Origin of the sequence: Phenylobacterium immobile (ATCC 35973) (genome assembly GCF_001375595.1) — a bacterium.
GTDB lineage: Bacteria > Pseudomonadota > Alphaproteobacteria > Caulobacterales > Caulobacteraceae > Phenylobacterium > Phenylobacterium immobile.
In genome coordinates this window covers 220,633-269,165 of the sequence record NZ_CVJQ01000002.1, presented here as the reverse complement: position 1 = coordinate 269,165, position 48,533 = coordinate 220,633, and the positions used below count along the sequence as shown (strand labels likewise).

56 protein-coding genes (1 of these 56 running past the window's edge) are annotated in these 48,533 nt (G+C 67.8%); 25 read left to right on the top strand and 31 right to left on the bottom strand.

All coding sequences use genetic code 11. From position 1 onward, the window contains the following. The 4 genes from BN1313_RS15425 to BN1313_RS15410 form a co-directional block, all read right to left on the bottom strand. Nucleotides 1–806, bottom strand: an 806-nt coding sequence (locus tag BN1313_RS15425; protein ID WP_141653175.1) for a UDP-glucose dehydrogenase family protein, incomplete at its 3' end; no start/stop codon positions are given. Between the two features lie 96 nt (nt 807–902). Continuing rightward, nucleotides 903–2,405: a phosphomannomutase/phosphoglucomutase gene (locus tag BN1313_RS15420; RefSeq protein WP_091743182.1), complete on the bottom strand. Its 1,503-nt coding sequence runs from the start codon at nt 2,403–2,405 to the stop codon at nt 903–905. A gap of 15 nt (nt 2,406–2,420) precedes the next feature. Next, the gene (locus tag BN1313_RS15415; RefSeq protein WP_091743181.1) at nt 2,421–3,401 is read right to left on the bottom strand and encodes a KpsF/GutQ family sugar-phosphate isomerase; all 981 of its coding nucleotides are present in this window, start codon (nt 3,399–3,401) and stop codon (nt 2,421–2,423) included. Continuing rightward, a complete protein-coding gene (locus BN1313_RS15410) occupies nt 3,398–3,643 on the bottom strand; it encodes a hypothetical protein (protein ID WP_091743180.1) in 246 nt (81 codons plus the stop codon). The genes BN1313_RS15415 and BN1313_RS15410 overlap by 4 nt, the downstream gene beginning before the upstream one ends. An 86-nt stretch (nt 3,644–3,729) precedes the next feature. On the opposite strand from BN1313_RS15410, the gene gpmA reads away from it, so the two are divergent. Next, nucleotides 3,730–4,434: a 2,3-diphosphoglycerate-dependent phosphoglycerate mutase gene (gene gpmA / locus BN1313_RS15405; protein WP_091743179.1), complete on the top strand. Its 705-nt coding sequence runs from the start codon at nt 3,730–3,732 to the stop codon at nt 4,432–4,434. Further along, entirely contained in the window at nt 4,431–4,868 is a 438-nt protein-coding gene (locus BN1313_RS15400; protein ID WP_245620254.1) for a bifunctional diaminohydroxyphosphoribosylaminopyrimidine deaminase/5-amino-6-(5-phosphoribosylamino)uracil reductase RibD, read from the top strand. The genes gpmA and BN1313_RS15400 overlap by 4 nt, the downstream gene beginning before the upstream one ends. A 53-nt stretch (nt 4,869–4,921) precedes the next feature. On the opposite strand, the gene BN1313_RS15395 is transcribed toward BN1313_RS15400, so the two are convergent. Beyond that, nucleotides 4,922–5,383 carry an Hsp20 family protein gene (locus tag BN1313_RS15395; RefSeq protein ID WP_091743178.1) on the bottom strand — a complete coding sequence of 154 codons (462 nt, stop codon included), beginning with the start codon at nt 5,381–5,383 and terminating at the stop codon, nt 4,922–4,924. A 177-nt stretch (nt 5,384–5,560) separates the two neighbouring features. On the opposite strand from BN1313_RS15395, the gene BN1313_RS15390 reads away from it, so the two are divergent. Further along, complete coding sequence (locus tag BN1313_RS15390; RefSeq protein WP_091743200.1) at nt 5,561–5,860, top strand: SCP2 sterol-binding domain-containing protein; 300 nt, start codon at nt 5,561–5,563, stop codon at nt 5,858–5,860. Nucleotides 5,861–5,862: 2 nt separating this feature from the next. Beyond that, complete coding sequence (locus tag BN1313_RS15385; RefSeq protein WP_176696059.1) at nt 5,863–7,173, top strand: alpha/beta fold hydrolase; 1,311 nt, start codon at nt 5,863–5,865, stop codon at nt 7,171–7,173. A 56-nt stretch (nt 7,174–7,229) separates the two neighbouring features. Here BN1313_RS15385 and hisN read toward each other — a convergent pair whose 3' ends face one another. Continuing rightward, a complete protein-coding gene (hisN, locus tag BN1313_RS15380; protein ID WP_091743177.1) occupies nt 7,230–8,063 on the bottom strand; it encodes a histidinol-phosphatase in 834 nt (277 codons plus the stop codon). Nucleotides 8,064–8,119: 56 nt separating this feature from the next. Here hisN and BN1313_RS15375 point away from each other — a divergent pair, with 56 nt between their 5' ends. After that, nucleotides 8,120–9,037, top strand: a complete 918-nt coding sequence (locus tag BN1313_RS15375; RefSeq protein ID WP_091743176.1) for a lysophospholipid acyltransferase family protein — start codon at nt 8,120–8,122, stop codon at nt 9,035–9,037. Here BN1313_RS15375 and BN1313_RS15370 read toward each other — a convergent pair. Further along, a complete protein-coding gene (locus BN1313_RS15370) occupies nt 9,018–9,389 on the bottom strand; it encodes a YbaN family protein (RefSeq protein ID WP_245620253.1) in 372 nt (123 codons plus the stop codon). The two genes, BN1313_RS15375 and BN1313_RS15370, sit on opposite strands and share 20 nt — an antisense overlap. Nucleotides 9,390–9,468: 79 nt before the next feature. Here BN1313_RS15370 and thrB point away from each other — a divergent pair, with 79 nt between their 5' ends. The 4 genes from thrB to BN1313_RS15350 all read left to right on the top strand — a co-directional run bounded on the left by thrB (nt 9,469) and on the right by BN1313_RS15350 (nt 11,875). After that, complete coding sequence (gene thrB / locus BN1313_RS15365) at nt 9,469–10,431, top strand: homoserine kinase (protein ID WP_091743174.1); 963 nt, start codon at nt 9,469–9,471, stop codon at nt 10,429–10,431. Continuing rightward, nucleotides 10,428–10,877, top strand: a complete 450-nt coding sequence (gene rnhA, locus BN1313_RS15360; RefSeq protein WP_091743173.1) for a ribonuclease HI — start codon at nt 10,428–10,430, stop codon at nt 10,875–10,877. Before thrB ends, rnhA begins: the two co-directional genes overlap by 4 nt. Nucleotides 10,878–10,958: 81 nt before the next feature. Then, nucleotides 10,959–11,402 (top strand): MarR family winged helix-turn-helix transcriptional regulator, encoded by a 444-nt coding sequence (locus BN1313_RS15355; RefSeq protein WP_091743172.1) that lies wholly within the window; start codon nt 10,959–10,961, stop codon nt 11,400–11,402. Next, a complete protein-coding gene (locus BN1313_RS15350) occupies nt 11,399–11,875 on the top strand; it encodes a GNAT family N-acetyltransferase (RefSeq protein WP_091743171.1) in 477 nt (158 codons plus the stop codon). Before BN1313_RS15355 ends, BN1313_RS15350 begins: the two co-directional genes overlap by 4 nt. Nucleotides 11,876–11,944: 69 nt before the next feature. On the opposite strand, the gene BN1313_RS15345 is transcribed toward BN1313_RS15350, so the two are convergent. Continuing rightward, the gene (locus tag BN1313_RS15345; protein ID WP_091743170.1) at nt 11,945–13,189 is read right to left on the bottom strand and encodes an MFS transporter; all 1,245 of its coding nucleotides are present in this window, start codon (nt 13,187–13,189) and stop codon (nt 11,945–11,947) included. Between the two features lie 229 nt (nt 13,190–13,418). On the opposite strand from BN1313_RS15345, the gene BN1313_RS15340 reads away from it, so the two are divergent. The 4 genes from BN1313_RS15340 to BN1313_RS15325 are packed head-to-tail and all read left to right on the top strand — an operon-like array spanning nt 13,419 to nt 16,259. Continuing rightward, nucleotides 13,419–13,934, top strand: a complete 516-nt coding sequence (locus BN1313_RS15340) for a GNAT family N-acetyltransferase (RefSeq protein ID WP_091743169.1) — start codon at nt 13,419–13,421, stop codon at nt 13,932–13,934. 48 nt (nt 13,935–13,982) lie between these two features. Next, a complete protein-coding gene (locus tag BN1313_RS15335; protein WP_091743168.1) occupies nt 13,983–14,513 on the top strand; it encodes a DUF1285 domain-containing protein in 531 nt (176 codons plus the stop codon). Continuing rightward, a complete protein-coding gene (locus BN1313_RS15330; RefSeq protein WP_245620252.1) occupies nt 14,510–15,079 on the top strand; it encodes an NUDIX hydrolase in 570 nt (189 codons plus the stop codon). The genes BN1313_RS15335 and BN1313_RS15330 overlap by 4 nt, the downstream gene beginning before the upstream one ends. Beyond that, nucleotides 15,072–16,259, top strand: coding sequence for a CCA tRNA nucleotidyltransferase (locus BN1313_RS15325; RefSeq protein WP_091743166.1), 1,188 nt, complete (start codon nt 15,072–15,074; stop codon nt 16,257–16,259). The genes BN1313_RS15330 and BN1313_RS15325 overlap by 8 nt, the downstream gene beginning before the upstream one ends. On the opposite strand, the gene hemF is transcribed toward BN1313_RS15325, so the two are convergent. Continuing rightward, nucleotides 16,256–17,131 (bottom strand): oxygen-dependent coproporphyrinogen oxidase, encoded by an 876-nt coding sequence (gene hemF / locus BN1313_RS15320; protein WP_091743165.1) that lies wholly within the window; start codon nt 17,129–17,131, stop codon nt 16,256–16,258. The genes BN1313_RS15325 and hemF overlap by 4 nt on opposite strands. Continuing rightward, complete coding sequence (locus BN1313_RS15315) at nt 17,128–17,595, bottom strand: tRNA (cytidine(34)-2'-O)-methyltransferase (protein ID WP_091743164.1); 468 nt, start codon at nt 17,593–17,595, stop codon at nt 17,128–17,130. The genes hemF and BN1313_RS15315 overlap by 4 nt, the downstream gene beginning before the upstream one ends. A 205-nt stretch (nt 17,596–17,800) precedes the next feature. Here BN1313_RS15315 and petA point away from each other — a divergent pair, with 205 nt between their 5' ends. The 3 genes from petA to BN1313_RS15300 are packed head-to-tail and all read left to right on the top strand — an operon-like array spanning nt 17,801 to nt 20,532. Further along, nucleotides 17,801–18,355, top strand: a complete 555-nt coding sequence (gene petA, locus BN1313_RS15310) for a ubiquinol-cytochrome c reductase iron-sulfur subunit (RefSeq protein WP_245620251.1) — start codon at nt 17,801–17,803, stop codon at nt 18,353–18,355. Between the two features lie 5 nt (nt 18,356–18,360). After that, the gene (locus BN1313_RS15305) at nt 18,361–19,680 is read left to right on the top strand and encodes a cytochrome b (protein ID WP_091743162.1); all 1,320 of its coding nucleotides are present in this window, start codon (nt 18,361–18,363) and stop codon (nt 19,678–19,680) included. A 6-nt stretch (nt 19,681–19,686) separates the two neighbouring features. Next, nucleotides 19,687–20,532 (top strand): cytochrome c1, encoded by an 846-nt coding sequence (locus tag BN1313_RS15300; RefSeq protein WP_091743161.1) that lies wholly within the window; start codon nt 19,687–19,689, stop codon nt 20,530–20,532. 62 nt (nt 20,533–20,594) lie between these two features. Here the strand turns inward: BN1313_RS15300 and BN1313_RS15295 are convergent, their stop codons facing one another. The 9 genes from BN1313_RS15295 to BN1313_RS15255 all read right to left on the bottom strand — a co-directional run bounded on the left by BN1313_RS15295 (nt 20,595) and on the right by BN1313_RS15255 (nt 28,124). Further along, nucleotides 20,595–21,338, bottom strand: coding sequence for a hypothetical protein (locus BN1313_RS15295; RefSeq protein WP_091743160.1), 744 nt, complete (start codon nt 21,336–21,338; stop codon nt 20,595–20,597). Nucleotides 21,339–21,372: 34 nt separating this feature from the next. Then, nucleotides 21,373–22,050, bottom strand: coding sequence for a dienelactone hydrolase family protein (locus tag BN1313_RS15290; RefSeq protein WP_091743199.1), 678 nt, complete (start codon nt 22,048–22,050; stop codon nt 21,373–21,375). Between the two features lie 7 nt (nt 22,051–22,057). After that, nucleotides 22,058–23,155: a redox-regulated ATPase YchF gene (gene ychF, locus BN1313_RS15285; protein ID WP_091743159.1), complete on the bottom strand. Its 1,098-nt coding sequence runs from the start codon at nt 23,153–23,155 to the stop codon at nt 22,058–22,060. Nucleotides 23,156–23,165: 10 nt separating this feature from the next. Further along, the gene (gene pth, locus BN1313_RS15280) at nt 23,166–23,789 is read right to left on the bottom strand and encodes an aminoacyl-tRNA hydrolase (protein WP_091743158.1); all 624 of its coding nucleotides are present in this window, start codon (nt 23,787–23,789) and stop codon (nt 23,166–23,168) included. Nucleotides 23,790–23,825: 36 nt separating this feature from the next. Next, nucleotides 23,826–24,440 carry a 50S ribosomal protein L25/general stress protein Ctc gene (locus BN1313_RS15275; RefSeq protein WP_091743157.1) on the bottom strand — a complete coding sequence of 205 codons (615 nt, stop codon included), beginning with the start codon at nt 24,438–24,440 and terminating at the stop codon, nt 23,826–23,828. A 121-nt stretch (nt 24,441–24,561) separates the two neighbouring features. Then, nucleotides 24,562–24,885, bottom strand: coding sequence for a YnfA family protein (locus BN1313_RS15270; protein ID WP_091743156.1), 324 nt, complete (start codon nt 24,883–24,885; stop codon nt 24,562–24,564). A gap of 28 nt (nt 24,886–24,913) precedes the next feature. Continuing rightward, nucleotides 24,914–25,954: a hypothetical protein gene (locus BN1313_RS15265; protein WP_091743155.1), complete on the bottom strand. Its 1,041-nt coding sequence runs from the start codon at nt 25,952–25,954 to the stop codon at nt 24,914–24,916. A gap of 128 nt (nt 25,955–26,082) precedes the next feature. Then, on the bottom strand, nt 26,083–26,967 hold the full coding sequence (locus BN1313_RS15260; RefSeq protein ID WP_091743154.1) for a hypothetical protein: 885 nt from the start codon (nt 26,965–26,967) through the stop codon (nt 26,083–26,085). Beyond that, nucleotides 26,964–28,124 (bottom strand): glycosyltransferase, encoded by a 1,161-nt coding sequence (locus BN1313_RS15255; RefSeq protein ID WP_091743153.1) that lies wholly within the window; start codon nt 28,122–28,124, stop codon nt 26,964–26,966. The genes BN1313_RS15260 and BN1313_RS15255 overlap by 4 nt, the downstream gene beginning before the upstream one ends. A 107-nt stretch (nt 28,125–28,231) precedes the next feature. Between BN1313_RS15255 and BN1313_RS15250 the strand changes: the two genes are divergently transcribed. Together BN1313_RS15250 and BN1313_RS15245 are read left to right on the top strand one after the other, a co-directional pair. Further along, nucleotides 28,232–29,497, top strand: coding sequence for a glycosyltransferase family 4 protein (locus BN1313_RS15250; protein ID WP_091743152.1), 1,266 nt, complete (start codon nt 28,232–28,234; stop codon nt 29,495–29,497). Between the two features lie 6 nt (nt 29,498–29,503). Continuing rightward, nucleotides 29,504–30,700 (top strand): LptF/LptG family permease, encoded by a 1,197-nt coding sequence (locus BN1313_RS15245; RefSeq protein ID WP_091743151.1) that lies wholly within the window; start codon nt 29,504–29,506, stop codon nt 30,698–30,700. 7 nt (nt 30,701–30,707) lie between these two features. On the opposite strand, the gene BN1313_RS15240 is transcribed toward BN1313_RS15245, so the two are convergent. The 4 genes from BN1313_RS15240 to lgt all read right to left on the bottom strand — a co-directional run bounded on the left by BN1313_RS15240 (nt 30,708) and on the right by lgt (nt 34,447). Then, nucleotides 30,708–31,643: a ribose-phosphate pyrophosphokinase gene (locus tag BN1313_RS15240; RefSeq protein ID WP_091743150.1), complete on the bottom strand. Its 936-nt coding sequence runs from the start codon at nt 31,641–31,643 to the stop codon at nt 30,708–30,710. Nucleotides 31,644–31,738: 95 nt separating this feature from the next. Then, the gene (pgeF, locus tag BN1313_RS15235; RefSeq protein WP_091743149.1) at nt 31,739–32,518 is read right to left on the bottom strand and encodes a peptidoglycan editing factor PgeF; all 780 of its coding nucleotides are present in this window, start codon (nt 32,516–32,518) and stop codon (nt 31,739–31,741) included. Between the two features lie 10 nt (nt 32,519–32,528). Further along, nucleotides 32,529–33,605, bottom strand: a complete 1,077-nt coding sequence (locus tag BN1313_RS15230) for a class I SAM-dependent methyltransferase (RefSeq protein WP_091743148.1) — start codon at nt 33,603–33,605, stop codon at nt 32,529–32,531. Continuing rightward, nucleotides 33,602–34,447 carry a prolipoprotein diacylglyceryl transferase gene (lgt, locus tag BN1313_RS15225; protein ID WP_091743147.1) on the bottom strand — a complete coding sequence of 282 codons (846 nt, stop codon included), beginning with the start codon at nt 34,445–34,447 and terminating at the stop codon, nt 33,602–33,604. Before lgt ends, BN1313_RS15230 begins: the two co-directional genes overlap by 4 nt. Nucleotides 34,448–34,589: 142 nt before the next feature. On the opposite strand from lgt, the gene BN1313_RS15220 reads away from it, so the two are divergent. The 4 genes from BN1313_RS15220 (at nt 34,590) to BN1313_RS15200 (ending at nt 38,666) form a co-directional block, all read left to right on the top strand. Continuing rightward, entirely contained in the window at nt 34,590–34,850 is a 261-nt protein-coding gene (locus tag BN1313_RS15220) for an accessory factor UbiK family protein (RefSeq protein WP_091743146.1), read from the top strand. A 139-nt stretch (nt 34,851–34,989) separates the two neighbouring features. Then, a complete protein-coding gene (locus tag BN1313_RS15215; protein ID WP_091743145.1) occupies nt 34,990–35,493 on the top strand; it encodes a type III secretion system chaperone family protein in 504 nt (167 codons plus the stop codon). An 85-nt stretch (nt 35,494–35,578) separates the two neighbouring features. Then, nucleotides 35,579–36,367, top strand: coding sequence for a pyrroline-5-carboxylate reductase (proC, locus tag BN1313_RS15210; protein WP_091743144.1), 789 nt, complete (start codon nt 35,579–35,581; stop codon nt 36,365–36,367). A gap of 1,561 nt (nt 36,368–37,928) precedes the next feature. After that, nucleotides 37,929–38,666 carry a TonB-dependent receptor domain-containing protein gene (locus BN1313_RS15200; protein WP_141653174.1) on the top strand — a complete coding sequence of 246 codons (738 nt, stop codon included), beginning with the start codon at nt 37,929–37,931 and terminating at the stop codon, nt 38,664–38,666. A gap of 16 nt (nt 38,667–38,682) precedes the next feature. Here the strand turns inward: BN1313_RS15200 and BN1313_RS15195 are convergent, their stop codons facing one another. Both BN1313_RS15195 and BN1313_RS15190 read right to left on the bottom strand, forming a co-directional pair. Beyond that, on the bottom strand, nt 38,683–40,023 hold the full coding sequence (locus tag BN1313_RS15195) for a sensor histidine kinase (protein ID WP_091743141.1): 1,341 nt from the start codon (nt 40,021–40,023) through the stop codon (nt 38,683–38,685). Nucleotides 40,024–40,037: 14 nt separating this feature from the next. Continuing rightward, nucleotides 40,038–40,748 carry a response regulator gene (locus BN1313_RS15190; RefSeq protein ID WP_091743140.1) on the bottom strand — a complete coding sequence of 237 codons (711 nt, stop codon included), beginning with the start codon at nt 40,746–40,748 and terminating at the stop codon, nt 40,038–40,040. Nucleotides 40,749–40,834: 86 nt separating this feature from the next. On the opposite strand from BN1313_RS15190, the gene BN1313_RS15185 reads away from it, so the two are divergent. Then, nucleotides 40,835–41,722, top strand: coding sequence for a branched-chain amino acid aminotransferase (locus BN1313_RS15185; RefSeq protein WP_091743139.1), 888 nt, complete (start codon nt 40,835–40,837; stop codon nt 41,720–41,722). Between the two features lie 55 nt (nt 41,723–41,777). On the opposite strand, the gene BN1313_RS15180 is transcribed toward BN1313_RS15185, so the two are convergent. From BN1313_RS15180 to nhaA, 4 genes are all read right to left on the bottom strand, one after another. Then, a complete protein-coding gene (locus tag BN1313_RS15180) occupies nt 41,778–42,197 on the bottom strand; it encodes a DUF4870 family protein (protein ID WP_091743138.1) in 420 nt (139 codons plus the stop codon). A gap of 81 nt (nt 42,198–42,278) precedes the next feature. After that, nucleotides 42,279–42,689, bottom strand: a complete 411-nt coding sequence (locus tag BN1313_RS15175; RefSeq protein ID WP_245620249.1) for a dihydroneopterin aldolase — start codon at nt 42,687–42,689, stop codon at nt 42,279–42,281. A gap of 13 nt (nt 42,690–42,702) precedes the next feature. Further along, complete coding sequence (locus BN1313_RS15170; RefSeq protein ID WP_091743137.1) at nt 42,703–43,443, bottom strand: SDR family oxidoreductase; 741 nt, start codon at nt 43,441–43,443, stop codon at nt 42,703–42,705. Nucleotides 43,444–43,591: 148 nt separating this feature from the next. Further along, entirely contained in the window at nt 43,592–44,788 is a 1,197-nt protein-coding gene (gene nhaA, locus BN1313_RS15165) for a Na+/H+ antiporter NhaA (RefSeq protein WP_245620248.1), read from the bottom strand. 92 nt (nt 44,789–44,880) lie between these two features. Here nhaA and BN1313_RS15160 point away from each other — a divergent pair, with 92 nt between their 5' ends. After that, nucleotides 44,881–46,287, top strand: a complete 1,407-nt coding sequence (locus BN1313_RS15160; protein WP_091743197.1) for a protein adenylyltransferase SelO — start codon at nt 44,881–44,883, stop codon at nt 46,285–46,287. Here BN1313_RS15160 and gluQRS read toward each other — a convergent pair. Together gluQRS and BN1313_RS15150 are read right to left on the bottom strand one after the other, a co-directional pair. Continuing rightward, entirely contained in the window at nt 46,284–47,132 is an 849-nt protein-coding gene (gene gluQRS, locus BN1313_RS15155) for a tRNA glutamyl-Q(34) synthetase GluQRS (protein ID WP_091743135.1), read from the bottom strand. The genes BN1313_RS15160 and gluQRS overlap by 4 nt on opposite strands. Beyond that, nucleotides 47,129–47,755 carry a TetR/AcrR family transcriptional regulator gene (locus BN1313_RS15150; RefSeq protein WP_091743134.1) on the bottom strand — a complete coding sequence of 209 codons (627 nt, stop codon included), beginning with the start codon at nt 47,753–47,755 and terminating at the stop codon, nt 47,129–47,131. The genes gluQRS and BN1313_RS15150 overlap by 4 nt, the downstream gene beginning before the upstream one ends. Nucleotides 47,756–48,253: 498 nt before the next feature. Here BN1313_RS15150 and BN1313_RS15145 point away from each other — a divergent pair, with 498 nt between their 5' ends. Then, on the top strand, nt 48,254–48,533 hold the start of the coding sequence (locus tag BN1313_RS15145; RefSeq protein ID WP_091743133.1) for an HNH endonuclease. It continues 281 nt past the right edge of the window; the window shows 280 of its 561 coding nt (coding positions 1–280); it begins with the start codon at nt 48,254–48,256; the stop codon falls past the right edge of the window.

Sequence of the window (48,533 nt, the reverse complement as noted above, 5' to 3'; positions counted from 1 at the left end):
AGCGTATCCTTGGGGAAGCACGAGCCGCCGTAGCCGGGGCCGGCGTTCAGGAACTTGCCGCCGATGCGGCCATCCAGGCCGATGCCGCGGGCGACCTGCTGGACGTCGGCGTCGACGGCTTCGCAGAGGTCGGCCATCTCGTTGATAAAGGTGATCTTCATGGCGAGATAGGCGTTGGCCGCATACTTGATCAGCTCGGATGTGCGCCGCGCGGTGAAGACGATCGGCGTCTCGTTCAGATAGAGCGGGCGATAGAGCTCGCGCATCACGCCTTGCGCGCGCTCATCGGTGGTGCCGACGACCACGCGGTCGGGACGCTTGAAGTCCTCGATGGCGGCGCCTTCGCGCAGGAACTCGGGGTTGGAGATCACCGCCACGTCGGCGTCGGGCCGCACGCGCTTGAAGATCGCCTCGATCTCGTCGCCGGTGCCCACGGGCACGGTGGACTTGGTGACCACCACGGTGAAGCCGTCGACGTAGCCCGCCACTTCCTCGGCGGCGGCGTAGACGTAGGACAGGTCCGCATGGCCGTCGCCGCGACGCGAGGGCGTGCCGACGGCGATGAACACCGCATCGGCCTCACGCACGGCTTGCTCAGCCTCGGTGGTGAAGAACAGCCGGCCTTCCTTGACGTTGGTCGCCACCAAAAGGTCCAGGCCCGGCTCATAGATCGGGATGCCGCCCTCCTTCAGGCGCGCGATCTTGCTCTCGTCCTTGTCGATGCAGGTCACCACGTGACCAAAATCAGCGAAGCAAGCCCCGCTCACCAGACCAACGTAGCCCGTGCCAATCATCGCAACGCGCATAGATATTCCCCTCGATCGGTCAGAATTCGCCGGCTTTCATCACGCGGCGCCGTGGGCGCCAAGGCCGAACCTTGGTCGTCTACCCGTGTGATATGACTAAATTTCCTGGTTGTAGGCGCCGATCTCCGGATAGCGCGCAAGTCTTGGGCGAACTTCCTCGCGGAAGAGGGCGCGCATGTCGTCCTCGCTCCGCAGGCTCTCGACCACGACCACCAGTTCAGGCTTGTTCGAGGACGGCCGCACCAGCACCCAGGAGCCGTCCTCCAGGGCGACGCGGACGCCGTTCACCGTGATCACCTCGACGATTCGCCGTCCCAGGAGGCTGCCGCCGGCCTGGGCGAGCGCCTGGTATTCGGCGACGATTCGCTCGGCCACGCCGTACTTCAGCTCGTCGGCGCAGCGCGGGCTCATGGTGAGCGAGGTGAAGGCCACGGGCAGGGCGCGCTTCAGGTCCGAGAGCTTGCGCGATGGATTGCGGTCCAGCATCGACAGGATCGCGGCGGCGGCCACCAGCCCATCGTCATAGCCGCGGCCGATCGGCGGGTTGAAGAAGAAATGGCCGGATTTCTCGAAGCCGGCCAGCGCGCCGAGCTCGGCGGTCTTGCGCTTGATGTAGGAGTGGCCGGTCTTCCAGTAGACGGTGTTCGCCCCGTGGTCCTTCAGCACCCGGTCGGTGGCGAAGAGGCCGGTGGACTTCACATCGACCACAAAGGTCGCATTGGGGTGCAGGCGTGCGAGGTCGCGGGCAAGCATCAGGCCGATCTTGTCGGCGAAGATCTCCTCGCCCTCGTCGTCGACCACGCCGCAGCGGTCGCCGTCGCCGTCAAAACCAAGCGCCAGGTCCGCGCCGTGTTCGCGCACGGCCTCAGCCATGGCGTGCAGCATCACGGTGTCTTCGGGGTTCGGATTGTAGCGCGGGAAGCTCCAGTCGAGCTCGCAGTCCATCTCATAGACCACCTCGACGCCCATCCGACGCAGGGCCTCGGGCGCAAAGGCCGCCGCCGTGCCATTGCCGCAGGCGCAGACCACCTTGAGAGGACGGGTCAGGCGGACGTGATCGGAAGCCTCGGCGATGTAGCGTTCGCGCACGCCGCCGACGTGGGCCACCGTGCCGCCGGGTCGCGGCGTCCAGGCCCCGTCGAGGACGATGGCCTTGAGACGGGCCATCTCCTCGGGGCCGAAGGTCAGCGGGCGAGCGGCGCCCATCTTCACGCCGGTCCAGCCGTTCTCGTTGTGGCTGGCCGTGACCATGGCGACAGCCGGCGCATCCAGATCGAACTGCGCGAAATAGGCCATCGGCGAAGTGGCGAGACCGATGTCGATCACCTCGCACCCGGCGGATACGAGGCCGAGCGTCAGGGCCTGTTTGATCGAGAGCGAATAGCTGCGGAAGTCATGGCCGACGACGATGCGCCTGAGCCCCAACTGATGGATGTAGGTTCCGAGCCCGAGGCCCAGGGCCTGGACGCCCAGCAAGTTGATTTCGGGCCCGAAGATCCAGCGCGCGTCATATTCGCGAAAGCCGGTCGCCTTCACCAGAGGCCAGATCTCGTAGTCGAAGCTGTTGGGCGAAAGGTCGTCGCGCGGCTTGCCGAGCATTCAGGGCCCTTATGGCTACATCACGCCGGCGCGGAGCAGGTCGTGGACATGGAGGATGCCGACGGGCCGGCCGGCCTCGACGACGAACAGCACTGTGACCGCCGGCGCCGGATCGCTCATCAGGGCCAGGGCCTCGGAGGCCAGCAGCGTCGGCGGCACGGTCTTCTTGGGGCCAGGCGTCATGACCTCTGCGGCGGTGTGGGTCATGAGGCCGTCGATGTGGCGGCGCAGGTCGCCGTCTGTGATGGCGCCGACCAGGCGGCCCTCGCCGTCGACGACGCCCAGGACGCCCCAGCGGCGTTCGGTCATGACAAGCAACGCCCTGTCCATGGGCGTATCCAGGCCGACCAACGGAGTCTCCTCGCCGCCGTGCATGAGGTCGCCGACGCTGCGCAGCATGGCGCCCAGCTTGCCGCCGGGGTGGAGGACGCGGAAATCCTCGGGCGCAAAGCCACGGCGTTCCAAGAGGGCCACGGCGAGGGCGTCGCCGAGCGCGATCTGCAGCGTGGTGGACGTGGTGGGCGCGGAGACCGCGTCGGTCGCCTCGGCGGCGGCGGCCAGCTGGAGGACCACGTCGGCGGCGCGCCCAAGCGTGCTGTCTGGCTCAGCGGTGAGGGCGATCAGAGGAATGCGGAATCGGGTGGCGTAGGCGATCACGTCCGCCAGCTCGGCGACGGCGCCCGATTTGGAAAGGGCGATGATGACGTCGTCAGCGCCGATCATGCCCAGGTCGCCGTGGCTGGCCTCGGCGGCATGGACGAAGACGGCTGGCGCGCCGGTGGACGCGAAGGTGGCGGCGATCTTGCGGCCGACGTGGCCGGACTTGCCGACGCCGGTGACAACGATGCGGCCTTTGGCGACGGCCAGAGTCTCGACGGCGCGGGCGAAGCTCTCACCCAGTTGGTCGGCCTGGGCCTGGAGCGCGGCGGCCTCAGCGGCCAGTACGCGTCGACCGATGGCGATGGGGCCGATGGCGCTGGGATCAGGGTCGCTCATTGGACGGGCGCCACGGTCTGGGCCTGCATTTCCCGCAAGGTCGCGCGCGTCTGGGCGTCTCGACGCTGGGCGGCCTCGGCCTCGCGCTGCATGGCGGCGCGCACGGCCGGCGTGCGCTGCTCGGGCTCATGGCCGAAGGGCGCGGGCGAGCGGTCGCCCAGGCCCTGCGGCCAAACCAGCGACAGACCGATGGCGGCCAGCGCCGCCAGGGCCAGCAGCGGCATGTAGAAGCGATCGAGCATCGCGCGAAGCTATAGCGGCTGTTCGCCCTTGCGGCCAACCGCCTGCGTCTGGCAGGACCGTTCGCCAGAAAACCGGAGAGCCCGCCTTGCCGACCCTGATCCTGCTCCGCCACGGCCAGAGCCAGTGGAACCTCGAAGACCGCTTCACCGGATGGGTGGACGTCGACCTCACCGCCGAGGGCGAGGCCCAGGCCAGGAAGGGCGGCGAACTGATCAAGGCCGAGGGCATCGCGATCGACCGCGTCTATACGTCGGTGCTGACGCGAGCCATTCGCACGTCGTGGCTGGCGCTGGCCGCGGCGGGGCAGGCCTTCGTGCCCGAGATCAAGGACTGGCGCCTGAACGAGCGCCACTACGGCGGGCTGACCGGCCTCAACAAGACCGAGACCGCCGCCAAGCACGGCGAGGAGCAGGTCCGCATCTGGCGTCGGTCTTACGACACGCCGCCGCCGGAACTGGCCCCGGGCGGCGAGTATGATTTCCAGGGGGACCGTCGCTACGCGGGCGCCGACCTGCCCCTGACCGAGAGCCTGGAGACCACGCTGGCCCGGGTGCAGCCCTATTGGGAGACCGAGATCGCGCCCGTGCTGAAGTCCGGCGAGACCGTGCTGGTGGCCGCCCACGGCAATTCCCTGCGCGCGATCGTCAAGCTGCTCTGGGGCCTGGGCAGCGATGAAATCATGGGCATTGAGGTCCCGACCGGCAACCCGCTGGTCATCGAGCTCGACGCCGATCTTAAGCCGATCTCGGCCAAATATCTCGACGCGAGCCGCGCCAACAAGTTGCCGTGACAGCGGACGAGGTCTTCATGCGCCGGGCGATCGTCCTGGCTCAGTCCGGCCTCGGCCTGACCGGAGACAATCCGTCCGTGGGCTGCGTCATCGTCCACGACGGTCGCGTCGTCGGCGAAGGCGCGACGGGCGAGGGCGGCCGGCCGCACGCCGAGGAACGCGCTCTGGCGCAGGCTGGCGACCAGGCCGCGGGCGCTACGGCCTATGTCACCCTCGAGCCTTGCGGCGAACGCTCCAGCGGCGCGGCCTCCTGCGGTCAGCGCCTGGCGAGGGCAAGTGTGGCGCGGGTGGTCATAGCCTGTGAAGACGCCTCCATCCTGGCCGCCGGCCAGGGCTCACAGCAGTTGCGAGCGGCCGGCGCCGCCGTCGAGATGGGGCTGCTGCGTGAAGCGGCGCAGGCGCTGTACGCGGGCTATCGGCCGCGAGCCGAATAGAAAAGGGCGGCGCCCGAAGACGCCGCCCTCCAGTCTTTGCGGCTGTCGCCCGCTTACGCGGCTTGAGCCGCCGCGCCCTCGATCAGCGGGGCGGTGGGTTGTGTGCTGATCTCGACCCGGCGGGGCTTCAGCGCCTCGGGGAGTTCGCGCTTCAGGGCGATGGAGAGCAGGCCATCGGCGAGGTTGGCGCTTTCCACCACCACATAGTCGGCCAGCTGGAACTTGCGTTCGAAGTTCCGTTCGGCCAGGCCGCGGTGGAGGTAGCGACGGGCGTCGTCGTTGGCGGGCTTCTGGCCCTGGACGGTCAGGAGGTTCTCCTTGACCTCGATGTTCAGGTCTTCAGGACGAAAGCCGGCGACCGCGATGTCGATGCGGTAGGCGTTCTCGTCTGTGCGCTCGATGTTGTAGGGCGGGTAGCCGGTGGCGGCGTCAGCGGCTGCGGTCTCGAGCAGCGAGGCCAGCCGGTCAAAGCCCACGACGGAGCGATAGAGGGGGGAAAAGTCGATCGTACGCATGTGCGTTCACATCCTTCTTCAGGCAGCAAGGTTGCGTTCAGGGTGTCCCGCCCGGCCCGGATTCAGCGCCGCACGGTCCAGAAGACCTGGAAATCCAGCGTCTTCCCGCCCTAGATGGGCGCCGGTTCACCAGCTTCAAGGTTTGATTTCGCCCCTGTTCACGGCAAGACTGTCGCCATGGCGACCCTTGAAGACGTGACCGGCTGGCTGAACGGGAAGAGCGCGGCTCTTGCCGACTTGGATCAGTCAATCCTCATCGACCTGAAGGGTGAAGGCTTCATCCACGTGACTCGCGACGGCGCCACGAATGAGCAGAAGGCCGCCGACCTGACCATCCGCACGACCCTGGCCGACCTGGTGGCCCTGGGCGAACGCCGGCTTGATCCGGCCAAGGCGATGTTCACCGGTAGGTTGAAGCTGTCCAACATGGGGTTGGCGATGAAGATGCAACCCATATTGAAGGCGATGTTCAGCTAGCGATGGCTGATCCCGCGCCGCTCTTCGCGATCCCGGCCGCGCCCGTGCCCAGCGCCGCCCAGGCCGAATGGGTGGTGGGCCATGGCGGGGTGCGGCTGCGGACAGCGCTGTTCCAGCCGGACGCGGCGCCGCGCGGCGCGATCATCTTCAGCCCCGGGCGCACCGAACCCATCGAGAAGTACTTCGAGACCATCGCGGAAATGACGGCGCGTGGGTTTGTCGTCCTGGTCCACGACTGGCGCGGGCAGGGACTCTCAGACCGGCTGCTTGCCGACCCGATGCGCGGTCACGCGGTCGGCGGGTTTGCACCCTTCCTGGCGGATTTCGACGCCGTCATCGCCGCCTTCGCCGAAAGGTTGCCCAGGCCCTGGATCGCGATCGGCCATTCGATGGGCGGATGCCTGACCCTGCTGGCGGCGGCCAGGGGCGCGGCCTTCGACGAGATCGTGCTGTCGGCGCCAATGCTGGGCATTGAGCTGGGAAACACGCCGGCGCCTGCGGCCCATCTGGCGGCCAAGGCCATGATCCTAATCGGCCGCGGCGGGGACTATGTGCAACCGCACGTCGACATCGATCCCTTCTACCAGCGCTTCGCCGGCAACCGGCTGACCCATGACGCCGGCCGGTACGCGCGCACCGCCGCCTTGCTGGCGACCGCGCCGCAATTGGCTCTGGGCGCGCCGACCTGGGGCTGGCTCGACTTTGGCCTCTCGGCGACGGCGGCTCTGGCCAAGCCAGCCACATTGGCAGGAATCAAGACGCCGGTTACGATTCTCACTGCGGAACTTGAGTCGATTGTCGACAACGCGGCCAGCGTCGCCGCCGCACGGGCCCTGCCGCAAGCGCGGTTGGTCGAAGTCCCCGGCGCGTTCCACGAAATCCTCATGGAGACCGACGACATGCGTAGTTTCTTCCAGAAGGTCCTGGACGCCCTGACCGGCAAGGTCGCCGAACCTGCAGTGAAGCCGGCCGCTGAACCTCTGCCCTCGTCGTCGCCAGAGCCCGAGCCAGTGATCGTGCAGCCGGCGCCAGACCTGGAATCCGCCGCCGCGCCGATCATCGCTGACGTCGATCTGGCCCCTGAGCCGGCCAAGGCGCCCGCGCCCCCGAAGGCCGCGCCGAAGAAAGCCGCGGCAGCCAAGAAGCCCGCGACCGTCAAGGCGCCGGCGGTGAAGAAGCCCGCGCCGACCAAGGCTGCAGCTGCGAAGCCCGCGGCGAAGGCCAAGGCGCTGGCGAAGGCCGCTGCGAAGCCGGCCGCCGCCAAGGCGAAGGCTCCGGCCAAGCCGAAGGCGACGGCGAAACCCAAGGCCTAGTTTAAGGATCGTCATCGCCGGGCGTGTCCCGGTCATGACATCGTTGTCTCGGCGGTTTAGGCGTCCTTCGCAGATCGCTTCAGCGCCACGAGCGCGTCGTCGAGGCAGGCGCGGTCGCCGGCGATGACCACTTGGCCGCCGTTCGGTCCGACCGGGGCGCCGCGCCAGTCGGTGACGACCCCGCCGGCGCCTTCGATGACCGGGATGGCGGCGTCGATGTCCCAGGCCTTGAGGCCGGCTTCGATCACCATGTCCATCGTTCCGGCCGCCACCATGGCGTAGGCGTAGGCGTCGCAGCCCAGGCGCGCGAGGCGCGCCGCGGCGCGGACCTGGCTCCAGGCGGCGGCTTCCGCCCCATCGAAACAGGTTTCCGGATCGGTGGTGGCGATGATGGCGTCGGAAAGCCTCGGGCAGACGCGAGCCTGGATCGGCCTCTCCTCGCCCAGCCAGACCAGCCGGGAACCGTCCGCGGAGCCGATATAGATCTCGTCCAGGAAGGGTTGGCCGATGGACCCCAAGACGGGCCTGCCATGGCGGCGCAGGCCGATGAGCGTGGTCCAGAGGGGCAAGCCGGCGATGAAGGCCCGCGTTCCATCCACGGGATCCAGCACCCAGACGAACTCGGCGTCGGGCCGGTCTTCGCCGTATTCCTCGCCGATGACGCCATGGTGAGGATAGCGGGTCTCGATCAACTTGCGGATGGCCCGCTCTGCGCCCTTGTCCGCTTCCGTGACAGGATCAAAGCCCTTGGCGCCGCCCTTGTCGATCAGGCCGTGGTCGGCGCGGAACAGCGGCAGGATGGCCTCCGCCGCCGCGGCGTTCAGCTCCAGCAGGAAGGGATCGAGTTCGGAAAGCTCCAGAAGGTCGAGGCTGGGATCATTGTCAGGCATGCCTCCGTGATAGCGCGAGGTTTGCGCTGACGCCACGGCTCGCCCTATCAGGGGACATGGCGTCGTTCGCACGGGACATCGGCTGGAGGCTGGAGGCGTTAGCCTATGACGTCGCCGCGGGTCTTGCGCGCCTGGCGCCGATCGATGCGGCCTCAGATTTCGGCGCCTGGCTCTTCCGCTGGCTGGGCCCGCTGACCAGCGCCGACCACGTCATGCGGGTCAACATGGCCATCGCCTTTCCCGAGGCTTCGCCCACTGCGATCGACTCTTTGGTGAAGGAAAGCTGGGGTCACCTGGGGCGCTGGTTCGCAGAGTTTCCAATCCTGGACCGCATCATCGCTGATCCATCCCGCGTGGAGGTGGTGAACGCCGAGGCTCTGGTGCGAATCGCCGGCGGCGGCGGGCCGGCGGTGTTCATCTCCGGACACTTCTCATCCTTCGAGATCATGCCCGCGGTGATCATCCATGCCGGCGTCGACTGCCAGATCACCTATCGCGCCACGAACAATCCGCACGTCGACGCCCGGATTCGCGCCAGCCGCTTCCGCTACGGGGTGCGGCTGTTCGCGCCGAAGGGCGGCGATGGGGCGCGGTCGCTGCTGCGAGCGCTGGCGCGCGGCGAGTCGGTCGCGCTGATGAACGATCAGAAATTCAATGGCGGGATCGCCTCGCCGCTGTTCGGCCTGCCGGCCCACACCGCACCTGGGCCGTCGAGCTTTGCGCTGCGGTTCGCGGCGCCGATCGTGCCCATGTCGGTCCAGCGGATCGAAAAGGCGCGCTTCCGGGTGATTGTTCACGACCCGATCGTCCTGGTCGACACCGGTGACCGGCCGGCGGACATCGAGGCGGGCGTCGCACGGGTGAACGCCTTCATCGAAGACCGCATCCGCGCCCGGCCGGCGGAGTGGTTCTGGGTCCACAAGCGGTGGCCCAGCGAAATCTATCGCCGAAATCCTACTGCGAAGGCCGGCTGAGGACGTAAGCTGCTACGCAGAGCAGGATGGCGCCGACGCCGGCGTTGACCCAAAGGCCTCGCCCAGCGGCGACCAGCAAGGCGAAGCTTACGCTCATGCCGATCACCGAGGCGGCCTTGGCGCTGCGGGGGATGGCGCGCTTTTCCTCCCAGCGCCTGATGTAGGGACCAAAGCGGCGATGGTCGCGCAATCGCTCGGCCAGTTCGGGAGAGGAGCGCGCGAAAGCCCAAACGGCCACGATCAGGAAGGGCGTCGTCGGCAGCACCGGCAGGAACACGCCGGCGAAGGCCAGGGCCACCATCACACCGCCCAAGGCGCGATAGAGCGCGGTGCGGATGCCTAGCCGTTGCAAATAAGTCTCCTTCGAAACACGACGATAGGGGCCATGGGCGTGCTTGACCACTGTCGCTGGGCGCCGCAATGGGCGGCCCATGGCGGTCTATACCGATATCAACGAGGACGAACTCGCGGGTCTGCTCGCGACCTATGACCTCGGTCAGGCGGTCGCCTTCAAGGGCATCGCCGAGGGCGTGTCGAACTCGAACTTCCTGCTGGAGACCGATCTCGGGCGCTACATCCTGACGGTCTTCGAGTGGCGCACGAATCCGAACGACCTGCCGTTCTTCCTGGATCTGATGACGTGGTTGGCTGATCACGGCTACGCTTGCGCGGCCCCCATGGCCGATCGGGAAGGGCGAACGTTGCAGATGGTGCGCGACAAGCCCTGCGCCATCGTAGCCTTCCTCAAGGGTCTCTCCGTGCGCCGACCCAGCATCGCCCAGTGCCGGGAGGCAGGGCGAGGGCTCGCTGCGATGCATGTCGCGGCCCAGGGCTTCCCCGAACAGCGTCCCAACGACCTGGGCCAGGCAGCCTGGGCGGGGATGTTCGCGCCGTTGGGCGAAGCCGCTGATCGTCTGAAGCCCGGCCTGGCGGAGACGATCCGCGGCGATCTCGAACGGCTCGCCGCAGCCTGGCCGGAAGGATTGCCGCAGGGCGTGATCCACGCCGATTTCTTCCCGGATAACGTCTTCTTCGCCGGCGATGCTTTCGCCGGCGCCATCGACTTCTATTTCGCCTGCACGGACGCTCTGGCCTATGACGTGGCGGTGGCGCTGAACGCCTGGTGTTTCGAAGCCGACGGATCCTTCAACATTACGGCGGCGCGCGCGCTCGTAGCCGGCTATGAGCAGGTGCGGCCACTGTCGGCGGCTGAGCGCGCGGCCCTGCCGGCGCTCGCCCATGGCGCGGCGATGAGGTTCTTCCTGACGCGTCTGGCCGACTGGGGTTCGACACCCGAAGGCGCGCTGGTGCGCCCCAAGGATCCGCTGGAATACGAGCGCAAATTGGCGGTGCACCGCAGCGCTCCCGACCTCGTGCTGTTCGGTCGGTCATGACTCCGAAGGTTGTGATCTACACGGACGGCGCCTGCTCAGGAAATCCCGGTCCCGGGGGTTGGGGCGCGGTCCTTTTCTGGGGCGATACCCGCAAGGAAATTCGCGGCGGGGAGCGGGCTACGACAAACAATCGCATGGAACTGATGGCGGCGATCCAGGCGCTGGACGCCCTGACCAAGCCGTGCGCGGTCGAACTTCATACTGACAGCCAATACGTCCAGAAGGGGATCGGCGAGTGGATCCACGGCTGGAAGGCGCGGGGATGGCGCACCGCCGACAAGAAGCCGGTGAAGAATGACGACCTTTGGAAGCGCCTCGACGCCGCGCGCCTGCGTCACCAAGTGGATTGGCGTTGGATCAAGGGTCACGCCGGTCACGAGCATAATGAACGGGCCGATGAATTGGCGCGGCTGGGTTTGGCGGAGGCCCTGTCAACGAAGCCTTAGGCGCGGAAGGTCTAGGTGATGAGCCTTAAGTAACGATATCGAACGATCTAAACTGCTGACGAATCACGGGCGGGGTTTTCGATGGCCACTGTGGCTGAACATCCGGATGTGCAGGTTTTCGACGAGATCAATCAAATCGAGCATCTGCTGCGCACGACCGTCACCCTGTGTCTGACCGCGGACCTGACCTATCCGCAATTCGAAGTGTTGAACCATCTGACGCGCCGCGGCGACGCTGCGACACCCGCTGACCTGGCCGATTCGCTGCAGGCGAGCCGTAGCGGCTTCACCCACACGCTCAAAGCCATGGAGACCACCGGTTTGATCAGCGTCGCCGGCGATCCGGCTGACCGCCGCCGCAAGCGTGTTTCGCTGACGCCCAAGGGCCGCAAGGCCTACGCTGGCACCATGGACGCTCTGCGTCCACGCATCGAGCACCTGCGCGGCGGCATCACCCTCGAGGAGTTCCGTGGCGCCTTGCCGTTTCTGCAGGCGCTCCGGACCTGGATGTCGGAGAACCGGTGACCCTCTGCGTCCGACCTGCGGCGCGAGACGATGTCGCCGCGATTCTCAGCTTCATCCGCGACCTGGCTGACTACGAGCAACTCTTGGATCAAGCGGTCGTCACCGAGGCGGACCTGGCGCGCGACCTGTTCGGGCCCAACCCGCGGGCCTTCTGCGACATCGCGGAGGATCATGGCGCGCCGGTCGGCTTCGCGCTTTGGTTTTACAGCTATTCGACTTTCGTCGGCCGACACGGGATTTATCTCGAGGACCTCTTCGTCGCGCCGCAGGCCCGCGGGGAGGGCGCGGGTGTGGCCCTGATCGCCGGCCTGGCGCGCCGCTGCGTCGCTGAAGGCCTGGGACGGCTGGAGTGGGCGGTGCTGGACTGGAACGCGTCGGCCATCGGCTTCTACGACCGGTTGGGCGCTGCGGCGATGGATGGGTGGACCGTGCGGAGGCTGACTGGCGAGGCGCTGGCGAGGCTGGCCGGCTAGTCGGTCCGGGGTGCGCGATGCCGAAGCGCATGACGTCCTCGCGGACGCCGAGGCGCTGGATCCGCCAGGTCATATGAGCCGGTCGGCCTTGCGCAGGTCGGGGAAGAGCTTGGCCCAGACGCCAGTGATCGCGATGGCGCCGACACCGCCGAAGAGGGCTGCGCCCACGGGCCCAAGCAAGCGCGCGATGAGACCGCTCTCCACCTCGCCGAGTTCGTTGGAGGCGCCGATGAACAGGCTGGAGACGGCGCTGACCCGTCCGCGCATGGGGTCGGGCGTCACCAGCTGAACCAGGGTCTGGCGCACATAGACCGAGATCATGTCCGCGGCGCCCAGGAGCGCCAGAGCGGCCATCGATAGCCAAAGGCTGCGCGACAGGCCGAAGATAATCGTGGCCAAGCCGAAGGTCGCGACGCCGCCCAGCATGACCAGGCCGGCGTTCCCGCGAACCGGCCGGACGGCGAGGATCAGGGCGACGAGGGTGGCGCCCATCGCCGGGCTGGAGCGCAGCAGGCCGAAGCCGTCGGCGCCGACGTGCAGGACGTCGCGGGCGAAGGCGGGCAGTAGGGCGGTGGCGCCCCCGAGCAGGACCGCGCAAAGGTCCAGCGTGATAGCGCCGAAGACGATCTTGGCGCGCCAGACGTAGACCAGCCCCTCCTTGATCAGGGTCCATCGCGACCCCGGTTGCGCGATCGGCGTCGTGTTCCCCCGCACCATTGAGATCGAGACGGCGGACACGAAATAGAGCGCCAGTGCGGCGGCATAGGCCAGCAACGGCGACTGGGTGAGCAGGATGCCGGCCGCCGCAGGTCCGGCGATGTTGGCGGTCTGGGCGGAGAGCGAACTCCAGGCCAGCGCGCGCGGAAGCAGCGCGCGCGGCACCAGCATCGGGCCTAGCGCCTGGGTGGCCGGGTTGAAGAAGGCGCGGCTGGCGCCGAACAGGGCGGCGCAAATCAACAACACGGGGATCGAGACGAAATTGTTGGCGGTAGCGATGATCAGCAGGGAGACGCTGGTCGCCTGACCGGCCAGGCAGGCCAGGACGATCCGCTTGCGATTGTGCCGATCAACCATTTCGCCGGCCGGAAGGGCCAGGAAGAACAGAGGCACGAAGGTCGCCAGGCCGATCATGCCGACCATCATGGCGGCGACCTGCACCGATTGGGTCTCCCGCGCCACGGCGTACATTTGCCACCCGAGCGTGACGCTCTGGATCTGCAGGGTGAACGAGCCCGCCCAGCGCGTGCCAAGGAAGAACAGGTAGTCTCGCTGCCGTAGCAAGGCGCGGGCTGAAATATCGTCGGTCTCGGGCATGGGTGAACCTAACTAGGCGGTTGAGCCAGCGGTCCGCAACGGCCGAAGCGCTGATGTAGCGTTGACGAGGCGGTGAGGCGGCCGTATTTGCGCCGCTCCAATGGCGGGCGAAGGGCTCCACCATGCGACTGCGACGAAGCCTGCGCGATTGAGCGCAACCGATAGTTCCGCACCTGCGCCCACCACGGGCGCGGGAACGCCTTCCGTCCTCGCAAGTTTGCAGTCGCCCATGATCGTCCAATCTTCTCCGCCCGCTGCGGCGCTCGTTTTCCAATCCGAGCGGCTGCAGGACGCAGCCGAAATCGAGGCCCTCTACGAAAGGGTCTTCGGCCCTGGCCGCTTCACCAAGGTGTCCGAGCGTGTCCGCGAGATCGCCGCCGCTGCGCCCGAGCTGTCGTTCTGCGCCTTCGCGGGCGACCGCTTGATGGGCGTCGTGCGCCTGTGGCGGGTGCGCGTCGGCGACAAGCCGATCGTCTTTCTGGGGCCCCTGGCCGTGGAGAGCGCTGAGCGGCGCGCCGGCATAGGGCAAGTTCTGGTCGAGCGCGCCTGTGACGCCGCGGCGGAGGCCGGGGAGCAGGTCGTCGTGCTGGTGGGCGATGAAGCCTACTTCCAGCGCATCGGCTTTTCTTCGGCGCACACTGGCGACATTCGGCTGCCCGGGCCGGTGGACCAGCGCCGCGTGCTGGCGCGCGCGTTGACGCCCGGCGGCGACCGCGACCTCGCCGGAGTCGTCCGGGCCGCCTGAAACGCACCGTTGCTTGAGGTGGGGCGGCGCGCCGCCTACCTTCGAGGGATGGACGAGTCTGCTTCCGCATCCGGCCTGGCGCGCTTGACCGATGCGGTGCGCGCCTTGCCGCCGGTGCAGGACTGGAACCCGTCCGTTTGCGGCGACATCAATATCGTCATTCGCCGCGACGGCGCCTGGTGGCATGACGGCGCGCCGATCCGCCGCGACGCGCTGGTGCGGCTGTTTTCCACAATCCTGCGGCTGGAAGCGGATGGCTACTGGCTGGTGACGCCGGTCGAGAAGCTGAAGATCACGGTGGAAGACGCGCCTTTTGTCGCCGTGGCGGTAGAGGCAAGCGACGCGGGCCTGCGGTTCACGACCAACGTCGGCGACGTCGTGACGGCGGACGCCGACCATCCGATCCGGCTGCGCGCCGGCGAGGCTGGGCTGAAGCCCTATGTCGAGGTGCGCCATGGCCTGGAAGCCCTGATCGCACGACCCGTCTATTACGAATTGGCGGCGTTGGCCGAGGCGCGCGAGGGGGTCTCGGGCGTCATGTCAGGGGAGCAGTTCTTTCCATTGGACGCCGAGGCGTGACACACCCCGATTTCAGCCGGCTGCTCAGCGAGCGCCTGGACCCGCTGGATCGCCAGGCCGCTGATGCGTCGGGCCACGCCTTTCCAGCCGCGGTCCTGATCGGCCTCGTCCAGCGCGAGGGGGGCTACAGCGTGCTGCTGACCCGGCGGTCGGACGCCATGCGGCGCCACGCGGGCCAGGTCGCCTTGCCTGGTGGTCGCTGCGATCCCGGCGAGACGGTCGCTGAGACGGCGATTCGGGAGGCTTGGGAGGAGATCGGTCTCGAGCCCAGCTTCGTCACGCCGCTCGGACAGTCGAACGCCGCCACCGCGACCAGCGGCATCCACATCACGCCGGTTGTGGGCCTGATCGCGCCGGGCTTCACGCTGGCGGCCAATCCGGCGGAGGTGGCGGTGATTTTCGAGGCGCCCTTCGCCTTCCTGATGAACCCCGAGACCTTCAAGGAGCAGGAAGTCGACTTCGGCCAGGGGCTGCGGCGGTTCCATGCGGCGACGCACGAGGATCAGTTGATCTGGGGTGCGACCGCCCGGATCTTCATCAGTCTGCGCGAGCGGCTCTATGATTGACCCGGCGCCGAACCTCGCGGGCGCAGCCTGGCTGGACGACGCCGCCACCGTCGCCGTCATGGACGCGTTGGAGGCGGCTGGCGGCCCGGACTGCGCGCGCTTCGTTGGCGGCTGCGTGCGCAACGCCATCATCGCCCAGCCGATCAGCGACATTGATATCGCCACGATCCTCAATCCCGACCAGACGATCGCTGCGCTGAGGCGCGCCGGCGTCCGCGCGGTGCCGACGGGCGTTGAGCACGGTACGGTTACGGCGGTCTGGCAGGGGCGGCCTGTCGAGGTGACCACCCTGCGGCGCGACGTGGAGACCGATGGACGGCGCGCAGTGGTCGCCTTCACCCAAGACTGGGCCGAGGACGCGCGACGTCGCGACTTCACCCTGAACAGCCTCTACGCCCTGCGCGATGGTACGATCTTCGACCCGACGGGGCGCGGCGTGGCCGATGCGCGCGCCGGGCGGATCGTGTTTGTCGGCGATCCTGCGCAAAGGCTTGCGGAGGACTATCTGCGCGCGCTGCGCTTCTTTCGGTTTTACGCCTGGTACGGGCAGGGGGAGGCCGATCGCGCGGCGCTGCAGGCCTGCGCGGCCGTCGCTGACCGCGTCGCCAGCCTGGCGGCCGAGCGGATCTGGGCGGAATTCAAGAAGCTGCTGGCGGCGGAAAATCCGCAAGCCGCCGTGCGGCTGATGGCGGAGGCGGGCGTCCTGGCGGCGGTGATCGGCGACGGCGCAAGCCTCGCGCATTTCGCGGCACTGGCGAGCCAGGACCCCCTGCTGCGGTTCGCCGCCCTGATCCCGGCGGGGCAGACGGCGGCGCTGGCCCAACGCCTGAGATTGTCACGCGCTGAGCGTGATCGGCTCGTCGCTGCGGCCGCAGGGCCGCCGTTTCAGGTCGGCGAAGATCCACGCGCGGCGATCTATCGGCTAGGGACGGAAGTTTTCAAGGATCGCGCCCTGCTGGCGCAGGCGGCGGGGCGGACGGACATGGGCGCCGCCGCAGCCCTGGCGGCGACGTGGACACCGCCGCGCTTCCCCTTGGGCGGGGAGGACGCCCTGGCCGCCGGCGTTCCCCGCGGACCCGCCGTGGGCGCGGCCCTTCGCGCTGTGGAGGAGGACTGGATCGCCGGCGGGTTCAGTGAAGATCGCGCCGGTTTGCTCGCCCGCCTGCGGTCGGCGGTCTAGGGCCAAGCCGTGAGCGGCGGCATCGACGACAGGATAGACTCGATATTGCCGCCGGTCTTGAGGCCGAACATCGTGCCGCGGTCGTAGAGCAGGTTGAATTCGACGTAGCGGCCGCGGCGCACCAGTTGCTCCTGGCGGTCGGCCTCGGTCCAGGGCTCATCCATGCGATGGCGGGCGATCTTCGGATAGACGTTGAGGAAGGCCTCGCCGACGTCGCGGGTGAAGGCGAAGTCGCGCTCCCAGTCGCCGCTGTCGTGATGGTCGTAGAAGATGCCGCCCACGCCACGGGGCTCCTTGCGGTGTGGGAGGTAGAAGTACTTGTCGCAACGGTCCTTGAAGTCCGGATACCAGGCCGGGTCATAGGTGTCGCAGGCGGCCTGGAAGGTCGCGTGGAACAGGCGGGCGTCGTCGGCCTCCTGGCTGCGCTGTTCATCGAGGGTCGGCGTCAGGTCCGCGCCGCCGCCGAACCAGCCCTTGGTGGTGGCGATGTAGCGGGTGTTCATGTGCACGGCCGGCACGCGGGGATTGGTCATGTGGGCGATCAGGCTGATCCCCGTCGCCGTGAAGCGCCGGTCCTCGCCGATGTGCGGCATGGTCCTGGCCATCTCCTCGCTGAAGGTCCCGTGGACCAGCGAGATGTGCACGCCGCACTTTTCGAAGAAGCGGCCCCGCAGGAAGCCCATGACGCCGCCGCCGCCGGCCTCGCGGATCCAGGGCTTCAGCTCGAAGCGGCCTGGTTCGCCGGGATAGAGGTCGGCGGGCGCCTCTTCCTCGAGCCGTTCGAACTCGGCGACGATGCGGTCGCGCAGGGAATCGAACCAGGCGCGGGCGCGCTCCGTTTCAGGGCTGACGAGGGTGTCGGCGGTGCTCATGTGGAGGCCTTAGGAAATAGCCCGGTCTGGCGCAACGCTTCCGCGAGGCCGATCGCGGCGGCGACCGTGACATTGAATGAGCGCGCGCCGGCCGCCAGAGGGATGAAAATCCGCTCGTCCGCAGCGTCATGGACGTCGTCCGGCACGCCCGCGCTCTCACGTCCGACCATCAGCAGGTCGCTGGGACGGAAAACAAAGTCATGGATCGGCAACGCGGCACGTGTGCTGAAGAGCAGAAGGCGGCCAGCTTTGCGCTGGGGACTGGCCTGGAAGCTGGTCCATCCGGAATGCCGTGTGAATTCAATCTGATCGGCGTAATCCATGGCCGCGCGCCGCACGCCGGGTGCAGAAAGCGGGAAGCCGCAGGGCTCGATGATGTCCACCGGGGTGCGCAGACAAGCGCCAAGACGCAGCGCCGCACCGACGTTTTGCGGAATGTCAGGTTGAAAAAGGACCAAACGCATTCTAAGCGATCCGCCACGGGTCAGGCCCGGGGGAACGAGAGACGACTCACAGTCACGGTTTGCGAAGATCGCGCCCGCTTCGGTGAATAGTCCGACCCCCAAGCCTGTTTCGGAGGATGGCCCTTTACCAGACTGTCTGGTGGGGTCCAAAGGCAGGATGCTTTCGCTCCCCGCGGAGGCGTCTCAACCAAAGGGTAGCTTTAAGGTGGCCGACACCGTCGTGGGCGCTAATCCCGATCCGCACGTTCCGGGCGACGACCCGAACCGTCGCGACTTCATCCATATCGCGGCCGGTGCGGCCGCCGTGGGCGCTGTCGCGAGCCTCGCGTGGCCGTTCGTCGACCAGATGAACCCAGCCGCCGACACGCGCGCTCTGGCCTCGATCGAGTTCGATCTGGGCAAGGTCGTCGAAGGCCAGCAGGTCGTCGTGAAATGGCGCGGCAAGCCGCTGTTCGTGCGCAACCGCACCCCCGCTGAGATCGCCGCGGCGATCAAGGACGACGGCGCTTCGCTGCGGGATCCGCAGCCGGACGAGGCCCGTCACAAGCCGGGCAAGGCCAACTGGCTGATCCTGGTCGGCACCTGCACCCACCTGGGCTGCGTGCCGACCTTCGGCGGCGGCGAGTACGGCGGCTGGTTCTGCCCCTGCCACGCCTCGGTCTACGACACCTCCGGCCGTATCCGTAAGGGCCCCGCGCCCAAGAACCTGGCGGTTCCGGACTACGAGTTCCTTTCCGACACCAAGGTCAAGATCGGCTGACACTGATGAGCGGACATTCCACATACGAGCCGAAGACCGGTTTCGAGCGCTGGCTCGACACGCGGCTTCCCATCATTCGCCTGGGCTGGGACTCGGTCGTCGATTTCCCCACGCCCAAGAACCTCAACTACTGGTGGACCTTCGGCGGCATCCTGGCCCTGTGCCTGGGCATGCAGATCGTCACCGGCATCATCCTGGCGATGCACTATGTGCCTCACGTCGACTACGCGTTCGCGTCGGTCGAGCACATCATGCGCGACGTCAACTACGGCTGGCTGATCCGCTACACCCACGCCAACGGGGCCTCGATGTTCTTCATCGCGGTCTACATCCACATGTTCCGCGGCCTCTACTACGGCTCCTACAAGGCGCCACGCGAAGTGCTGTGGATCCTGGGCTGCGTGATCTACCTGCTGATGATGGCCACCGCCTTCATGGGCTACGTTCTGCCCTGGGGTCAGATGAGCTTCCACGGCGCGGTCGTGATCACCAACCTCCTGGGCGCGCTGCCGGTCGTCGGCGACGCGATCACCACCCTGCTGTGGGGCGGCTTCGCGGTCGATAACCCGACGCTGAACCGCTTCTTCTCGCTGCACTATCTGCTGCCGTTCATGATCGCCGGCGTGGTGATCCTGCACATCTGGGCGCTGCACGTGCCCGGCAACGGCAACCCGACGGGCGTGAACGTGAAGTCGAAGGCCGACACCGTGCCCTTCCATCCGTACTATACGGTGAAGGACGGCTTCGCGATCGCGCTGTTCCTGATCATGTTCGCGGCCTTCGTGTTCTACAATCCGAACGCGCTCGGCCATGCCGACAACTACATCCCCGCTGACCCGCTGGTGACGCCGGCGCACATCGTCCCGGAATGGTACTTCCTGCCGTTCTACGCGATCCTGCGCGCGGTGCCGGACAAGCTGGGCGGCGTGATCGCCATGTTCGGCGCGATCATCATGCTGTTCATCCTGCCCTGGCTCGACACCTCGCGGGTGCGCTCGATGCGTTACCGTCCGACGGCGCGCCTGTACTTCTTCATCTTCGTGCTGGCGTGCTGCGTGCTCGGCTACTGCGGCGGCAAGCTGCCGGATGATCCGGTGCTGGGCCACTTCAAGACGCTGACCCTGTTGGACGCGGACCTGAACAGCTTCGTCTGGCTCTCGCGCATCGCGACCCTCTACTACTTCGCCTACTTCCTCGTGATCACGCCGCTGCTGGGCCTGACCGAGACCCCGTTGCCCGTGCCGGAATCGATCTCCGAGCCGGTCCTGTCGCATCCCGCCTCGACGCCGGCTGGCGCCGTGGCGTCGCCTGAAAAGAAGGGTTGAGCCTCAATGCTGCGCAAAGGTTTTGCCCTCGCGGCCTTGGGGCTCGCGCTGATCAGCGGCTCGGCCGTGGCGGCGACGCACCCTGAGGAGCCGGCGAAGATCGACTTCTCGTTCGCGGGTCCGTTTGGCAAGTACGATGCGGCCCAGCTGCAACGCGGCTACAAGGTCTATCGCGAGGTCTGCGCGGCCTGCCACGCGATGCACCTGCTGTCGTTCCGCAACCTGGGCGACAAGGGCGGTCCATTCTACGATCCGCGCTATCCGAACTCGAACGACAACCCTGTGGTGAAGGCGCTGGCCGCCGATATCCAGGTCAACGACATCGACTCGGAAACCGGCGACGTGATCCAGCGTCCGGCCAGCTCGGCCGACCGCTTCCCATCTCCGTTCCCGAACGAAGCTGCGGCCCGCGCCTCGAACGGCGGCGCCCTGCCGCCGGACCTGTCGGTGATCGCCAAGGCCCGCGAAGGCGGCCCGGCCTATATCGCCTCGATCGTGAGCGGCTATCCGAACCCGCCGGCGGCCCTCGAGGTCCCGGCCGGCAAGTACTACAATCCCTACATGGCCGGCGACCTCGCCGCGTTCTGGAAGGGCGACCACCATAACGTGCCGAAAGGCGGCTTCATCGCCATGCCGCCGCCCCTGGCCGACGGCAAGGTGACCTTCGACGATGGCACGCCATCGACGGTGAAGAACCAGGCCACCGACGTCGCCGCCTTCCTGATGTGGGCCGCCGAGCCCAAGATGGAGGATCGCAAGCAGTTCGGCTTCGGCGCGATGATCTACCTGATCATCTTCGCCGGCCTGCTCTACGCGAGCTACCGGCGGATCTGGCGCAACGTCGCGCACTAGGGCGCAGCGCTCTTGAAACTGGAAAGGCCCCGGCTCGCGCCGGGGCCTTTTGCGTTTGGAGTTCAGCGCTCGGCCGGCGTGAGATGCAGGAGTCGGGCGGGGAAATCCAGGCGGAGGCGATAGCGGGCGAGTACGGGTGAGCCGAGATCGCCCAGGGCGGCCTTAGGCGGCCCTATGACGGCGTCCAGGTTCTCGAACAAGTCACCAGCCAAGGACAGGGCGCGTAGGCGGCCCTGGCCGCTGGCCGGGGCGCGCACGGTTGCAGGACTCAGGCTGATGGCCCTCCCCAGCCCTGTGGCGAGGGTGAAGCCGCCCGAACGCACGGTCGGCCCATCCGCCACCGAGGCGGAGATTGCGGGGGCGCCGTCGATCCAATCCAGGCTCAGCGATATCGTCGGGCGAAACCTCGGCGCTTGGCCCGGCCGCCACAAGGCGAGCCAGCACGGGCTGAAGCGAACGTCGAAAATGAAGCCCGCGAGGAGGTCGGCGCCGATCACCCCGGCGATGGGGGTGGCGAAGTCGCGGCTGCGCCCGTCCAGATCGACGATGTCGAGGGTTTGGCCGGCAAGCGCCTGGCCGGCGATGAGGACGTCGCCCAACGCCGCGGCGCCGTCGAACCCTGCATCCTGAGCCTGGGTCTCAGCCAGGATCGAGTGGGCCTGGCCGGTGTCGATGATGTAGTCGCCCGCAATGCCGGCGACCGCGGCGGGCGCGACCAGCGCGCCGTGCTCCAGCCGGCAGCGCACCGCGCCGGCGTGCGCCGGCATGGCGATCAGTGCTGCGAGGAAGGCGAAGGCGGGCCGCACGGTCGCGAGCTTAGCAGCGGGGCGGGGCCTTGTGTCAGACCTCGCTGCGACCGCCGCCGTTGCGGGAGAAGAGCGCCAGCGTCCGCAGCTTCGACAGGCGTGCGCTGTCGGCGTGGAAGCCGCTGGGCGCCACGAAGGCGTGGCCGGCGGGGTAGGGGTAGACCGGCAACTCCGGATGGGCGGCGCGGATCGCCTCGATGTCCTCAGGCGGCATAAGCTCGTCGGTCTTGCCGACGTGCAGGATGGTCGGGACCTGCGGGGTCTCGTCCAGATAGTCGATGACCTGGCCCCCATAAAAGCTGGAGACGGCCGACAGGCCCGAGCATCGCGCCGCCGCCAGCCAGGCGGTCGTGCCGCCAAAGCAGAAGCCCATCAGGAAGACTGGCGGCTTCAGGGCGTCAATGGCCGCCTGGACCGCATCGAGGACGCCTGAGCCCCATCCGGCGGCCTCGGCGAGGGATGTCTGACGGGCCATCAGGGCCGGGTCGGTATCGGCTTCGGCGAAGCCGCGTTGTTGGCGGTCGAAGAGGCTCGGAACAAGCGTCTCATAGCCGTCCTCGGCGTATTCCTCGGCCAGCGCGCGCAGGTGGGGCGTCACGCCCCAGATCGCATGGCAGATGACGAGGCCGCCACGCCGGGCGTCGCTGGGCCTTGTATGCCAGGCGTCGAAGGCGAAGCCGTCCGGGGCGGTCAGCAGGACGGTCTCGCCCATCATCAGGTCAGACGTTGAAGCGGAAGTTCAGCACGTCGCCGTCGTGGACGACGTACTCCTTGCCTTCCTGGCGGAACTTGCCGGCTTCGCGCGCGCCGGCCTCGCCCTTGAGGCGCACGTAATCCTCGTAGGCGATCGTCTCTGCGCGGATGAAGCCCTTCTCGAAGTCGGTGTGGATGACGCCGGCGGCCTGTGGAGCAGTGTCGCCCTTGCGGATCGTCCAGGCGCGCGTTTCCTTGGGGCCCACCGTGAAATAGGTCTGCAGGCCCAGCAGGTGGTAGGCCTCGCGGATCAGCTTGTTCAAGCCGGGCTCGCTGAGGCCCAGGGTCTCCAGGAACTCGGCCTGTTCGGCGCGGTCGAGGAGGGCGATCTCGCTTTCGATCTGCGCAGAGATGACGACCGAATCGGCCCCGTCACGCGTCGCGCGTTCGGCGACCAAGCGCGACAGCTCATTGCCCTCCGCCGCCGAGGCTTCCTCGACGTTCGACACATAGAGCGCGGGCTTGGTGGTCAAGAGCTGCAGCATCCGCCAGGCTTTTTCGTCCTCGGCGGCGACCTTGGCGTTCCGGGCGGGGCGGCCGGCGTTCAACTCGGTCAGGGCGGCCTGGACCAGGCGCAGCGTCTGGGCGCTCTCCTTGTCGCCGGCCTTCGCGCGCTTCTCCAGATTGACCACGCGCTTCTCGAGGCTTTCCAGGTCGGCCAGCATCAGCTCGGTCTCGATGGTCTCCAGGTCGGCGATGGGATCGACGCGCCCTTCGACGTGGGTGATGTCGTCGTCGATGAAGCAGCGGGTGACGAAGGCCACGGCGTCGCAGTCGCGGATATTGGCCAGGAACTGGTTGCCGAGGCCTTCTCCCTTGGACGCGCCGCGCACCAGGCCGGCGACATCGACGAAGTTGATGCGCGCCGGGATGATCTCCTTGGACGAGGCGATGGCGGCCAGCGCCTCCAGGCGCGGCTCCGGCACAGCCACGTCGCCGACATTGGGCTCGATGGTGCAGAACGGATAGTTGGCCGACTGCGCCGCCGCCGTCTGGGTCAGCGCATTGAACAGGGTGGACTTGCCGACGTTGGGCAGGCCGACGATGGCGACTTTCAGAGCCATAACGGGGTCCTTAATTCTCGCCGCGAGCTAGCTTCTTGGGATCGACCTTGGCGGCGGGGGCGAGCCGCATCACCTCGGTCTGGTATTTCTCATCTTCGCCGAGGGCGAGGAAGGGCGCCGCATCGGCGCAGGCGCGAAGCATCTCCTCAACCACCGGGCGCTCGACCTTGTGAAAGTCGGCCAGGACGTAGCCGTAGACCAAATCCTTGTCGCCCGGATGACCGACGCCCAGCCGTGCGCGGCGGAAACTGGCGCCGACAGCGGCGGTGATCGAGCGGACACCGTTGTTGCCGGCCGCCCCGCCGCCCGCCTTCATGCGGAAGCGTCCAAGCGCCAGGTCGATCTCGTCGTGGAACAGGACCAGGTCGGCGGCGGCGTCGAGCTTGAAGAACTTCACCGCTTCGCCCACGGCGCGGCCGGTCTCGTTGTAGAAGGTCTGCGGCTTGAGGATGAGGGCGCGCTGCGGACCCTTTGGGGTTTCGATCTCGCCCTCGCGGGCCAGACTGCCGAATCGAGCGCGTTCGCTGGAGAAATTCCAGCGACGTGCGATCTCATCGACGGCCATGAAGCCGACGTTGTGCCGGTTTGCCTCGTACTTCTGGCCGGGATTGCCCTGGCCGACGATGAGCAGCATGCGATCCCCGCGAACAGAGACCGCGGCGAGAGGCTCTTAGGCCTCGCCGCCTTCAGCGGCTGCGTCTTCAGCCGCATCGGCCGACATCTGGGCCGACGCCGCCGCAACCGTGGCCACGACCACGTCGCCGTCCATGGCGGCGGTGACGCCCTTGGGCAGCTTGAGGTCGGAGACGTGGACCGAGGCGCCGATGTCGAGGCCCGTCAGGTCGATCACGACTTCTTCCGGAATTTCGTCGGCGTGGCAGGAGACCTGAACCTCGTGCCAGACGACGTTCAACGTGCCGCCGCGCTTCAGGCCCGGCGATTCTTCGCCGTTGGCGAAGTGCAGGGCCACGGCGATCGTGATCTGTTGGTGTTGATCGACCCGATAGAGGTCGAAGTGCGTCGGCTCATCCGTCACCGGGTGCGTGTCGATGACCTTGGCGATGACCGACTGGGTTTCCGAGCCGTTCTTCAGGGTCACCAGGTGGCCCAGGAGCTTGCCCGTGTGGAGGGCCTTGCGGAAATCCTTGGCGACGGCGGTCACGGCCACCGGGGCCTTGTCGCCGCCGTACAGGACGCCCGGGACCAAGCCGGCGCGACGGGCGGCGCGGGCCGAGCCGGTGCCGGTCGATTCACGGACTTCAACGTTCAGAACGATATCGGCCATAGCCTGCCTCAAAACGAAGCCGCCGCGCGGAGGTCGCGCGGCGACGGAAATAGGGTGCGCGTACATACATAAATCGCCTGGAGGACGCAACGCCTGCCGACGTCTTCGCCGCCGATCGCTGTCAGGCGGCGCGCGGTCCCAGCAGGATAACGCCGGCGCCCACCAGGCAGATCACCGCTCCAACGAGATCCCAGCGATCCGGGACGCGGTGTTCGACGAGCCACAGCCAGGCGATCGAGGCTGAGATATAGACGCCGCCATAGGCCGCATAGGCCCGCCCCGCGGCCTCACTGTCCACGCGCGTCAGCAGCAGGGCGAAGAGCACCAAGCAGGCCAGGCCCGGCGCGAGCCAAAGGGCCGAGCGACCGAGCCGCAGCCAGGCCCAGGAGGCGAAGCAGCCGGCGATCTCGGCGACGGCCGCGGCGAGGTAGTAGAGCCAGGTCACGGCGGAGAGGCCGGATAGGCTGTTGTGATCAGCTCTTCTTCTTGGCCGGCGCCTTCTTCGGCTTGGCCTTGGTGGTCACCGCCTTCACCGGCAGCGGAGCCGGGCGGACCTCCACCGGGACCAGCACGCCGGCGGCCTTCATCACGCATTGGCCGGTGTCGATCATCACATGCTGCCCCAGGCAGAAGACGTCCTCGTAGTGCGGCTTGGAGACGGCCAGGCACTGGTAGAGGTTCAGCTTCGACATGTTGAAGCAGGTCGCCGAGGCCGGGTCGGTCATCAGCGGCACCACCGCGGCCAGGCTGTCGTCGTTGGCGTAGCCCAGGGCGGCGAGGGCTGCGACCGCCAGGCTGCGGACCACGAGCGGCGAATAGGGCGCGTCCTTAGGTTCGCCGGTGATGCCGAGCGGGCTGATGGCGGCGCCATTGACGGCGAGGCTCAGGCGATTGAGCTCCATCGAGTCGGCGGAGCCACCCGTGGCGGAGAGCTGCTTGGCGAGCGCCAGACGTGCGTCGCGGCCGGCCACGTCGGCCTTGGACCAGCTTTGCCGTTGCACATCATAGGCCGACTGCTTGACCGCCTTGCCCTGGTCGAGGAGCGCGCGGCCATCGGCGCCAAGGGCCGCGATCACCAGGCCTGCGGCGCTGTTGGCGCCCGTGATGCCGGCGGCGTAGGCGGGATTGCGCAGGATTTCATAGGCGATCGTCCGGCGCTGGGTCGCGTCTTGAGCGTAGACGCGCACGCCGGAGACAAAATTCGGATCCTGTAGTGCGACGATGGCTCCGTAGGCGATCGCGCCGCGCAGGAACTGCTGCGGCTCGTAGCTTGCGCCCGCGCGCACACTGCCGGCGATCTGGTCGCCATTGCTGAAGGTTGGCGAGATGCCGGTCGCGCGATTCATATAGGCGCGGTAGGCGCCGGCCATCTCAATGATCTGGGGCGACAGGCCGACGGACGGTATTGGCGGCGGCGGTGGCGCAGGCGGCGGCTCGGAGGCGCAGGAGGCCAGGGTCACGGCGACGGCCAGGGCGCCTAAGGCGAAGAGGCGCTTCAAGGGCGTTGCGAACATTCAGGTATCCTCGCGCACAGGCTCAGTAAGGGCTTGATTCGGGCCGCCTCTTGCGGCGGACGGCACTATGACGTCGCATGGTAAACCGATCCTGAGCAAGCGTGGCCATGGCGGATCGCCGGCGCGGGTCAGGCGCGACGCAGCATGGCCCGCAGGAGGCCGGGAACATTGGTCGCGACGATGACGGCCAGGTGGGTCAGCAAAGTGGCGATGGCCAACGTGGCCAGCAGTATGGCTGTGGGCGATCCGGCGCCGAACAGGGCCAGCAGCAGGTTGGCGAACACCAGGTCCTTGTTGGCGACGAGGGGCAGGCGGGCCAGGAGCAACCGTCCGGCGAGCAGCGCCAGCCAGACGCCCGGCTCGACACCCGGCAGGGCCGATCGCCAGACCAGCAGGGTCAGGGCGCTGGAGACCGCCATGCGAGCGGCGTGGACGACCGAGACGTAGAGGAGTTCGCGCCGCGTCAAGGAGAACAGCCTGCGGGCGAACAGCGGGACCGCGAAGGAAAGCCCGACGACCGCCAGGCTGGGCCATAGCAGGGGGCCAAGCTGGCGGCCAAGGTCGATGGATTTCAGGGCATGGGCGCTGAGGCCCAAGGTCGCCAAGGTCAGCACATTGCCGCCGAGGGCGGAGACGATATTGACGTCCTTGATGGCGCCGAAGGCTGCGGCGGCCAGTCGCGCGCGTCGCCGCGCCCACAGGTAGAAGAAGAGTTCGCCCGTATAGCCGAACAGCACCTCGTTGATCGCGACCTTCCGCAGGACCACGCCGAAGTCGGCGAGCTTCAGGCCCCAGAGGCGCCGAAAAATGACCGCGTCGGCGACCGGTTGGACCAGGTAGAGCGCCACCCACGCCGCCCAGACGGCGGGTGACAGCTGGCCGATCATGGCCAGGGTTTCGTCCGAAGCGCGGCTTAGCTGGGCCGTGGCCGCTGCGCCAAGACCAACCGCCAGGGCGCCTGCCGCCCATACGGTCCACCGGCGCGGCGGTGAAGGCGCGATCTTGTCGGTCATGTCGCGAAGCGTCGCCTATAGAAGGCGAACAGGTCGCGGAAATGGGCCGCGTCGCTACGGACGCCGGTCGCGGCGTCGGCCGCGGCGGCGCGCAGCGCGGGCTGGTCGCGGGCGAAGAGTCGTCGAATCGCCGCCGCCGCCGCCGCAGGATCGCCGGCGCGGTAGAGCTCGGAGACGAAGGGCGAAGCCAGCTCCGCGCAGGCGCCGCGGTCGGGCAGGACCGCCGGCAGGCCGGACGCCAGGGCCTCGGCGACCACGAGGCCAAAAGTCTCCGATTCGCTGCCATGCAGAAGGGCGTCGGCGGAGGCGAGGATCGCGGCGAGCGCCGCGCGGTCGCGGGTGCGGTCCATCAACCGAACATGCGGACGGCGCCGGGCGGCGCGTTCGATCCGCGCGCGGTCCATGCCCTCGCCGATGATGATCAGGCCCAAGGGCGCGGCGGTGCTTGAGGCCTGGTCCACAGCGGCCATCAGCATCGGCCAGCGCTTTTGCGGGTGATGGCGCCCGACGCCCACCAGGACCTTGCCATGGGCCGGCAGGCCACAGTCGGCGAGCAGGCGAGCGTGCAGACCTGGGTCACGCAAGGCGGGCGAGAAGGCGCCGACATCAGCGCCCAGAGGCACCGCCTCGACATCGCTCAAGCCGTGGTCGCGCAGGCGTTTGGCCAGCCAGGCGCTGCCTGCAACCGAACTGTCAAAGTGCGCGGCTAAACCCCGGTGGTACGCCCAATACGGTTCGCAGAGTCGGTCGACCCGGTCGGGATCTATGTGCGGCGCAAACAAGCGCTGCGGATACGAGGCGACAGGATCGGCATGGACGAACATCGTGCGCGGCCGGGCCGCCGGCCACTTTGCGACGATCCAGGCGCCGCGCCATGGCGAGGAGGCCTCGACCATGTCGGGCGCCAGGCGGTCGAGGTGGGCATGGACAGGCGCCGCCGCGGCGAACATCCAGTAGCTGGCGTCGAAGGGCAGGCCCGGCGCCTTCACCCAGACGACACCGCCGCCCGGACGGGGCTCGAAGCCGTCGCGCGGACCTGGCGCGATGACGAAGAGTTCGTGGCCGGCGTCTGCGGCCGCGATGAACTTGCGGTCGATGTAGGTGCGTACGCCGCCGCCGCCCGGCGCGTAGAACTCGGCAACGTCGACGATCCGCATCACTCACCTTCGGGCCGCCGCGCTGCTCGGCGGCTCAGCCCGCCTGTAGGGCCGCTTCATGACAGGCTGGCGCCGAGGCGCCGCAGCCGCTTTCAAGGGATGCCGGCATGATCGTCGAACGGCCCTACGCCATCGCGCCGGCCGGTCGGCCGCTGCGCGTTGCTCTATTCTCGGGCAACTACAATTACACCCTCGACGGCGCCAACAAGACGCTGAACCGCCTGGTGGGGCACCTCCTGAACGAGGCGGGTTTCCAGGTTCGCGTCTACTCGCCCTCCTCCGCGCGTCCCGCATTCCCGCCGGTGGGCGACCTGGTCTCCGTGCCCTCCGCGCCGATTCCCCTGCGGCCGGACTACCGCGTGGCCCTGGGCCTGCCGTTCTGGGTCCGGCGCGATGTCGAGGCTTTTCGGCCCGACGTCATCCACGTCTCTTCGCCGGATCCCCTGGGTGAGGCGGCGATCCGATTGGCGCGACGCCGCGACCTGCCGGTGGTGGCGAGCGTCCACACGCATTTCGACGATTATCTTCGCTACTACGCCCTGGATTGGCTGAGGCCGTACCTGAAGAGCCGCGTGCAGGCTTTCTACAGCAGCTGTGACTATGTGCTCGCGCCCACGCGCTCGATCGCCGACGACATCGTCGCGGCGAATGCGCCGGGCCAGGTGCGGGTCTGGCCCCGCGGCGTCGATCGCGATCTGTTCAACCCGGAACGGCGCAGCGCGGCATGGCGCGGCGCTCAAGGCCTTGACGGTCGCCCGGTGATCGCCTTCCTGGGCCGCCTCGTCATGGAGAAGGGCCTGGGCGTCTTCGCCGATGCCGTGCGCAGGCTGGAACGGGCGCTGGGACCCACCTCCGTCCTGGTGATTGGCGACGGCCCGGCGGCGCCGTGGTTCAAGGCGAACCTGCCCCAAGCGGTGTTCACCGGACGCCTCGGCGGCGAGCACCTGGCGACGGCGATCGCCAGCGCCGACCTCCTTTTCAACCCCAGCACCACCGAGACCTTCGGCAACGTCAACCTGGAGGCCATGGCGTCCGGCCTGCCGGTGGTCTGCGCCGATGTCCCGAACTCACGCACCCTGGTGCAGCATGGCCGCTCGGGCCTGCTGTGCGCGCCGAGCCATCCGCAGGCTTACGCCGACGCCCTTGCAGCCCTGCTGGGCGACGCGGAGCGGCGGGCGGAGATGGGGGCGGAAGCGCTGAGGCAGAGCGCGGCCTACCGTTGGCCGCAGATCCTGAACCAGACCGTAGACATCTATTGCGAGGCCGTCGGTTCGCCCCGCCTAAGCAGCGCTTCGCGGGACCGGCGAGCCACGCCCTTCTGGCAGAGCGCCAGAAGCGCACTCGCCAACCCCGCCATCTTGCGAGCGGACTGACCTCGCATGGGTCTTCGCGGTGTCGACCGCTATCTGCTGAGCCAGACGCTCGCGCCTATGATCGCGGTGCTGGCTAGCACCATGATGGTGTTCCTGATGGAGCGCACGCTGCGCTCACTGGACCTGTTGGCCCTTACCCACAACGGCTTCAGCTACCTGCTCCAGTTGATGGTCGACCTGACGCCGCATTACGTCGGCCTGACCCTGCCGGCCGCCTTCTTTATCGCGCTCTTCGTCGTCATCGACCGGCTGAACGGCCAGTCGGAGATCGACGCCATGCTGGCCACCGGAATGTCGCTGGATCGGATCACGCGTCCGTTCGTCCTGCTGGGCGCGGCGACCATGATCTTCAGCCTGGCGCTCTATGGCTTTATCCAGCCCTACAGCCGCTATGCCTACCGGGAGGTCATGCACGCTGCGCGCAACGCCGGTTGGAACGGCGACTTGCGGGCGGGCGAACTTCTGGCGCCCAGTGGCGACCTGCTCATGATCGCCAATGAGGTCGACCTGGACGGCGGGCGGCTGCGCGGCGTCTTCCTGCGGACGATCTCGCCGGAGGGCCGCGAGGAGGTGCTGACGGCCGCGGCGGCGGATCTGCGCCGTGACGCCGATGGCCGCACGATGGTGCTGGCGCTGCACGACGGCCAGCAGGCCGGCGTCAGCCGAGATCAGGGCGCACACGTTCTTACCTTTTCGACCCTGACCCTGAAACTACCCCTCGCGCCCGCCGCTCAGCTCCTGCGCCGTCGCGGCGCCGGCGAGGCCAGTGAATTGACGCTGCTGGAGCTGGCGCACGAGGGCTTCGGCGAGCCCGCGCCGCCGCAACCTCGGCAAACCCTACTGGCGGAGCTCTATTCGCGCCTTGCGCGGGCCGCGGCCTTGCCACTGATGCCGCTCTTGGCGACGCCGCTGGCGATCACGGCGAAACGGGCGGGCCCTGGCGCCGCCATGGCGGTGGCCGGCCTCCTGCTCTTCGCCTTCCAGATCTCGCTCGTGTTCGGTCAGGGCCTTGCGGAAAAGGGCGTCGTTTCGGCCGCCCTGGCTCAGGGCCTGCCGTTCCTGCTGTTCGCCAGCGTCTGTGTGCTGGTTTTCGCCTCAAGCCGGAAGTTCCCGGGGCAGAATCCTGTCGCCTGGCTGACGGAACAGCTTGGCGATCTGCTCAGCTGGCTGGCGCGGCGATTGCGCCGACCGCGGCGCGCCTGACGTCGGATCAGTCGAACAGCTTGGAGACCGACTCTTCGTTGGCGATGCGACGGATGGCTTCGGCGATCAACGGCGCGCAGGAGACGCGGCGGATCTTGGCGCAGCCGGCGACCTCGTCGGCGAGCTCAATGGAGTCGGTGGTGACCAGCTCCTTCAGCACCGACTTTGAGACCCGCTCGGCGGCGATGCCGGAGAGCACGCCGTGGGTGACGTAGGCGGAGACTTCGGTCGCGCCGGCGTCGATCAGCGACTGGGCCGCGTTGCACAGCGTACCGGCCGAATCGACGATGTCATCGAAGAGGATCAGACGGCGGCCGGCGACGTCGCCGATGATGTTGGCGACCTCACTCTTGCCCGGACCGGAGCGACGCTTGTCGACGATGGCCAGTTCGGCGTTCAGCCGGCTGGCGACGGCCAGGGCGCGGACCACGCCGCCGACGTCGGGCGAGACGATCAGCATCTCATCGGTGGCGGGATAATGGGCCTTGATGTCGTTTGCCATCAGCACGGCCGACTGCAGATTGTCGGTCGGGATGTCGAAGAAGCCCTGAATCTGGCCGGAGTGCAGGTCCATGGTCAGGACCCGGTCGGCGCCGGCGCGGGTGATCAGGTTGGCGACCAGCTTGGCCGAGATCGGCGTGCGGCCGCCCGTCTTACGGTCCTGCCGGGCGTAGCCGAAGTAGGGCATGACGGCGGTGATCCGGCGGGCCGAGGCGCGTTTCAGCGCGTCGATGCAGATCAACAGTTCCATCAGGTTGTCGTTGGCGGGATAGCTGGTGGACTGCAGGACGAAGACGTCCTCGCCGCGGACGTTTTCGTCGATGGTCACCCAGACTTCGTTGTCCGGGAAGCGCTTCACCTGCGCCTTTGTCAGCGGCAGATCCAGATGGGTGGCGACAGCGGCCGCCAGGGTTCGGTTAGAGTTGCCAGCCAGCAGCTTCATCGGTCCCCGCCCATGTCGTCGCGCCATTGGGGCGGCTTGTAGCAGGGCGCGCTCTTGAGTCCATGGCGCCGCGGCCACAACCGCGCCTTGTCGGATCAATCCAGGGCGATCGCCGAAAGGAGGCGGCCATAGTCGGCCTCGCCACGCTTGACTGCGCGCCGGTTGGAAAAGAAGCGCGCCTCGTCGGCGCAAGTGTCATGGCCGGTCCATTCGCAGGCCTCGACGCCGGCGGCGCGCAGTCGCGACAGGACGAAAGATGGCAGGTCGAACAGGCGTTTTTCGGCCCCCTCGGCAGGAGCGAAGAAGCGTTCGTTGGCGGCCTCGGCGGCGACGAATCGGTCGCGAAACTCGAGGCCGACCTCATAGGAAGCCGGGCCAATGCAGGGGCCGACAGCGGCGACGATCCGCGCAGGCGCCGCGCCGAACCGCTCCGTCATCAGGGCGACCGCCTGTTCAGCGACGCCGCTCAGAGCGCCGCGCCAGCCGGCGTGGACGGCGGCGGCGGCGTTGGCTTGCGGGTCGAACAGCAGGATCGGCGCGCAGTCGGCCGAGAGCGCTCCGAGGGCCAGCCCGGACAGGTTGCTGGCCAGGGCGTCGGCTCTGGCGCGCGGCGCGGCGAGCTGGGCCAGGTCGCTCACGGCCACGGCGTCCGCGGAGTGCACTTGATAGTTCGTGGCCAGCCGGTCTTCGGCCAAGCCGAAGAATTCGGCGGCGAGGCGGCGATTTTCGCGGACATGGTCCGCCAGGTCATCCGATCCCTCGCCAACGTTCAGGCCTGCATAGAGACCACGGGAGACGCCCCCCTGGCGGGTGAAGAAGGCGTGGCGAGCGCCGGCCTCGGTCAGGCGCGGCGAGGTGATGACAGTGAGTGTCATGCGGACAGGCTCATGCAGACTCGAAGGCAGGCGGGACGGCGTTTGGGCGGTGGATGCAGGCGGCCTTAAACAACTCGCCCATCTGGTCAGCGGCTATAAGACGATTGAGCTGACGGCCAATCAGGCCGGCCTTTTCCGGCCGCGCACGCGCCAGTGCTTCGGCCCGTTGACCTATGGCCATCCGCGCCAGGAATTCGGCCTGGCTGATGATCGCCGTGGCCGCGCCCTGCGCCTGCGCCGCCGCGAGAACAGAGGGAAAGTCGGCGTGCACGGTCAAGTCCGCTTCGCCGGGGTTCGCCAGAGGGTCGAGCTTTGCATGTTGGCGCAGCGCCTGGAGGGTGTCGCCGAAGCCAGGCTCGGCGCGACCGTAATCGATCAGCAGAGCAGCGCCGCCGTCATTGACGATTCGCTGGCCCAGAATTCGCCCCAGCGCTTCCTGGGCGGGAGAGCGCTCGAAGATCGCGCCGACCGGTGCGTCCGGCGGCAACGCGTCCTGCGGGGAGGGAACGAGGCCGAACCGAAGGCCGCCTTGGGGGTCGAGCCCGACGACCCGTTCGGCCCAGCCCACCGCCGTTCGGATGAACTGGCGCGGCGGAAGACAGTCGAGAAGTTCGTTCGAGACGAAGATTGTATTGGCGCGGCCGGGGACTTCATCGAGGGACTGGGCCCAGCGCAGGCGCGGGGCCAGCGGCGTCAGCCTGTCGCGCTGGTGTTCGCGTAGCGGTTCTGACAACTCCACAAGCCAGACTTCCGCAGCGTCTGAGAACCCCGGGGCATTGCCGGCCGCCCACAGCAGGTCAGCCATCAACGTACCGTCGCCGGGGCCCAGCTCGACCAGCTGGAAACTCGCAGGCTCGCCGAGCTGCATCCACACGGACGCCACCCAGACGCCGATCAACTCGCCGAACATCTGGCTGATCAGCGGCGCGGTGATGAAGTCGCCGCGTTCTCCGAGCGCCGGGCGGGTCGCATAATAGCCATGCTGAGGATCGTGAAGGCAGGCCGTCATATATTGCGCGACCGTTAGCGGCCCATCCTGAGCAATCTGCGCCGCGAGTCGGTCGGTGAGGGTCTCGCCAGCGCTCATGCCGCGCGATCTGGCGTTTCGGACCCAGACGATTGGGCGGGCCGCGGCTCGCCCAGGCCCCGCCAGACGAGAAAAAGACCCGCCAGCACCATGGGGGCGGAAAGCATCATCCCCATCGTCAGCCCCAGAGGGAAATCGGGCATGCCGAAATCGGGTTCGCGGACCTGTTCCAGGAGGGTGCGGATGAGGCCGTAGCCGATCAGGAAGACGCCGGCGATCACGCCGCGCCGGCGGGTCAGCTTGAGCCCGAAGATCAGGATGGCGAGAACCAGGAACAGGACAACACCCTCAAGGGCGCTCTCGTAAAGCTGGCTCGGATGGCGCGGAAAGGGGCCGGCGTTCGGGAATACGACGCCCCAGGGCAGGTCGGTGGGGCGGCCCCACAGCTCGCCGTTGATGAAGTTAGCGATGCGACCCAGGCACAGGCCGATAGGGGCCGCCGCGGCGGCGAGATCGCCTAGGCGGAGCAGGTCGACTTTTTGGGCCCGGGCGAAGAGCGACAGGGCGACGCCGACGCCGATCAGGCCGCCGTGGAAGCTCATTCCGCCGTTCCAGACTTTGAGAATCTCGAGCGGATCGCGGACGATCAGTTCGGGGGTGTAGAAAAGCACGTGGCCAAGCCTGCCACCGATAACGACGCCTAGGGTGACCCACAGGATCAGGTCGTCGAGCTGGTTCGTAGACATCGGCGCCAGGCGCGGGGCCCAGAGCGTCGGCCGCTTGATCAGGGTCGCGGCGTACCGCCAGCCCAGGAGTATGCCGGCGACATAGGCCAGCGCGTACCACCGGATGGCGAAGGGCCCGATACGCAACAGAATAGGGTCGAATTCAGGAAATGGCACGGCGGGCGGCTTGCTCCAGGCGGCTCCAGAAGGACGGCGACCAAGCTTTAGACGACGAGGCCTTCGCTTTCATCACCGCTTTCCCATATTAGTGGGACGTCCACGAGGCCGGCGCGGCCGATGAGGCGCGCCAGAGTAGAAAATGCAGACCCAGAACCCCCTTTTTTACGAAATCGCCAAGCTGACCACCGCGGCCATGGGCCTCGCTCAATCCGCCGGCGAAGAGGCCAAGACCGCGATGCGGGCCCAGGCCGACCGGATCGCCGCCGAGTTCGATCTTGTGCGCCGCGATGATCTGGACGTGCTGAAGGCGGAAATCGCCGCGCTTCGCGCTGAGATCGTCGCCTTGCGTGGCGGCGCCGAGCCGGGTCCGATGGACGAAGACGCGGGAGACGGCGCCTGATTGGTCGTCGAAACACCACAAAGTTTGCCGGGCGGCGAAAGATCACGCTGACGTCGCACGCCCTAAGCACATTACCTTCAGATTCGCAGGCGAGTCGGTTGCGGACTTCCGCACCCCGCCCAGTGCGAAAGGGGTCTTGATGGACATTACCCATTCCGATGACGCCACGCTGACGACGTCCGACCCGCTCGACGTGGTCGAACATGTCCTGACCGCTGAGAACCTGCCCTTCGACCGCACGGAAGACGGCGATCTCGCCTTCAGCCTGACCGGCGACTGGAAGGATTATGAGCTGTGGTTCGCCTGGCGGCCTGAAGGCGACTGCCTGCAGCTTTGCCTGTCCATGGACCTCTCGACGCCGGAAGCCCACCGCGCGGCCGCCCGCGAATTGATTGCGGCGATCAATCCCCGCGTGTGGCTGGGCCATTTCGAGTTGTGGGACGAGGGCGAGATCATCTTCCGGCACGGCATGGCGCTGATGAGCGGCGACCAGCCCAGCCTCGCTCAGGCTGCGGCGATGATCGACGTGGCGGTGGAGGCGGCCGACCGTTTCTTCCCGGCCTTCGACTTCATGCTGCGGGGCGACAAGTCCCCGACCGACGCGATCGCGGCCTGCATGTTCGAGACCGTCGGCGAAGCCTGACCCGGACCCCGGCCGCGGCGGACCCGATCAGCCGCGGCCAATCCGCACATTCGTGATCCGCGACCGGACGGTTAGCTTAAGCATTATGACAACGCCGATCCTTATTCTTGGCGCAGGCCGTATGGGCGGCGCGATGCTCGACGGTTGGCGCAAGACAAACGCTTTTGCGCCCACAGACCTCCTGGTCATCACGCGACATCCCGGCGAGGCGCTGTTGGCGTCCGGCGTGAGGGTTGCGCCTGATGATGCGCAGATCGGCTCGGCGAAGACCGTGCTGCTGGCGGTCAAGCCGCAAGCCTGGCGCGACGCCGCCAAATCGATCGAGAGCAAGCTCGCGGCCGACGCGGTGATCGTGTCCGTGGCGGCCGGGGTCAAGACTCAAGCGATCTCGCAAGGCTTTGGCGGGCGCCGGACGGCGCGGGCGATGCCGACGACCGCCTGTGCGATCGCCCGTGGCACGGCCAGCCTGTTCGCCGCCGACGCGGAGGCGCTGGCTCGTGCGCACGCCTTGTTCGATCCGGTGGCCACGGTGGTGGAGTTGTCGAGCGAGGACGAAATGCACGCCGCGACCGGCGTTTCGGGCTCGGCGCCCGCCTATCTCTACGCCTTCATCGAGGCCCTGGAGGCCGCGGGCGTCACCGCTGGCCTGACCCCCGCGCAGGCCTCAAAGCTTGCGCGGTCGACAATCACCGGCGCCGCGGCCCTGCTGGCGGAGACCGGCGGCGAGCCGGCCGACCTGCGCCGCCAAGTGGCCTCGCCCGGAGGAACCACCGAAGCGGCGTTGAATGTCCTTCTCAGCCACAACGGACTGCCTCCGCTGATGCGTGAGACCGTCGCCCAGTGCATCCGCCGCTCCAAGGAGTTGGCCGCGTAGTCTGGTTGCGCCGGCGTCAAACTCGCGACCGAACGCGTTATCCCGGTTGCGTCGGCCAAGGTTGTCGGCGTATGTATGCCCACATGAACAACTCGCAGCGCCATTACTTCGGTATTTTCTAGCCGCTGCGGGCTTCCCGCAGCGTCGTCGCTGCGGGCTCATCTGATCCTTCGACCACGACGCTGCTCGCTTCGAAGGCCTATCAGATGACGATCAAGAAAATCGGAAATTGAATTCATTGACGTAGCGCGTTTGCGCGATGTCGACGGCTGTTTTCAGAACAAGGCTCCCGCGTTTGTCTCGCGGAGGGTCAACGATGTCTGCTGTCTGGGGGGAAGGTCATGGCAACCATGACACGATTGATGACGGGCGCGGGATTTTGCCTGGTGGCGATCCTGGCCGGGGGCCAGGCCCAGGCGCAGCGGGCGCAGGAAAACGCCGTGCGCCAGGCGAACGACGCCTTCGGCACCAACATCGGCAATGAGCAAGTGGGGTTATACACCCCCAACGACGCGCGCGGCTTCAGCCCGGCGGCGGCGGGCAATGTGAGGCTGGACGGCTTCTATGTGGACGCGCCAGGAGGCTTCTCCCCGCGACTGCTCTCGGGCTCCCAGGTCCGGGTGGGTCTGACCGCGCAGAGCTACCCCTTTCCCGCGCCCACCGGGGTGGCGGACTATCGCCTACGCCCGGCCGGGGAGGCGGCCGTGCGCAGCCTCCTCGCCTCCGTCGGCCAGTTCAAGAGCTATGCCCTGGAACTCGACGCCCAGCAGCCGATCATCAAAGGGCGGCTGAGCCTGGGATACGGGCTCTATTACTCCCACTATGAGCCGCTGCCGAAGGATGAGGGCCGCGCCTCGTTCGGCTTCGCCCTGATGCCGCGCTGGACGCCGAACGAGCGGGTCGAGGTGCGCGCCTATTACGCGGTGACCAAGCGCATCGATGACAAGGGCTCGATCCTGGTGTTTCCGGGCGGCCCGGCGCTGCCGCCGCAGATCAAAGGCCGCAATTTCAGTCCCGACTGGCTGGGCAGCCCCAATCTCTTCTCCCAGGGCGGAGTGATGACTACGACCATGCTGACTCCGGCGTGGACGCTCAGGGTCGGCGGCTTCTGGTACGACAACGACAGCGAAGGGGTGAAGTCCGACGCCTACCTCGGTGTTGACGCCGCCGGCGTGGCGGCGAGCCGCCGGTTCACCAACCTGAAGCCGTTCGGCTACACCAGCGCCTCGGGCGAGGCGCGGCTGACCGGCGTGCTGCCTGACGGAGATCTGCAGCATACGCTGAACCTGACCGCACGGGCGCGCGATGTGAACCGCACCTATGGCGGGGCGGCCACTGCGGTTGTCGCCAATACGCCGATCGGCCGGGATACTGCGCCAATCGAGCCCGCTTGGGCCTATGGACTGGACTTCGATGACGCCATCCGCCAGGTGTCGCTAGGCGGGCAGTATCAGCTGGCCTTCCGCCGCCTGGGTGAACTGACGGCGGGCGTGCAGCGGTCGGACTACCGACGGGTGTTGGTGGCCCCCGGTGGGTCGCGCTCGGTGGTTCGCACCAAACCGTGGCTGTGGAACAGCGCGGCCTCGGTCAATCTGACCTCGCGGCTGGCGCTCTATGCGGGATCACACGCGGTCTGGAGGAGGCGCCGGTGGCCCCGGAGGTGGCGACCAACGCCGCCGAACCGCCGGCGGCGATCCGCACGCGCCAGCACGAGTTCGGCGCGCGTCTGGTCCTGCGCCAGAACCTGCGGTTGGTGGTCGGCTGGTTCGACATCGAGAAGCCCTACTTCAATCTCGACGCGACCCGGATGTGGCGCGAACTGGGGGTCGAGCGGCACAAGGGCGTCGAAGCCTCCCTGGCGGGGGAAGTGGCGCGCGGGCTGAGCATGGTCGCGGGCTACGTCCGTCAGACGCCACGGGTCGAGGGTGAGGCCGTGCGTCTGGGCTTGATCGGCGACAGGCCCGTGGGCCAGCCGCGGGACACGGCGCGGGTCAGCCTCGACTACCGACCGTTCGGCACTCCGGTGTTCTCGGTCGATGCGGCGTTCAGCTTTTATGGCGCGCGGCCCGTGTCGCCGCGCGGCTATGCGGCTCTAGGCGGGCGACAGCTGGCTCTGCCGGGCAACGTGACCTTGGATCTGGGCCTGCGGCGGCGCTTCGAGATCGCCGGTCGTCCGGCGACGCTGCGCGCCCAGTTGCAGAACGTCGGCGGGAAGGGCGGCTGGGTCGCCAATACGGCGGGCGGCTTGTCGCCCATCACCCCCCGCCGCCTGTTCGTGGCCCTGACGGCGGACCTGTAAGACGGCCATGCCGAGGTCAGCCCGCGCCCGGAAGGCGGAGCACGGCGCGCAGGCCGCCTAGCGGCGACTTCTCCAGAACAATGTCGCCGCCGTGGCCGCGGGCGACATCGCGGGCGATGGCGAGGCCCAGGCCGACGCCCTTGCTGTTTTGATTTCGGGATTCGTCGAGCCTGTTGAAGGCCTTGAAGGCGTCTTCGTAGGCGTGTTCGGGAATGCCAGGGCCGTCGTCGTCGATGGCGATGTCGATGCGCTGCGCCCTGTGGGTGACGCTGACCTGGACAGTCTCGGCGTGGACGGCGGCGTTCATGATCAGGTTCGACAGCGCGCGCTTCAGGGCGTTGGGCCGCACCGCAAGCACGAGGTCGTCGGGCATGACGACGGACACGGTAGCCCCGGCGCGCCGGGCGCCCTCGCTGACCTCCTCGAGAAGACCGCGCAGGCCGACGGATGCGACGGCCTCGGCGCTCTCGCCGCGAGCGAAGGCGAGGTATTCGTCGATCATGTGCTCCATCTCGGCGAGGTCGCGCTTCATATCGGCGGTGCGCCGAGTGGGTTCAGCCAGGGCGAGCTCAAGTTTCAGCCGGGTGAGGGGGGTGCGCAGATCGTGGCTGACGGAGGCCAGCAGGGCGGTGCGCTGGTCGATGTGGCGCTGGATGCGGGCGCGCATGGCTAGGAAGGCGGCCGCCGCCCGGCGGACTTCGCGCGCGCCATGCGGCTTGAAGGCGCCGATGTCCTCGCCCTTGCCGAAGGCCTCTGCGGCGTTGGCCAGCCGCTCGATGGCGCGGACCTGGTTGCGGATGAACATGATCGAGACGGCGGTGAGCAGAATGGTCGCCACCGTCATCCACAGGACGAAGATGTGGCCCTGCGTCGCAAAGGCGCGATCGCGGGGGGCCAGCACCCGCAGGACGCCGCCGTCGACTTTCACGCGGATGTCGACATAGGCCGGGTAGCGGGTGGTGTCGTACCAGAAGGGCGCGTCGATCCGCTCAGACAGGGCGTGTTGCAGGGCGCGGTCCACCGGCGCGAAGAAGGCATGGCGCGGACTAGAGGGAAGCGCGCGATCGCGCTGCAGGGCGATGGACAGGCCCATGGAGTCCTCGGCCCGCTGCGATAGCTTGGCGAAGGCGGCGGGGCTGGCGTCGTCGCCGTAACTTTCCACCGCCCAGGCGATGTCGCCGGCCAGGCCCTCGGACAGGCGGCTGGTGACGGTCTGCCAGTGGGCGTCGAAGAAGACGTAGGTCACGGCGATCTGCATGATCGCTACTGGCAGAACAATGATCAGCAGGGAGCGGCCGAAGAGCGACTTCGGGACCTGGCGCTTCAGCCAGCGGGCGATGACGCGAGGCGGGCGCATGGCCGGGTTCGCGCCTAATCGGGGACGATGCGGTAGCCGACGCCGCGCACGGTCTGCAGATAGCGCGGCGCCTTGGGGTCGGCCTCGATCTTGCGGCGAAGGCGCGTGACCTGGACATCGACGGCGCGGCCTGAGGGGTCGATCTCGCCGTGGGCGAGGTCCATCCGGTCGACCGCCTCGTGCGGGGTGCGGGCGAGGCGGCGGAGAAGAGCGATTTCGGCCTCCGTCAGGCGCACGGACTCACTGTCGCAGGTGAGCTCGCCGCGGCCGGTTTCGAACCGGCAACGGCCGAGCGAGAGCGTCTCGCCGGCGGCCAGCGGCCGATCGCGGCTGCGGCGTAGCACGGCCTCGATCCGTAGCAGCAGTTCCTCCGGCTCGAAGGGCTTGGGCAGGTAGTCGTCGGCGCCGGCCTTGAGGCCGGTGATGCGGTCAGCGGCCTCGCCGCGGGCGGTCAGCATCAGGACGGGTGTCCGGCCCATCGGCGGCCGCTGTTCGCGCAGCCACGCGGTCAGGGAGACGCCGTCTTCGCCCGGCATCATCACGTCGAAAACAGCGAGGTCGAAGTCGAGCGACTGCAGCAGTTTTCGCGCGCCTTCGCCGCCGGACGCGGCGGTCACGCGGAAGCCGGCGCGGGCCAGATATTCCTTCAGAAGCTCACGAATCCGGTCGTCGTCGTCGACGACCAGCAGGTGGCGGGCGCGGGCGTCGGCCTCAACAGCGCTCATGATTGGTTCCTGGGTTGGATCCCGTCGAGGTTGACTGAGCGGCCCCCGGGCGCTGTAAGAGGCCGGTTAAAGGAGGCTTGGAGCCTATGTCTATCGTTCCCTTCGATGATCGCGATGGTTGGATCTGGCTGGATGGCCAGTTCGTGCCCTGGCGCGAGGCGAAGGTGCACGTACTGACGCACGGACTCCACTACGCCTCCTCCGTGTTCGAAGGCGAGCGCATGTACGGCGGGGAGATCTTCGAGCTGAACGCGCATACCGAGCGCCTCTTCAAGTCCGCGGAGATGCTGGACTTCGAAATCCCCTTCACCGTGGCCGAGATCAACGAGGCCTGCAAGCAGACCTGCGCCAAGAACGGCCTGACCGACGCCTATGTCCGGCCGATCGCCTGGCGCGGCACCGAGATGATGGCCGTGTCGGCGCAGAGCACCCAGATCCACGTGGCGATCGCGGTGTGGGCCTGGCCGAGCTACTTTTCGCCGGACGAGCGCAAGAAGGGCATTCGCTTGACCTGGGCCCGCTATCGCCGTCCAGCGCCGGACACCGAGCCGGTCCACGCCAAGGCCGCCGGCCTCTACATGATCTGCACCATCTCGAAACACGTCGCCGAGAAGGATGGCTACACCGACGCGATGATGCTCGATTATCGCGGCTATATCGCGGAGAGCACGGGCTCGAACGTCTTCTTCATCAAGGACGGCGTGATCCATACGCCGACGCCGGATTGTTTCCTCAATGGGATCACCCGGCAGACCGTGATCAAGCTGGCGCGGGCCCGCGGCATCGAGGTGATCGAGCGGCACATCTTGCCGGAAGAGCTGTCGCAGTTCAGCGAATGCTTCGTGACGGGCAGCGCGGCGGAAGTGACGCCGGTGGGCCAGATCGGCGAGTACAATTTCACTCCAGGCGAGATTTCGCTGAGCCTCGCGGATGAATATTCGCGGATGGTGCGGCGGGAACTGGCCCCGGCTTAAGGCCGCACGTCATCCCGGACGCCAAGTACGTTTCCGGGATGACGGCCGTCGCAGGTTAGATCAGCCACGTCCGCGGGCGCGGATAGGCTTCGCCGCGAGCCAGGTAGATGACGCCGACGATGGCGCGGACGGCGTACCAGAGGCCGACCAGCCCAACGATCGCCCAGCCAAGAGCGAGGATCGGCAGGCCCACCAGCACGAAGCTGAGGGGGAAGCCGAAGACGATCAGCAGGCCGCCGATCAGGAACCAGCCAATGGTCATCCAGAAGGTGTTGACCAGGAAGGTGTAGTGGCTCTGCGCCACAGGGCTCGCCGACCCCTTGTTCACATAGGCGATGATCAGGCCGAGGATCGTCGTAGCGCCGCCAGTGGCGAGCCCGAGCAGGTAAAGGCCGTAGACGACGGCGGGCAGGGTGCGATCTTCGGTTGCCGGGATCGGCGCGTCCGGCGCGGTCGCGACAGGCGATTCGCTCATTTCATTCTCCAAGGACGCGATGACCGCGTCTGATGAATGAAAGATGGGGCCCGTGAGCCCCCGGACCAAATTAAACCTGAGTCAGCTGCGGATCAGGGTCATCTCGACGCCGGCGCCCGTGGCGTCGGGAGCGAGGGCCATCGGCTTATCGACGCGGACGCGGGCGCGGCTGACACGCGGGTCGGCCAGCAGGGCGCGGCCGAGGCGCTCGGCGAAGGTCTCGACCAGGGCGATATGGCCGGCGGCCGCGATCTCGCGGGCCGTGGTCAGGATCGTCTCGTAGTTGAAGGTTTCGGCCAGAACCTCCACGCCGGCGACGGCCACATCCAGCTCGACCTCGGCGATCAGCGGCTGGGCGCGGCCCATCTCATGTCGATAGACGCCGATCTGCGCGTCGATGCGGATGCCGGTGACGAAAATCTTGGTGATGACCACGCGGGCGTCCGCTGCTCCGGCGGGCGTGGGCGCGGGCTTTTCCAGGGAGTTGGCCAAGGTCTCTGAGCCTTCAGTCGCCGTGGGCGGCCAGGTGCTGGCCGCCGTCGACGGCGATCATCTGGCCGGTGACCGCCTTTGCGTCAATCAGGTAGCGCAAGGCCGCCGCGATCTCGGCAGGCTCGACGGGACGCCGAAGCAGGGTGGAGCGTGCTTCCTGGGCGAAGGCGTCATCATCCTGGTGGATCGATTTCAGCACTGGCCCCGGACCAATCCCGTTGACGCGGATCCGCGGCGCGAAGGCCTGCGCCAGCATGCGTGTCGCCTCGAACAGGGCCGCCTTGCTGAGGGAATAGGAGAAAAAGTCCGGCGTCGGTCGCAACACCCGCTGGTCGATGATATTGACGATCAGCCCTTCGTGGCCCGGGGGCAGGCGCCGCGCAAAGGCCTGGGACAGCACCATCGGCGCCCAGAGGTTGGTGTCCATGTGCACGTCCCAGGACGCGCGGTTCATATCGGCGATGCTGTCGTGCTCGAATATGGAGGCGCAGTTGACCAGAAGGGTCACTGGTCCGAGCTCGGCCTCCGCTTCGCCGATCAGGGAGACGACAGCGGCTTCCTGGCGAAGATCACAGGTGAGGATCGCCGCGCTGCGGCCGCGGGCGCGCACTTCCCCGGCGGCGGCTTCGGCGTCTTCGTCGATGCTGCGGCAGTGGATGGCGACATCATAGCCGGCTTCAGCGCAGGCGATCACCAGCGCCAGGCCGATCCGGCGCGCGCCGCCAGTGACGAGGGCCGCGCCGCGGCTGGCCATCAGACCCTACCGGCCGCGCCCAGGGTTCAGTCGAACCGGCCAAACTCGAAGCGGTTCAGCAGGGCGAAGCCGACGATGAACACGGCGATGACGAGAAGACCAATGATGCCGGCCGACATGAGAAGCTCCAGAAACTGATCCAGCGGCTTTAGCGAGGCCGTCGAACGGGGGCAAGGGCGCTGTCGGCCGCAGCTTCGCGATCGCGCCTGGCCTGGGCCCAGGCCAATAGGGCCGCCCCCAGAAGGACGGAAGCCACCGAGCCCAGGACCACGCCGACCTTGACCTGCCCCTGGCCGGGGCCGGTGAAGGCGAGCTGGCCGATGAACAGACTCATGGTGAAGCCGATCCCGCAGAGGATGGAGACGCCGGCAAGCTCGCTCCAGCGCGCGCCGGTGGGGCGGCGCGACAGCTTCAGGCCGATGATCAGGCCCGTTGCGCCCAGGATTCCCAGGGGCTTGCCGATCAGCAGACCGGCGGCGACGCCCAGGCCAACAGGACCGGCGAGCGGGCCGGCGCCTTCGAAGGTGAATCCGGCGGCGGCGAAGGCGAACAGCGGCAAAATCAGATAGGCCACGTAGGGGTGGAGGCTGTGCATCATTTCCTCCACCAAGCCCTTGTGGCCGGGCTTCTGCGCCGAGATCGGCACAGCGGCGGCCGCGGCGACTCCAGCGAGCGAGGTGGAGATCCCCGATTCCAAGGTGAAGGCCCAGACCAAAAGGAAGCCCAGGGCGTAGAGCAGGTAAGGCGCCGCCTTCCAACGCGACAGCAACACCATCAGGGCGAGCGCCGAGGCCGCGCCGCCGACCGCGGTCCACTCGACGTGGTCGGTGAACAGCACGCCGATGGCGATGACCGCGCCCAAGTCGTCGACGATGGCCAGTGTCAGCAGGAAGGCCCGCAGGCTGGGCGGCAGCCGGGGCCCCGCCACGGCCAGGGCGGCCAGAGCGAAGGCGATGTCGGTGGCCATGGGCACGGGCCAGCCGGCGGGTGCGCCGCCACGGCCCAGATTGACCGCCAGATAGACCAGCGCCGGCGCGGCCATTCCGCCCAGGGCCGCGGCCACCGGCAGAAGCAGGCGACGCGGATTGGCCAGTTCGCCGCGCAGGATCTCGTATTTGATCTCCAGACCGACGACCAAGAAGAAGATCGCCATCAGGCCCTCCTTGATCCAATCCTGGTAGGAATGGGTCTGCCGGAAGGCGCCGACCTGGATCGTCAAGGCGGCGTCGATGAAATTGAAATAGGCCGATGACCAGGGCGAGTTCGCCAGGATGATGGCGGACAGGGCTGCGACGGCCAGGATCATGCCAGAGGCCGCTTCGGTCTTCAGAAATTCGAGGGTCATGCGCCGGGCCATGGCGACGGCCTAGCATGGCGATGGTCCCGGTTCGACCCGCAGCGCTTGCCGTCGGCGCTGTCAGGCCTCATCTGGCAGGCATGCCCGTCTCCGTCGCCTACGCGCCCGACCCGCTCTACCTGCAGCTTGGCGAGGGGTTCGCCGATCCGGTCCGCGCCGCGGATTTTCCGCAGACCATTCTACGGTTCCGCAACCAGCGGGCGGCCGCCACAGTGGGACTGGACAGCCTTTCGGACGCGGAGTGGGTGGCTCACTTCGGCCGGTTCGAACCGCTGCCGGACAACCTCGACCCGCCGCTGGCCCTGCGCTACCACGGCCATCAGTTCCGGATGTACAACCCCGATCTCGGCGATGGTCGGGGCTTCCTGTTCGCCCAGCTGCGCGAGGCGGGGACCGGTCGCCTGCTCGACCTGGGGACAAAGGGGTCGGGCCGCACGCCATGGTCACGGACGGCCGATGGTCGCCTGACGTTGAAGGGTGGCGTGCGCGAAGTCCTGGCGACCGCCATGCTTGAGGCGCTGGGTGCGCCCACTTCGCGGACATTGTCTCTGATCGAGACCGGCGAGGACCTGGTGCGCGGCGATGAGCCCAGCCCGACACGCTCCTCGGTGATGGTGCGTCTGTCGCACAGCCACATCCGCTTCGGCAGTTTCCAGCGCCACGCCTTCGAGGAGCAACCAGAGCGCCTGCGCGCCCTCGTCGATCACGTGATCGCCGCCTATTACCCTGAGCTCGCCGGCGACAACGACCCGGCCGCGGCGCTGTTGCGCACGCTGGTCCAGCGAATGGGCCGGCTTACCGCCAGCTGGATCGCCGCGGGTTTCGTCCACGGCGTGCTCAACACCGACAACATGAGCCTCACTGGCGAGAGCTTCGACTATGGGCCCTACCGCTTTCTCCCGCATTTCGATCCGAACTTTACGGCGGCCTATTTCGACCAGCAGGGCCTTTACGCCTTCGGTCGCCAGCCGGAGGCCGTGTTCTGGAATCTGCAGCAACTGGGTGGCGTCCTGGCCGGGATATCCAACGAGGACGCGGTGATCGCTGCGCTGAATGATTTCGGGGCGGCCTACCGCCGCGAGGTGGGCGAGGCTTTCGCCCGCAGACTGGGCGTAGGGTCCCGCGGGGTTGAGGCTGACGAGGCGCTATTCCGCGCGTCCCTTAATGTCTTGGGAGAGGCGGGCCCGGATCTTCGGTGGGAGCCCTTCTTCTTCGACTGGTTCTGCGGGCGAGAACCGCAAGGGTTGCGCGCGACGCAGTATGTGGGCCCTGCGGCTCAGGCCTTCCGAGGGCTGCTGGCGACCTTCCAGGCCGAGCGGCCTGAGCGGCTGCAGCATCCCTACTTCTCCCGGGCCGAGCCTGAGGAACTGCTCTACGACGAGATCGAAGCGATCTGGGCGCCGATCGCCGAGCGCGACGACTGGTCGGCCTTCGAGGCGAAACTGGCGGCCATCGAGGTCGCACGGCTGGCCTGGGGGCTCGCCTAGAAGCCCAGATCCCGGCGGAGGTCTTCAGCGGTCACGCCTCGCTCGCGCAGGGCGCGCAGGGTCTCGGCCTGGTCCCGCTTGGCGTAGCGGCGACCGTCCGGGCCAGTAAGCAAGCCATGGTGACGGTAGGTCGGCGTCGGCAGCTGCAGAAGCGCCTGAAGGAGGCGCTGGACGTGGGCGGCTTCGAACAGGTCGTGGCCGCGGATGACGTGGGTCACCCCCTGTAGGGCGTCATCGACGACGACCGCCAGATGATAGGCCACGCCGACATCCTTCCGCGCCAGAACCACGTCGCCGCCGACCTGGGGCCGCGCGACGATAGCGCCGGCTTCTCCCGCCGGGCCCGCGCCCGTCTCAAGGAACCAGAGGTCTCCGAACCCGCCGAGGGCGGCTTCAGCGGCTGATAGCGACAACCGCCAGGCGAAGCCTTCGCCGGCGGCGATTCGCCGAGCCTCTTCATCGGCAGGCAGGGGCGCGCCAGTGAAGGCCTCCATCGGGCCGTGCGGGGCGCTGGCGATGGCGTCTGCGACCTCGCGGCGGGTGCGAAAGCATCGGTAGATCACGCCTCGTCCGGCCAATTGCTCCAGCGCCGCGGCGTAGTGGGCCATGTGTTCGGACTGGCGGCGGACGGGCGCTTCCCAAGTCAGGCCGAGCCAGGCGAGGTCTTCAAGGATCGAGGCCTCAAACTCCGGGCGACTGCGAGTGCGGTCGATGTCTTCGACGCGCAGAAGGAAGCGGCCCTGGGCTTCGAGCGCCGCCTGGTGCGCGGTCAGGGCCGAGAAGGCGTGCCCCCGGTGCAGGTATCCGGTGGGGGAGGGGGCGAAGCGGGTGGTGAACCCGCTCACGTCACAGGCGGCCGGTGGTGGCGGAAGACGCGGAGCCGGCTCAAGATCGCGCGGGCGAAGCGCTGCTCGCCGCCCATGTCCTCGCGCAGGTGCCGGAACTGGGCGAAGCCGCTCATCTCGGCCAGGCCGTGGGCGGCGCACCAGGCGGCGATGGTCGAGAGTTCGAGCTCGGCGGCCTTGGGGTCGGCGCCCATTTCGATCATGGTGTTGCGCAGCGCGGCGAAGGCGCCTTCGCCTTCCGCCAGGTGTTGGGGCAGGGCCTCCTTGTTGCGCGCGGCGTCGTACATCACCCGGTAGAGCGCGGGGTGGGCGCGGGCGAAACCGACATAGGCGACGGTGGTCGACAACAGCCGCTCCTGAGGGTCGCCCTGCGCCTTGGCCTCGGCCATGATCTGGTGGAGCAGCAGCCAGCCATCATGGGCCACCGCGTCCAGCAGTTCGCCCTTATCCTTGAAGTGATGGTAGGGCGCAGCGGGGCTGACGCCAGCCTCCCGGGCGACGGCCCGCAGCGACAGGGCGGCGGGCCCTTCGGCCTCCAGGACCTTGCGCGCGGCCAGGACGAGGCCGCGGCGCAGGTCGCCATGGTGGTAGGAGCGTTCGGCTGTGGCTTTTGGGTCGCGCATCGGGGCGGACCTTAGCGGAAATCTGGACATCGTATAGATCATCTTGACATCGATTAGATGGACGCTTATCTGAGCATTGTTCAAATAACAAAGCCCGCCGCCCCCGCCTCCCCGGGGAGTTGCGGGAGCCAACTGAAGGTGTGTGTCGATGTCTTTCGCAAAAGTTATGGACCTGATCGGGCCTGCGTTCCTGGTGGCCCTTGGCACGGCGGCGACAGCCGGCCTGTTCCAAACGTTCTAGGTCTGCGGATCGAAGGCCTGCCCTCCCCGGGCTGACGATCTCGATGAGGGCCCCCGAAAGGGGGTCCTTTTTCTTTGGGCGAACCGCCTCGCCAGCGTCCCGTCATGGAGACGTCGCGAAATCTCTCCTATGATCTTTAGCATCGGCCGAAGGCGCTGATTCGCCTCGGCGATCTTGCGAACGGGGGTTGGTCTTCGATCCTGCGAATCTCATCCTAGGCGCCCGCCCTCACGCGGGCAGCGTCGGGAGGCCCGGCCATGCAGGTGCTTGAGCGCCCGCCGGCAGGGTGGCCCTGCCTCGTGCTGAACGCCGATTATCGTCCGCTCAGCTATTATCCGCTGTCGCTGTGGCCGTGGCAGGAGGTGGTCAAGGCCGTCTTCCTGGACCGGGTGGATGTGATCGCCACCTACGACCAGACGGTGCGATCGCCCTCCTTCGAGATGCAACTGCCCAGCGTGGTTTCGCTGAAGAGTTTTGTGCCGCAGGAGCGCGCGCCCGCCTTTACGCGCTTCAACCTGTTCCTGCGCGATCGTTTCC

What these genes read in the sequence shown, in the direction of transcription:
- BN1313_RS15420 (WP_091743182.1), bottom strand. Translation starts at nt 2,405, where the DNA reads ATGCTCGGCAAGCCGCGCGACGACCTTTCGCCCAACAGCTTCGACTAC.
- BN1313_RS15415 (WP_091743181.1), bottom strand. Translation starts at nt 3,401, where the DNA reads ATGAGCGACCCTGATCCCAGCGCCATCGGCCCCATCGCCATCGGTCGA.
- BN1313_RS15410 (WP_091743180.1), bottom strand. Translation starts at nt 3,643, where the DNA reads ATGCTCGATCGCTTCTACATGCCGCTGCTGGCCCTGGCGGCGCTGGCC.
- BN1313_RS15395 (WP_091743178.1), bottom strand. Translation starts at nt 5,383, where the DNA reads ATGCGTACGATCGACTTTTCCCCCCTCTATCGCTCCGTCGTGGGCTTT.
- BN1313_RS15390 (WP_091743200.1), top strand. Translation starts at nt 5,561, where the DNA reads ATGGCGACCCTTGAAGACGTGACCGGCTGGCTGAACGGGAAGAGCGCG.
- BN1313_RS15385 (WP_176696059.1), top strand. Translation starts at nt 5,863, where the DNA reads ATGGCTGATCCCGCGCCGCTCTTCGCGATCCCGGCCGCGCCCGTGCCC.
- hisN (WP_091743177.1), bottom strand. Translation starts at nt 8,063, where the DNA reads ATGCCTGACAATGATCCCAGCCTCGACCTTCTGGAGCTTTCCGAACTC.
- BN1313_RS15375 (WP_091743176.1), top strand. Translation starts at nt 8,120, where the DNA reads ATGGCGTCGTTCGCACGGGACATCGGCTGGAGGCTGGAGGCGTTAGCC.
- thrB (WP_091743174.1), top strand. Translation starts at nt 9,469, where the DNA reads ATGGCGGTCTATACCGATATCAACGAGGACGAACTCGCGGGTCTGCTC.
- rnhA (WP_091743173.1), top strand. Translation starts at nt 10,428, where the DNA reads ATGACTCCGAAGGTTGTGATCTACACGGACGGCGCCTGCTCAGGAAAT.
- BN1313_RS15355 (WP_091743172.1), top strand. Translation starts at nt 10,959, where the DNA reads ATGGCCACTGTGGCTGAACATCCGGATGTGCAGGTTTTCGACGAGATC.
- BN1313_RS15345 (WP_091743170.1), bottom strand. Translation starts at nt 13,189, where the DNA reads ATGCCCGAGACCGACGATATTTCAGCCCGCGCCTTGCTACGGCAGCGA.
- BN1313_RS15340 (WP_091743169.1), top strand. Translation starts at nt 13,419, where the DNA reads ATGATCGTCCAATCTTCTCCGCCCGCTGCGGCGCTCGTTTTCCAATCC.
- BN1313_RS15335 (WP_091743168.1), top strand. Translation starts at nt 13,983, where the DNA reads ATGGACGAGTCTGCTTCCGCATCCGGCCTGGCGCGCTTGACCGATGCG.
- BN1313_RS15325 (WP_091743166.1), top strand. Translation starts at nt 15,072, where the DNA reads ATGATTGACCCGGCGCCGAACCTCGCGGGCGCAGCCTGGCTGGACGAC.
- hemF (WP_091743165.1), bottom strand. Translation starts at nt 17,131, where the DNA reads ATGAGCACCGCCGACACCCTCGTCAGCCCTGAAACGGAGCGCGCCCGC.
- BN1313_RS15315 (WP_091743164.1), bottom strand. Translation starts at nt 17,595, where the DNA reads ATGCGTTTGGTCCTTTTTCAACCTGACATTCCGCAAAACGTCGGTGCG.
- BN1313_RS15305 (WP_091743162.1), top strand. Translation starts at nt 18,361, where the DNA reads ATGAGCGGACATTCCACATACGAGCCGAAGACCGGTTTCGAGCGCTGG.
- BN1313_RS15300 (WP_091743161.1), top strand. Translation starts at nt 19,687, where the DNA reads ATGCTGCGCAAAGGTTTTGCCCTCGCGGCCTTGGGGCTCGCGCTGATC.
- BN1313_RS15290 (WP_091743199.1), bottom strand. Translation starts at nt 22,050, where the DNA reads ATGGGCGAGACCGTCCTGCTGACCGCCCCGGACGGCTTCGCCTTCGAC.
- ychF (WP_091743159.1), bottom strand. Translation starts at nt 23,155, where the DNA reads ATGGCTCTGAAAGTCGCCATCGTCGGCCTGCCCAACGTCGGCAAGTCC.
- pth (WP_091743158.1), bottom strand. Translation starts at nt 23,789, where the DNA reads ATGCTGCTCATCGTCGGCCAGGGCAATCCCGGCCAGAAGTACGAGGCA.
- BN1313_RS15275 (WP_091743157.1), bottom strand. Translation starts at nt 24,440, where the DNA reads ATGGCCGATATCGTTCTGAACGTTGAAGTCCGTGAATCGACCGGCACC.
- BN1313_RS15265 (WP_091743155.1), bottom strand. Translation starts at nt 25,954, where the DNA reads ATGTTCGCAACGCCCTTGAAGCGCCTCTTCGCCTTAGGCGCCCTGGCC.
- BN1313_RS15260 (WP_091743154.1), bottom strand. Translation starts at nt 26,967, where the DNA reads ATGACCGACAAGATCGCGCCTTCACCGCCGCGCCGGTGGACCGTATGG.
- BN1313_RS15255 (WP_091743153.1), bottom strand. Translation starts at nt 28,124, where the DNA reads ATGCGGATCGTCGACGTTGCCGAGTTCTACGCGCCGGGCGGCGGCGGC.
- BN1313_RS15250 (WP_091743152.1), top strand. Translation starts at nt 28,232, where the DNA reads ATGATCGTCGAACGGCCCTACGCCATCGCGCCGGCCGGTCGGCCGCTG.
- BN1313_RS15245 (WP_091743151.1), top strand. Translation starts at nt 29,504, where the DNA reads ATGGGTCTTCGCGGTGTCGACCGCTATCTGCTGAGCCAGACGCTCGCG.
- BN1313_RS15240 (WP_091743150.1), bottom strand. Translation starts at nt 31,643, where the DNA reads ATGAAGCTGCTGGCTGGCAACTCTAACCGAACCCTGGCGGCCGCTGTC.
- pgeF (WP_091743149.1), bottom strand. Translation starts at nt 32,518, where the DNA reads ATGACACTCACTGTCATCACCTCGCCGCGCCTGACCGAGGCCGGCGCT.
- BN1313_RS15230 (WP_091743148.1), bottom strand. Translation starts at nt 33,605, where the DNA reads ATGAGCGCTGGCGAGACCCTCACCGACCGACTCGCGGCGCAGATTGCT.
- BN1313_RS15220 (WP_091743146.1), top strand. Translation starts at nt 34,590, where the DNA reads ATGCAGACCCAGAACCCCCTTTTTTACGAAATCGCCAAGCTGACCACC.
- BN1313_RS15215 (WP_091743145.1), top strand. Translation starts at nt 34,990, where the DNA reads ATGGACATTACCCATTCCGATGACGCCACGCTGACGACGTCCGACCCG.
- proC (WP_091743144.1), top strand. Translation starts at nt 35,579, where the DNA reads ATGACAACGCCGATCCTTATTCTTGGCGCAGGCCGTATGGGCGGCGCG.
- BN1313_RS15195 (WP_091743141.1), bottom strand. Translation starts at nt 40,023, where the DNA reads ATGCGCCCGCCTCGCGTCATCGCCCGCTGGCTGAAGCGCCAGGTCCCG.
- BN1313_RS15190 (WP_091743140.1), bottom strand. Translation starts at nt 40,748, where the DNA reads ATGAGCGCTGTTGAGGCCGACGCCCGCGCCCGCCACCTGCTGGTCGTC.
- BN1313_RS15185 (WP_091743139.1), top strand. Translation starts at nt 40,835, where the DNA reads ATGTCTATCGTTCCCTTCGATGATCGCGATGGTTGGATCTGGCTGGAT.
- BN1313_RS15180 (WP_091743138.1), bottom strand. Translation starts at nt 42,197, where the DNA reads ATGAGCGAATCGCCTGTCGCGACCGCGCCGGACGCGCCGATCCCGGCA.
- BN1313_RS15170 (WP_091743137.1), bottom strand. Translation starts at nt 43,443, where the DNA reads ATGGCCAGCCGCGGCGCGGCCCTCGTCACTGGCGGCGCGCGCCGGATC.
- nhaA (WP_245620248.1), bottom strand. Translation starts at nt 44,788, where the DNA reads ATGACCCTCGAATTTCTGAAGACCGAAGCGGCCTCTGGCATGATCCTG.
- BN1313_RS15160 (WP_091743197.1), top strand. Translation starts at nt 44,881, where the DNA reads ATGCCCGTCTCCGTCGCCTACGCGCCCGACCCGCTCTACCTGCAGCTT.
- BN1313_RS15150 (WP_091743134.1), bottom strand. Translation starts at nt 47,755, where the DNA reads ATGCGCGACCCAAAAGCCACAGCCGAACGCTCCTACCACCATGGCGAC.